Origin of the sequence: Sphingomonas hankookensis (genome assembly GCF_028551275.1) — a bacterium.
GTDB lineage: Bacteria > Pseudomonadota > Alphaproteobacteria > Sphingomonadales > Sphingomonadaceae > Sphingomonas > Sphingomonas hankookensis_A.
Window position 1 is genome coordinate 563464 of record NZ_CP117025.1, and the last position, 57072, is coordinate 620535.

Sequence of the window (57072 nt, forward strand, 5' to 3'; positions counted from 1 at the left end):
CGATCGGTGCACGATGCGCAGGAACTCGCGCACCTGCGGGTCGGTGCTGTTCCAGTCGCGCTCCAGCACGATTCGCCGTCCGTCGGCCAGGGTGAAGCTGCCGATATCGACGGCATTTGCCAGGCCATGTTCCGACACCCGCCCGGCGGAGCCTGCGCTGCCGCCGATGATCCCGCGACAGGCATAGGTGCCATAGCTATCGATCCGGACCACCTCGCTGCCCAGGATCTGCCGTGCGGCGGGCCGGACGCCGTGCCGGACCCAGCCGACCAACGCGCGCGCCACCGGACAGCGTATCGCCTTCAACCCCGAAACCGGTGTGCCGATATCGAGCAGCTGCACCGCGCCCAGCACGACGCAGCCCGATCCATAGTCGCGATCGGGCAGCGGGCTGAACCGCACCTCGGCCCGCGACAGGTCGGCGAAGCATTGCTGCGTATCGCGCGGCGTCGCGCCCGGCAGCGTCACCGGACCCGACGGGCGCTGCGCAATGGGACGGGGCGGGGGCGGGGCGTCGCGGCGTTCGCCACCGACACAGGCGGACAACAGCAACAGGGCAAGCGGAATCGACCGGTGGAACGCAACCATCGGCCGATATCGTTTCACGACGCCCGCCACGCGACAAGCGCCCTGCGCCGGTCCGTGCAATCGATGCCATCGATCCGGTTGGGGTAACCGCTGTCACAAGGGATTGCCTGCACTAGTAGTTTTTGAATATGTACTACTTTCGGATGACCCGGTGACGGGCGACCTCACCCCGCGCGCCGGCAACGGACCGCTTCGCAAAGGAATGCAGCGTGACCATTCTCGTTCGAACCCTGTCCGATCGCGTGTTCGAAATCGTGCGGGAACGTATCGTCAGCGGCGCGCTGCCCGAAACCGTGCCGATCCGGCAGGATGCGCTAGCCAGCGAACTGGGCGTCAGCAAGATTCCCCTTCGCGAGGCACTCGCCCGCCTCGAACAGGAAGGCCTCGTCGCCGGACAGGCCAATCGCGGCTATACCGTGCGGCCGATGTCGGCGTTGCAGGCCGAGGAAATCTACGAACTGCGCATCGCGGTGGAACCGAGCGCCGCCGCCTATGCCGCGCGCCATGCCGATGATCGCCACCGCGCGGCAGCGGTCGAGGCGTTCGACCGGCTGAAGGATGGCAGCGACGCCGACCTGCTCGACGCGGCGGCGCGCAACCGCGCCTTCCACGCCGCGCTGGTGGCCGCCGCCGGGCGCGACCTGACGATCGAGCTGGTGCAGCGGCTGTCGGTGCTCGCCGAACGCTATGTCGTGGCGCACCTCCGTCCCGCCGGCCGCGGCGACCGCGCGCAGGAGGAACATCGCGCCTTGCTGGAGGCGTGGCTGGCGCGCGATGCCGACACGGTGCAGGCGATGCTCACCCGGCATCTGAACGACACGATCGAGGATCTGCGTGGCGAATTCGCGGCGGCGGCCGCCGCCTGACGCCGGGGTGGGCCGCCCCGTGGCGATCGGCTATAGCGCCGCGATGGTTCGCTTTCTCTCCGGCGTCGTCGCCCTCCTGCTCGTCGCCGCGCCCGCTGCCGCCCGCGACATCCTGTTCATCGGCAACAGTTTTACCTTCGGCGCAGGCTCGCCGGTTGAACACTACCGCCCCGCCAGCGTAACCGACCTGAACCGCGACGGGATTGGTGGCGTGCCCGCGCTGTTTCGCAGCTTCGCCGAACAGGCCGGGCTCGACTGGACGGTGTCGCTCGAAACCTCGCCGGGCAAGGATCTGGCGTTCCATTACGCCAACAAGCGCGCGGCGATCGACCGGCGCTGGGACGTGGTGATCCTGCAGGGCTATTCGACGCTCGACGCGGAAAAGCCGGGCGATGCGACGCGGCATGGCATTGCCGCCGGCCAGCTGGCGGCGCTGGTCCGCGCGCGCAATCCCAGGGCGCAGGTGAAGCTGGTCGAAACCTGGTCGCGCGCCGACCTGACCTATCGTTCCGGCAGCCGCTGGTCGGGCAAGCCGATCGCGACCATGGCGCAGGACCTGGCCGCCGCCAATCGCCGAGTCGCGCGGACGACCCCGGGAATCTCGGGCACGATCCCCGTGGGATTGGCGTGGAACCGCGCGATCGCAACCGGGGTGGCGGACGCCAACCCCTATGACGGGATCGATCCCGGCAAGCTCGGGCTGTGGGCCGACGATCATTATCATGGCAGCACCGCCGGCTATTATCTGGAGGCGTTGGCCGTCTTCGGTCGCGTCACCGGCTATGACGTCCGCCGCCTGGGTGCGAAGGAACGCTCGGCCGCCGATCTCGGCCTGACCGGGAACCAGGCGGTCGCGTTGCAGCGGATTGCGTGGGAAACGCTCCGCCGGAACCGCTGATGCGACGGCTGGCGATGGTTGCGTTGCTGCTGCTGGCCGGCTGCGGCGGCGGCGATGCCGACCGGGCCGGACGGTTGCGCAGCGTCGGACCGAACCCCGATCTGGCCGCGCTGCTGCGGGTCGCTAATGTCGATGCCGGCCGCCGCGCGTTCGGACAGTGCGCGGCATGCCATACCATCGGCGCAGGCGGGCAGTCGCTCGCCGGTCCCAACCTCCACGCCATGATGGGCCGCGCCGTCGCGAGCAACCCGCGCTTCGGCTATACCCAGGCGCTGATCGACCATGGCGGACGCTGGAATGCGGCGCGGATGGACGCATGGCTCGCCGCACCGGCGGGGGTGGTGCCGGGCACGCGCATGGCCTTTGCCGGCGTGCGCGACCCGATGGAGCGCGCCGATCTGATCGCCTATCTGCAGTCGGAGAGCCGGTAGCTACTCGCTCGCTGCCAGACGGGGGATCAGGTAGTTACAACTGATGCCCGGTCCGGTCGCGCTTGGTTGCCAGATAGCGTTCGTTGTGGGGGTTGGGGGGGAGATGGTGTGCAACCCGTTCGACCACGGTGATGCCGGTCGCCTCCAGCCCGGCGACCTTGGCCGGGTTGTTGGTCAGCAGGCGAATCTGCCGCTGGCCCAGTAACGACAGCATCCGCCCCGCCACCCCGAAATCGCGCGCGTCGATCGCGAAGCCCAGCCGGGTATTGGCGTCGACCGTGTCGAATCCCTGGTCCTGCAACGCATAGGCGCGCAGTTTGTTGACCAGTCCGATTCCGCGCCCTTCCTGCCGCAGATACAGCAGGATGCCCCAGTTCGCGTGCGATATGGCGTGGATCGCGGCGTGCAGCTGCGGCCCGCAATCGCATTTCAGGCTGCCCAGCACATCGCCGGTCAGGCATTCGCTGTGCAGCCGGACGAGCGGCGGGCGCCCGTCGGGCTGGCCGATGACCAGTGCGACATGCTCGCCCGCCGCATCGGGCGTGCGGAAGGCGACGATCTCGCTCTGCTCGGCACCTGCCACCGGCAGCTTCGCCCGCGCGACGATGGCCAACCGGTTCGCATCCTCATGCGCGTCGATCGCCGCCGGAGTGATCGTCACCTCGGCGCCCGTACCACCCGCAAAGAAGGCCGGCAGCAGCCCCGCGACTCGCGCCAGCCGCAGCGCGGCGGCGGCGGCAAGCGGGGCGGGCGAGTCGATCCCGCGAAACGGCCCCTTCATCGGCGTGGCGAGATCGAGCTGCGGATCGGCCAGCGCGGTCGCGGCGGCGAAATCGGTCCATGCCTCGCGCCGGATCGACACCGGCTGGTCTGGCTCGGCCGCCGCGCGCTGGTTGACGATGCGCAGCGTTTCCGCCCGCCCGAACGACAACAGGATATGCGCCTGACCAACGGGGTCGAACCGCGCCAGCCGTTCGGCGTCCGCCGTCTCGATCGGCAACAGCGTCAGCGCCGTCTCGCCGGGCGCCGCGATCGCGATCGCCCAGCCGCGGCGAAGCGCATCGATCGCGCGGGCAACGTCGCGGGTTTCGCTCAAAATGCGAACTCGGTGACGATCGGGATATGGTCGCTGGGCTTCAGCCAGTTGCGGCAATCCTCGTGGACGCGGTGCGCCGTCGCCTTGGCCGCCACGTCGCGGCTGGCCCACATATGGTCGAGTCGCCGCCCGCGATCCGACGCCGCCCAGTCCTTCGCGCGGTAGCTCCACCAGGTGAACAGCCGCTCGGGCGCCGGAATGAACTGCCGCCCCAGATCGACCCAGTCGTTCGCCGCCTGCAACCGGCCCAGCGCCTCGACCTCGATCGGGGTATGGCTGACGACGTCGAGCAGCTGCTTGTGGCTCCACACGTCGCTTTCCAGTGGCGCGATGTTGAAGTCGCCGACCAGCAGCGTCGGGATGCCCGCCAGCCCCGCCGACCACGTCGTCATGCGTTCGATGAAGTCCAGCTTCTGCCCGAACTTCGGATTCACCTCGCGGTCGGGCACGTCGCCGCCCGCCGGGATGTAGACATTCTCGATCCTGAGCCCATTGGCCAGCCGCACGCCGATATGCCGCGCCTCGCCATTGGCCTGCCAGTCGAGCCGGTCATCCTCGGCCAGCGGCACCTTCGACACGACGGCGACCCCGTGGTGCATCCGCTGCCCGTTGATCGCGATATGGGTATAGCCCAGCCGCCGCAGCGGATCGTGCGGGAAATCCTGGTTCACCACCTTCGTCTCCTGCAGGCACAGCACGTCGGGCTGCGCCTCGCGCAGGAATTTTTCGACAATGTCCATGCGGAAGCGGACGGAATTGATGTTCCACGAAGCGACCGAAAGCGTGTCCATGGCCACCGCCTGTATCGCCGCAAATGCGCTCGCGCCAGATGGCGGACGGCGCAAAAGGAAAGGCCCCCGCTCCGGGGGCATGGAGCGAGGGCCGACCTAGCGTTGGTCACGCAGGCGGGCGTTGGAGACCCGGGCAACAGGGGGGAAAATCCCGGACGCGCCCCAACGCCGCAGAAACGTTCATAGGGTCAGAAACCTGTCGCCAAGATGAACGTCATGCGTATTTTTTGGAATTTGGCCGTATTGGCTGGCTTTGAACCATGGTGCGGTACCGGCCCACTCCCCCACTCCCCCACTCCCCCACTCCCCCACTCCCCCACTCCGTCACCCGTCAGGATACTGCGCGGGTGGCGGGGCGGGGGAGCGGGCCGGTACCGCCTCCACGTCAGTGGATCAGGCGTTAGCGGCGCACGCGGCGCGGTTCGTTGAAGCGGAAGGCATTGTCCGCGACCGGCAAGTTGAACTGCTGATTCGTCAGCCGCACCGTGGTCCGATTCGCCTGCGCGTCGAGCGCGACCCAGCCCTGCAGCATCAGCCCGGCGGGCGCGGATGGCTGTCGCGCGAAGATCATCGTGATCCGGCCATATTCGGGGCGTTTCGGATCATAGGCCTCGACGCTGACGATTCGCGGATCGTTCGACGGCACGACCTTCGCGAATTTCGACGCATCGCGTTCGGGGTTCAGCAGGATGCCGAGCGGCGAGTTGCCGATCGGCCAGCGCTGCTTCTGCCCGACCTGATAATCGAGGAAGTAGAGCGACTTGCCATCCGACACGAGCAGGATCGGCACGCCCTTCTCATATTGGAAGCGGATCTTGCCCGGCTTCTTCAGCGTCAGCTTGCCGGTCAGCACCCGGCCGTTGCGGTCGGTCTGCGAAAAATCCGCGGTCATCGTCTGCGTCGCCGCCAGATGCCGCTGGACCGAGGCAAGGTCGTTCTGCGGTGCCTGCGCATGCAGGGCAACGGGGGCGGCAAGGGCGAACGCGAGCGCGAGCGGGCGAATGGGGCGTCTCCAGATCATGGGGCAGGGGTAGGATCGGCGCATTGAACGCGGCGTGAACCCATGGGTTGCGCGGTCGTGGCCATACTGAATCGCGTACCCCCGCGCAGGCGGGGGTCCAGAGCCAACAACGCAGCGCGGCGCGTGGAACCCTGGACCCCCGCCTGCGCGGGGGTACGGTGGTTGCTTTGCAGCCGCCCCTTACAGCCGGTGTTCGCCCTTCACCCAGCGCACCGTGCCCGAGCTGGCGCGCATCACGACGCTCTCGGTCGTCATCTTGCCCGGCATCCGCTTGACGCCGGCGAGCAGCGACCCGTCGGTCACGCCGGTCGCGGCAAAAATGCAGTCGCCGCGCGCCAGTTCGGTCAGGTCGTACTGCTTGTCGAGGTCGGTCACGCCCCACTTCGCCGCGCGGGCGCGTTCGTCGTCGTTGCGGAACACCAGCCGCCCCTTGAACTGCCCGCCGGTGCAGCGCAGCGCGGCGGCGGCCAGCACGCCCTCCGGCGCGCCGCCCTGGCCCATATAGAGGTCGATGGTGGTGTCGGGGTCGCTGGTCGCGATCACGCCGGCCACGTCGCCGTCGCCGATCAGCATCACGCCGCAGCCGACCGCGCGCAGTTCGGCGATCATCGCTTCGTGGCGCGGACGGTTGAGGACGCAGACGATGATGTCGTGCGGATCGACGCCCTTGGCCTTCGCCACCGCCTTCACATTTTCGGTCGGCGACTTGTCGAGGTCGATGATCCCGGCGGGATAGCCCGGACCGCAGGCGATCTTGTCCATATAGACGTCGGGGGCGTTGAGCAGGCCGCCCTTTTCGGCGATCGCCAGCACGGCCAGGCTGTTCGGGCCGGCGGTGGCGCAGATCGTGGTGCCCTCCAGCGGATCGAGTGCGATGTCGATCTCCGGGCCTTTGCCCAGGCCCACCTTCTCGCCGATGAACAGCATCGGTGCCTCGTCGCGCTCGCCCTCGCCGATGACGACGGTGCCGTCCATGTAAAGTTCGTTCAGCGCGGCGCGCATCGCTTCGACCGCGGCGGCGTCGGCCGCCTTTTCGTCGCCCCGCCCGACCAGCGTCGACGCGGCGATCGCCGCCGCTTCGGTGACGCGCACCATTTCGAGGACGAGCACGCGATCGAGGGTGTTGCTGACAGGCTGCATTGGACGAAGCTCCCGGCCGTTAAACGGATTAAACGCGGCGATAGGCGACCTGCCCTTGTCGGGCAAGGGATGTTGTGGATAACCTTGTGTATCGGCGACGAAAGGCACGGGCATGACGGCGTGGGCGATGCTTCTGGCGATGGCGCAGGATGGCGGAGCCGCCGCCGCGATGATGGCGCGGGCGCGCAGCATGACCCAGGTCGTCCAGCCCTGTCGCATCGACGCCGATCCGGACGAGATCGTGGTGTGCGCCGCGCGGACCGCCGACCGGTTCCGCGTTCCGCTGGTCACCCCTCCGGCAGAAGGCGATCCCAAGGCGGTCGACGCGCTGGGCGAGCGGGAGCGCCTGCTCGCCGTGCCGCAACCGGCCTGCGGAACCGCGGCGTTCCTGCAAGGGTGTGGCTTTGTCGGGGTGACCGCCTCGACCCGCAGGGGCGGCAGCATCGGCCGTGCGCGACCGCTGGCGCGGTAGCAACCAAAGTTTCGCCAAGACGTTCGGAACGAACGATCTTTGATGGGGGCGTCGATGTTGCTATCCGTGCTGCTTATGATGGCGCAGGCGGCGCCAACACCGACCAAGCTCGGCGTCGCCGATCCGGTCAACTGCATCGTGACGCCCCGGGCACTGGGCTGTCCGGATCGCAAGAACGACCGCTATCGCCTCGACGACGACACGCCCGAATTCGACCACAAGGCCGACGGCCTGCGGCAGGGAACGCCGCGTTGCGGACTGATGGGGATGCCGGTGTGCCCCAGCAACGGGCGTCCGATCCTGACCAGTCGCCCGCAGTAACCGGGGCGGCCTCGCGACCGCCCCGCCCACCTCATGCCTCGGCCAGTTCGGCCTGCGCATTGACCTTGTGCTCGGCCATGGTCGTCAGCTTCTCGTCGGTGGCACGTTCCTCGGCCAGCGTTTCGGCGAGCAGCGCGGCGATATCCTCGCGGCCCAGCTGCCGAGCCCAGGCGATCAGCGTGCCGTAGCGGGTGATCTCATAATGCTCGACCGCCTGTGCCGAGGCGATCAGCGCGGCGTCCAGCACCTTCTTGTCGCCGATTTCACCGGCAACCTCGTTCGCTTCCTTGATGATGCCGTCGATGGCGGGGCAGCTGACCGCCTTCTTGGTCGCGCCGTGCAGCTGGAATATCTGCTCCAGCCGGCGGATCTGCCCTTCGGTTTCGGCCAGATGGCGTTCGAACCCGGCCTTCAATTCGGGGTCGGTCGCCTTGGCCGCCATCTTGGGCAATGCCTTCAGAATCTGGTTCTCGGCATAATAGACATCCTGCAGCTGATGGACGAACAGATCGTCGAGCGTCGCAATATCCTTGGAAAACAATCCCATGACGTGATCCTTCGCAAAGGGGGGCGTGCCGTCCCAACGATGCGGCGCGCGCCCGGTTGCGAAGAAAATCGTCAGTGGCCGCGACAGCCGAGCAGGTCGACGACATCCTCCAGCCGCGCGGCGTCGCCCAGTGCAATGACCTCACCGATGCTGCCGGCATGGAGCGGATCGCCCGACCAGTCGCTCATCGTGCCGCCCGCGCCCTCGACGACCGGCACCAGCGCGGCGAAGTCGTGCAGCTTCAGCCCCGCCTCCACCACCAGGTCGATATGGCCGGACGCCAGCGTGCCATAGGAATAGCAATCGCCGCCGAGCACGGTCGATCGGACCTTGGCCTCGACATGTTCGAACCCGTGGAGCTGCCCGTCGTCGAACAGCGCCGGGCTGGTGGTCGCCAGCAGCGCATCCGCAAGATCGCGACAGCGACGGGTTCGGGCCGGTTGCCCGTTGAAGGTCGTGCCGCGCCCGACCGCGCCGACCCAGCGTTCGCCGATGATCGGCTGATCGATCACGCCCAGTACCGGCCAGCCGTCCTCGACCAGCGCGATCAGCGTGCCGAAGATTGGCCGCCCGGCGATGAACGATCGCGTGCCGTCGATCGGGTCGAGCACCCATACGCGCCCGCTGGTCCCCTCCGACACGCCATATTCCTCGCCCTGGATGCCGTCCGAGGGGCGTTCGCGCTCGATGATCGCACGCATCGCCGCCTCCGCTTCGCGATCGGCCAGCGTCACCGGCGAGGCATCGTCCTTGATCTCCAGCCCGTAATTGCTGCGGAATCGCGGGCGGATCGCGGCGCCGGCGGCGTCGGCCAGCTGGGCGGCAAGGGTCAGGTCGGCGGCGGTGACGGGCATGGCGGGCCTTTGCGTTGGGAACCCCCAGATAGGCGGTGACGCCGACAAAGCGCAAACGATGCTCGCGGTTGTCGCAAATGCCTGTCACATCACGTGCATGATCGCTCTCACCCTGCTCGCCGCCGCCGCCCAGCCGCAACTGCGCATCGTCGCCGAACCGCCCGCCTCGGTCGCGGCGGCGGAAGGCGGCGTGACGGTGTTCGTCCTGAACGAAGGGGCGAGCGAGGCAGACGCCACGCCGGCGCCGATGGAGGTCGTCACCGCCGATCAGGTGCCGCTCAGGATCGTGCCGGTCGACACCGCCCCCGCCCGGGTCGCGCCGGGCGGCTTCCGCGCGATCCGCTACCGCATTGCCCCGGTGGCGGTCGCGGCGACTTCGGCACCGGCCTCGCCAAAGGGCGAAACGGTGGTCGCGACCGCGAGCGGTCAGGCGTCGGGCCTGCTCGCCCGGTTCGAACCGCACCAACCGATCTATGGTGCGTTCGGGCTGGGGTCGGACGGCGCCAAGCTGCAACTGAGCCTCGCCTTCCGCCCGTTCGACGGTGCCGGCGCGCTGGACGGGGTGCGGCTGGCGTGGACGCAGACGATGTTCTGGGCCATCGACCGGTCGTCGGGGCCGTTCCGATCGACCAACTACAGCCCCGAAGTCTATTATCAGCGGCAGATCGACGACCGGATCGTCGCCGCGGCGGGCTATGCGCATGATTCGAACGGGCGCGATGCCGGGTCGATCGACGTGAACCGGATCTTCGCTTCGGCCAGCTATGTCCTGCCGCTGGGCGACGACTGGCGGGTCGAGGCGACGCCCAGGGCATGGACCTATGTCGGCACCGGCTATCGCGATCTCGACCGTTATTGGGGCAACTGGTCGCTGGGTGGCGCGATCGGACAGGTCGACGGGCTGCGCATCGCCGCCACGCTGCGCAATCCGCTGGGCAGCCGCCGCGCGGGCGAGCTGTTCCTGTCCTTTCCCGTCGGGCGCACCGGTCTGTACGTTTTCGGACAGGCCTTTGCCGGTTATGGCGAGGCGATCGACGATTACGCCCTGCGCTCGTCCAGCGCGCGGCTGGGAGTCGCCTTCACCCGCTGAGGCCAGCCGCTGGCGCGCCGCGGCCAAGCTGCTAGAATGAGGCAACTTCGCGCAAGGAACCTACTCGATGCGTCTCGCCCTGTTCGCCGCTGCCCTGACCCTGCCGTTCGCTGCCCCGCTGTCCGCCGCGCTGGCGCCCGGTGCTCGCGCGCCCGACTTCACGACCAAGGCCGCGATCGCCGGCAAGGCGTTCACGCTCAACCTGCGCTCGCAGCTGCGTAAAGGTCCGGTGGTGCTCTATTTCTTCCCGGCGGCGTTCACCGGCGGCTGCAATGCGGAGGCAAAGGCGTTCGCCGACGCGGTCGACGATTTCAAGGCGGCCGGCGCGACCGTCATCGGCATGTCGGCCGACGATATCGGCAAGCTGCAGGAATTTTCGAAGGCCCATTGCGCCGGCCGGTTCGCTGTCGCGAGCGCGGGGCCGCGCGTGATCCAGGGATTCGACGTGGCCCTCAACCGCCCGGCGGGTGCCGATGGCAAGCCGCGCACCATGACCACGCGCACCAGCTATGTCATTGACCGCGATGGCAAGATCGCCTTCGTCCATTCCGACATGAACCCGGCCGATCATGTCCGCTCGACTTTGGAGGCGGTGCGCGCGTTGGGCAGGCGCGGCTGAGCCGCCCGCCGCAATCGTGGATTTAGGGTAAATTTCCGCGAAACCCGATTTTAGCAAAGGCGCGCTACGCCCATTCCGTACAATCCGGCACATCGGGTGCGGGGTGGGGGCAGAGGGGCCGGGCGTGTATCTGGAAAAAATCGGCGACGGTGGGGCATCGGCCGGACACGGTCTGATCCATGCCGTCCTCGCTTTTCTGGAGGACCAGCGGCTCGATCCCACGCCGCTCAACTACAGCTTCGCCTACCGCGTCGTCAGCGAACCGGCGGGCGCGCTGGCGCTGGAGGTTGCGCGGCGGACCGATGGCGGCATCCGCCTGACCGGCGGCGAGGTCGAACAGTTGGGCAATGCGATCGACGGGGCGGCGGATGTCGCCGCCGGGCGACCCAATGCTCCGCCCGTGACGCCGACCGCTCCCGCGACCCCCGAACCGGACATCGCCGCCGCCGAAGCTTTGGTCACCGAAACGCTGCGCCAGGTCGCGGGCTTTGCGACGATGGTGTCGGAAATCCGCAGCGAAACGCAGGATTTCGGCCGCGACCTGGCCGCCAGCGCCGATGCGTTGCAACGCTCGACCCCCATCGCCAGCACCGATGCCGCCGTTGCCGAACTGGCACGGATCACCGCCGCGATGCGCGCGCGGGTCGAGATTGCCGAGGCGCGGCTGGAACAGGCGACGCGCGAGGCGAGCGACCTGCGCGAACAACTGGCCGCCGCGCATGACGATGCGCGCCGCGACCCGCTGACCGACCTGCCCAATCGCCGCGCCTTCGAGGAAGCGGTCGAGGCTGCCCAGCATGGGCCGGTCCATATCGCGATGTGCGATGTCGATCATTTCAAGGCGATCAACGACCAGCACGGCCATCCGGTCGGCGACCGCGTGTTGCGCGCCATCGGGACGACGCTGGCGCGCGAATGCCCCGGCCATCTGGTCGCGCGCTATGGCGGGGAGGAATTTGCCGTGCTGATCACCGGCATCGGCACCGGCGCGGCCCGGGCGCTCCTGGAAAAGGCGCGGATCGCGGTCGGCAAGCGCCGCTATCGCCTGCGCGAGAGCGATACGCTGGTCAACGGCATCACCCTGTCGGCCGGATTGGTCACGATGACGCCGGGCGAAAGGCTGTTGTCGGCGATCGAGCGGGTCGATGCCCTCTTGTACGAGGCGAAGCGCCATGGCCGCAACCAATCGGTTGGCGAAAATGGCTGATAAATGGGGTAATGCACCGGCAAGAATTGCCAACACCGTGCACTTTGTAAAAACTATTGTTACAAATCAATAACATATTAATTGGCACGCCCCCTGCAATGCAATGTGCATAGCCGGCGAGATGGCTCGCACGGCACCAGGGAGTAGCCACCATGATCCGTACCGAAACCCTTCGCCAGCACGTCGCCGCCCTGTTCGGTGCGCTGCTCGTCTCCACGCTGTTGCTGTCGGTCGCCGCGCCGGTCGTGCCGATCGCCTGACCTCAGCCTTTGGCGATCATGGCGCGGGCGACCGCTTCGGCGACCTTGATCCCGTCCACCGCCGCCGACAGGATGCCGCCGGCATAGCCGGCGCCTTCGCCCGCCGGAAACAGGTTGGCGGTGTTGATGCTCTGGAAATCCTCCCCCCGCGTGATCCGCACCGGGGACGAGGTGCGGGTTTCGACCCCGGTCATAACCGCATCGGGATGGTCGTAGCCCGGAATCGTCCGCCCGAACGCGACCAGTGCCTCGCGCATCGCGGTGATCGCGAATTCGGGCAGGCATTCGGACAGGTCGGTCAGTGTCACCCCAGGCCGGTAGGAGGGCAGCACGCTGCGCAGCGCGGTCGATGGCCGCCCGGCCAAAAAATCACCGATCAGCTGCGCCGGCGCACGATAATCGCCGCCGCCCGCGGCATAGGCGCGTTCCTCCAGCTGCCGCTGGAACGCGATTCCCGCCAGCGGGTGCCCCGGATAGTCGCGCGCCGGATCGATGCCGACGACGATGCCGGAATTGGCGTTGCGTTCGTTGCGCGAATATTGGCTCATGCCGTTGGTCGCGACCCGGCCCGGTTCGGACGTCGCCGCCACCACCGTGCCGCCCGGACACATGCAGAAGCTGTAGACGGTGCGCTGGTTGGCGCAATGGTGCGACAGCGTATAGGCCGCCGCGCCCAGGTCGGGATGGCCGGCGCACGCCCCGAAGCGGGCCTGGTCGATCCAGCTTTGCGGATGCTCGATACGTACGCCGATCGAAAACGGCTTGGGTTCGAGGAAGACCCCGCGATCGTGCAGCATGTGGAACGTGTCGCGCGCGCTGTGCCCCAGCGCCAGCACCACCGGACCGTCCGCCGCCAGCGTCTCGCCGGTCGACAGCTTCAGCCCCGTCAGCCGTCGGGTGCCGTCCGGGCGTTCCTCCAGTTCGATATCGTCGACCCGGTGCGAGAAGCGATATTCCCCGCCCAGTTCCTCGACGGTCGCGCGCATCGATTCGACCATGGTGACGAGGCGGAAGGTGCCGATATGCGGATGCGCCTCGGTCAGGATTTCCTCCGGCGCGCCGGCCTTCACGAATTCGGTCAGCACCTTGCGGCCCAGATGGCGCGGGTCCTTGATCTGGCTCCACAATTTGCCGTCGGAAAAGGTGCCGGCGCCGCCCTCGCCGAACTGCACGTTCGATTCGGGGTTCAGCTCGCTCCGCCGCCACAGGCCCCAGGTATCCTGCGTCCGCTGGCGCACAACCTTGCCGCGTTCGAGGATGATCGGGCGGAACCCCATCTGCGCCAGGATCAGCCCGGCGAACAATCCGCACGGCCCCGCGCCGACGACGATCGGGCGCGGCCCGGCATAATCGGCGGGCATCTTGGTCACGAAACGATAGCCGGTATCGGGCGTCGTGGCGACATTGCGGTCGCGCTTGGTGCGGTTGAGCACCTGGCCTTCGTTCCTGACCGTCACGTCGACCGAATAGACGAGCTGGATATCATCCTTGTCGCGCGCATCATGCGCCCGGCGCGCAATGGTGTAGCGAACGAGGTCGCGCGGCGTAATGCGCAACCGCTCCCGGATCGCGGCGGCCAGTGCCTCTTCGGGATGGTTGAGCGGTAGTTTCAATTCGGTGATGCGCAGCATCGGGCCATTTAGCGTGGGCCGCCGCACATCGCCATGGCCGCGATTGTCCGCGGCCGTCGATCGCGATAGCGAGGGGGCATGATCGGAACGTTGCTCCGCTGCCTCCTGTCGCTGCTGCTGGCGGCGGCGAGTGTGCCCGCGCTGGCCCAGACCGTGGCCGCCCCCGACTATGGCAGCATGCTCGACCGTGCGGCCGACGAACTGGGCCGGGTCGACGGCGCGCTCGATACCCGGTTGGAACGCAGCGACCGCGACGAATTGCGCGCCCGGGCACAGGCGGTGCGGGCGAGCACGCTCGACACCGCGCAACAGCTGACCGGCGACATGGCACGGATCGAGGCGCGGCTGGCGCAGCTGGGTCCGGCATCGTCGGGCGAGGACCCTGCGATCCGCGACGAGCGTGCGGCACTCACCCGACAACGCACGACGATCGATTCGGCGACGAAGCGCGCGAAACTGCTGTCGGTGGAGGCGCAGCAGCTGATCGACGAGATTCAGGAAGGGCAGGCGGCGGAGCTGAACCAGAAGCTGTTCGGGCGCGGTGCATCGCCGCTGACGCCGGCATTCTGGAGCGCGATCCTGCGGTCGATGCCGCGCGACCTGCACCGGATCGAACGCTTCGTCGCGGCCGAGGTCGCGACGATCCGCGCCGCGCCCTGGGCACAGGCTTGGCCGGCGCTGCTGGGTTTCGCCATCGCGATCCTGTTGCTGGGCCCTGCGCGGCTGGCGGCGGCACGGGTCGGGCAGCGCCTGCTGATCGAGGGTGCACCGGGGCGGCGGGTGCGGCGGTCGGCCAATGCGCTCGGCCGTATCCTCGTCGGCACGCTCGCGCCGCTGCTGGCCGCCGCCGCGCTGCTGACCGGTGCGCGCTGGGCGGGGCTGGTCGCGTCGCGCTGGGACCCGATGCTCGATCAATGGCTGGTGGCGATCGGCTTTGCGGCCTTTTCCAGCGCGGTGCTGGGCGCGACGTTGATGCGGCGCAGCCCCAGCTGGCGGATCGCGCCGGTCAGCGATGCGGTGGCGACGCGGTTCCGGCCCTATTCCTTCGTGCTGGCGGGGTTGGCCGGCTGTGTGATCGCGCTCGATGCCGCGGACACCGCGATCGGCACCAGTCCGGCGATCCGCATAGCGACCCATTCGCTGCTGGCGCTGGCGCATATCCTGCTGATCGCCGGCAGCCTGTTCACGCTGGGCCGGATGCGGGCCGAGGCGAACGCGGCGGAGGAGGGCGCCGCCGACGCCCCGGCGCATACCGGGCTGGCGGCGATGCAGCTGTTCGCGTGGAGCATCGCCGGGGTGGCGTTGCTGGCGCTGGCGGCGGGCTATGTCGGGTTCAGCCTGTTCGTGGGGCAGATGGCGGCATGGACGCTGGTGCTGGGCGCGGCGGTCTATCTGGTGCTCGCCGCGACCGACGATGTCGCGACATCGGTGTTCGAACGGGGCAGCCGGCTGGGCGCCGCGCTGACCCGGGGCCTCGGCCTGCGCGGCGGGACGGTCGACCAGTTCGGGGTGCTGCTCTCGGGCGTGCTGCGGGTGTTGATCGCGGTCGTCGCCGTCGCCCTGTGGCTGTTGCCGTTCGGCGGCAGCGGCGTGTCCGACGCGCTGACCCGGCTGGGCGACCTTGCGCGCGGGGTGCAGATCGGCGGTGTCACCATCTCGCCCGGTGCGATCCTGCGCAGCATCGTCGTGCTGGCGATCGGGCTGGCGCTGGTGCGCGGCTTCATGCGCTGGCTGGAGGGGCGCTACCTGCCCGCCACCGACCTGGATGGCAGCGGGCGCAATTCGGTCAGCCTCGTCGCGCGCTATGTCGGTATCGCGCTGGCCGTGATCTGGGCGCTGGCGTCGCTGGGCATCGGGGTGGAGCGGATCGCGCTGCTGCTCTCCGCGCTGTCGGTCGGCATCGGGTTCGGGTTGCAGGCGATTACCCAGAATTTCGTCTCCGGGCTGATCCTGCTCGCAGAACGCCCGATCAAGATCGGCGACCTGATCCGGGTCGGCACCGACGAGGGCGATGTGAAGCGGATCAGCGTGCGATCGACCGAGATCACGCTCGCCGATCATTCGACGCTGATCGTGCCCAATTCCGAACTCATCACCAAATCGGTGCTGAACAAGACGCTGGCCAGCCCCTTGGGGCGCATCCAGATCCAGTTCTCGGTTCCGATCAACGCCGATGCGGCGGCGGTGCAGCAGCTGGTGCTGGATGCGTTTGCACGCGAAGAGGCGGTGCTGGACGACCCCGCGCCCAGTGCGTTCATCGACGCGATCGTCAACGATCGCATCGCGTTCAACTGTTTCGCGCATGTCGAATCGCCGCGCGCCGCCTACCGCGCGCGCAGCAACATCCTGCTCGAACTGCTCACCCGTTTCCGGGCGGAGGGGATCGAGATGGGCACGGTGCCGCAGCGCCTGGAACTGGTGACGATGCCCGGCGACCCGGTTCCCCCCTTGCCAGTCGATCCCGCCGGCGGCACGGCACGCGCATGATCCTGCTCAGCGACGAATTTGCCGACCTGCCCTGCGCGACAGGCGGCGTGATGCGTACCCATGTCTTTCGTCCGGTGGGCGAGGGGCGGTTTCCCGGCGTAGTGCTCTATTCCGAAATCTATCAGGTGACCGCACCGATCCGCCGGCTGGCGGCGTTCATCGCGGGGCACGGCTATGTCGTCGCGGTGCCGGAAGTGTATCACGAATATGAAGCGCCCGGCACGGTGCTGGCCTATGACCAGCCGGGCACCGATCGCGGCAACGACCTGAAATTCACCAAGCCGGTCGCAGGGTTCGACGCCGATGCGACGCTGGTGATCGACTGGTTGACGCAGCATCCCGCCTGCTCGGGACGGATCGGCGTCGCGGGCGTGTGCCTTGGCGGGCACCTGGCCTATCGCGCCGCGCTCGATTCGAGGGTGCTGGCGGCGGCCTGTTTCTACCCGACCGATATCCATTCGGGGACGCTGGGCGAAGGGCGCTCAGACGACAGCCTTTCGCGGATCGGTGAGATCGGCGCGGAGATGCTGTTCGTGTGGGGGCGGCAGGACCCGCATGTGCCCTATGCCGGAAGGCAGGCGATCCGCGACGCGCTGGAGGCGGCGGGGACGCGGTACGAATGGCATGAGGTGAATGCACAGCATGCCTTCCTGCGCGACGAGGGGCCGCGCTATGATCCGGCGCTGTTCGTGAGCACGACGGGGTGGATGCTGGCATTGTTCGCGCGGGTGCTGGGCGGGCGGGTTTGAGGTACAACCAAACCACTCCCGTTTGCTTCGAGCGCAGGTTCGAGCCTGTCGAGAACCGAAGTCGAGAAGGGCGTGCCCAAAGCGGCCGGGTTCTCGACGGACGCTTCTCGACAAGCTCGAAGCTGCTCGAACCGAACGGGTGGGTGCAGCTACCCGACCTTCCCGATCCCCAACCGCGGAATCTCGATCTTCGGGCAACGATCCATCACCACCTGCAACCCCGCAGCTTCCGCCCGCGCAGCGGCTTCCGCATTGACCACCCCCAGTTGCATCCACACCGCCTTCGCGCCCGCCGCGATCGCCGCGTCGACTGCCTCACCCGCGGCGGCCGAATTGCGGAAGATGTCGACGATGTCGATCGACTCGCCGATCTGGTCGAGGTCGCGGAACACGAACTCGCCGTGCAGATGCTCGCCGGTGATCTGCGGATTGACCGGGATCACGCGGTAGCCGCGCTGCTGGAGATAGGCCATCACGCCATAGGATGCCCGGTCGGGCCGGTCCGACGCACCGACCAGCGCGATGGTCCGCGCCTCGGTGAGCAGGGTGCGGATGCCATCGTCGTCGAGCATGTCAGTTCCTCTGCAGCCAGTCGCCGACCTTGGCGGCTATCGACAGGAACGGCTCTGCTTCCGCCCCGTTCCCGGCGGCCGGCGGCGTTCCGGCGTCCGACGCGGTGCGGATGTCGATCGTCAGCGGAATGCGCCCGAGGAACGGGATGCTAAGCGTCTCGGCCTTCGCCTCCGCCCCGCCGGTCCCGAACGGATCGGACAGCCCCCCGCAATGCGGACAGCAATAGCCGGCCATATTCTCCACCAGCCCGATGATCGGCACCCCGGCCTTGGTGAACAGGTCGATCGCGCGCGTCGCGTCGATCAGCGCCAGGTCCTGCGGCGTCGACACGATCACCGCGCCGGCCGGCTTGTGCTTCTGGATCATGGTCAGCTGCACGTCGCCGGTGCCCGGCGGCATGTCGACGACCAGCGTGTCGACCATCTCCCAATGGGCGTCGACCAACTGGGTCAGCGCGCCCGCCGCCATCGGTCCGCGCCACGCGATCGCCTGGCCCCCCGGGACCAGCTGCCCCATCGACAAGAGCGGCACGCCGACCCCGGTCGCGACCGGGACCAGCTTCTTGTCATGCGCCTCGGCCTTGATTCCTTCGACGCCCAGCAGGCGCGGCTGCGACGGGCCGTAGATGTCGGCATCGACCATTCCGACCTTCCGGCCGCTGCGCGCCAGCGCGATGGCGAGGTTGGCCGACAGCGTCGATTTGCCGACCCCGCCCTTGCCACTGGCGACGGCAATGATCCGCTGCTGCACCCGTTCGCTGGTCTGCGCCACGCGCACGCTGGCGATGCCGGGCGCGGTCGAGGCCGCCGCCTTCACATCGGCCTCCAGCGCGTCGCGCGCCGCCGGGGGCAGGCCGGTGACGTCGAGGATGATGCTCGCCGAATCGCCGGTCACGCGGACCGTGGCGCGTCCGGCCGCGATGGGGCCAAGCAGCGCGTCGAGCGCGGCGGCGGGGTTCGATGCGGAAGCCATGGCGGCGATGTAGCGTTCGAACGGCGCGTTACCACTGTAAAACGCAAGGCGGCCCCCTATAAAGGATGGATGCGATGGATCATGGGGCGGCGCGCACGCGCGCAAGTGCTGGGGATGAGCGACAAGGGCCCATGGGGCGGCGGAGGCGATTCCGGTAATGGATCGGGCGGCGGTGGCGGCGATGACGGCCCGCGCAATCCCTGGTCGATGCCGCCGGCGGGCAAGCGCGGCAAGATCGGCGGATCGACCTCGCTCGACGATTTCCTGAAGCGCGCGCGCAGCGGCGGTCCGGGCGGCGGCCCGTCCTTTCCGGCGAATGCCGGCCGGCTGTGGCTGGCGGCGGTTGCCGCGCTGATCCTGGTATGGATCGCCTTCACCAGCTTCCATTCGATCGGCCCGCAGGAACGCGGCGTCGTGACGATGTTCGGCAAATATACCGGCACGCTCAATCCCGGCATCCAGTTCACGCTGCCAGCACCGATCATGCGGGTGCAGGTGGAGGACGTGCAGAACACCCGCACCGAAAGTTTCCCGGCGGGCGGTAATCAGGCGAATCTGATGCTGACCGGCGACCAGAATATCGTCGACCTCGCCTATTCGGTGCGCTGGAACATCAAGAGCCCCGAGGACTATGTCTTCGAGATCAAGAACCCGCAGGAAACCGTTCGCGCGGTGGCCGAAAGCGCGATGCGCGCGGCGGTCGCGAGCAAGAACCTGACGCAGGCGATCGGTTCGGGCCGTGGCGAGATCGAGGCGGACGTCCAGACCCGGATGCAGACGCTGCTCGACGAATATCAGTCGGGCGTGCGCGTGCTGGGCGTCAGCATCCAGAAGGCGCAGGCCCCGGCCGAGGTCGACGACGCGTTCAAGGCGGTGACGGCGGCGCAGCAGGAGGCGCAGTCGAACCTCAACCGCTCGCGCGCCTATGCGCAGCAGGTGATCGCGCGGGCGCAAGGTGATGCGACCGAATTCGACAAGATCTACGAACAATATCGCATGGCCCCCGACGTGACGCGCCGGCGGCTCTATTACGAGACCATGGAGCAGGTGTTGAACCGCGCCGACAAGACGATCGTCCAGCCCGGCGTTCAGGCTTATCTGCCGCTGCCCGAGGTCCGTCGCCAGCAACAGGCGACCCCCGAGCCGGAGGCGCCGGCCCCGGCGCCGCAGGCCCAGTCCACGCAAGCGACGGGAGCGGCACGATGAACCGCGCGCTCCGCAATCCGATGACGGCGGGCATCGCGCTGCTGGTGCTGGTCATCCTGCTGTTCAGCACGATCGTGATCGTGCCGGAAACGCGCCAGGCGGTGATCCTGCGCTTCCAGCAGCCGGTCGGCATCCTCAATCCCTATCGCGCCGAACAGCCGTTCGGCCGCACCGGGGCCGGGCTGGTCGCCAAGATTCCGTTCTTCGACCGCGTGGTGTGGATCGACAAGCGGGTGCTGGACATCGAGCTGAACAACCAGCCGGTGCTGTCGACCGACCAGCTGCGGCTCGAGGTCGACGCCTTTGCCCGGTTCCGCATCGTCGATCCGTTGCAGGCGGTGATCTCGACCGGTTCGACCGCCAATACCGAGGAACGCGTCGCCAACCAGCTCGAACCGCTGCTGTCGTCGGCGCTGCGCGCCGAACTGGGCCGTCGTCCGTTCGCGGCGCTGCTCAGCCCGGAACGCGGCGCGGTGATGGACAATATCCAGAACGCGCTGCAGCGGACCGCTCGGCAATATGGTGCCGAAATCGTCGACGTGCGGATCAAGCATGCCGACCTGCCCGATGGCAGCCCGCTGCAATCGGCGCTGGCGCGGATGCGGTCGGCCCGCGAACAGGAAGCGGCGACGATCCAGGCACAGGGGCAGCGCGACGCGCAGGTCGTGCGCGCCAATGCCGAGGCGGAAGCGGCACGCATCTATGCCGCCAGCTTCGGCAAGGACGCCGATTTCTACGCCTTCTGGCGGGCGATGCAGTCCTATCGCGCGACCTTTGCCGGCGCGCCGGGGCAGAGCGGAACGACGTCGATCATCCTGTCGCCGGAGAACGGCTATCTCCGCGAATTCGGTGGCCGGGAACGCTAGGGCGCTCCCGGACATTCAAACCGCGTTCAGCAACGTAGTGGCAGGTTCGTTCCCGAAGGGGTTGCGAGCCATATTCGAGAGGACCATCCAACCGTGCGTTACGCCTACGCCATTACTTCCGCACTCTTGCTGGGCGGCGCTGCCGCCACCTTGACCCTCAACCCGTCGGACGCCCAGACCGCGCAGAACGAGCCGGGGGCGATCAACGCAGTCTCCGCCCCGCGCGCCGGCGCGCCGATGAGCTTTGCCGACATGGTGACGCGCCTGTCGCCGGCGGTCGTCAATATCTCGACCACGCAGCGCATCACCGTGCCGCAGCAGGCGAACCCCTTCTCGGGCACGCCGTTCGAGCAGTTCTTCGGCGGACGTGGCGGGGGGGCGACGCCCCGGACGCAGGAGGCGCAGTCGCTCGGCTCGGGGTTCCTGATCTCCAGCGACGGCTATATCGTCACCAACAACCATGTGGTGTCGGCGGGCGCACAGGGTGCCACGGTCGAATCGATCACCGTGACGCTGGCCGATCAGAAGGAATATAAGGCGCGACTGGTCGGCCGCGACGAGCTGTCGGACCTCGCGGTGCTGAAGATCGACGGCGCGACCTTCCCCTATGTGCGCTTCGGTGATTCGCGCCAGACGCGGGTCGGCGACTGGATTTTGACCATCGGCAATCCGCTGGGCCAGTCGGGCACGGTCACCGCCGGCATCGTGTCGGCACTGAACCGCGTCGGACAGGGGCCGTATGATCGCTTCATCCAGACCGACGCCGCGATCAACCGCGGCAATTCGGGCGGGCCGATGTTCGACATGCAGGGCAATGTCATCGGCATCAATTCGCAGATCCTGTCGCCGACCGGCGGCAATATCGGCATCGGCTTCGCGATCCCGGCCGAACAGGCCAAACCGATCGTCGACAAGCTGATGAAGGGACAGTCCGTTGCGCGCGGCTATCTGGGTCTGACGCAGCAGGAAATCAGCGCCGACATCGCCACCGCGCTGAACATCACCAAGGATCGCGGTGCGCTGGTGAACGGCGTCTCGCCGGGCGAACCGGCGGCGCGTGCCGGCATTCGTCCGGGCGACGTCATCCTCGCAGTCAACGGCAAGGAAATCACGCCGCAGCAGTCGCTGACCTATCTGGTCGGCAACGAGGCGCCGGGCAGCCGCGTCAACCTCGACGTGCTGCGGGACGGCCGTCGTCAGCAGATTGCGGTAACGCTCGGCACTCGCCCCTCGAACGATCAGCTGGCGGCGCAGACCGAACAGTTCGATCCCGACACCGCGCCGACGACGCCGCGCGCCAGCACCAATCTGGCGGCGACCGCCGGGCTGGTCGTACAGCCGCTGACCCCGGCGATCGCCCGGCAGTTGCGGCTCGATTCGACCATCCGCGGTGTCGTCGTCGCGGATGTCGATCCGAACAGCGATGCCGCGACCAAGGGTCTGCGCCGTGGCGTGGTGATCCAGAGCGTCAATCGTCAGCCGGTGACGTCCGAAGCTGAACTGGCCCGTGCGATTCAGCAGGCGCGCGCATCCGGTGCCAAGCAGGTGCTGATCTATGCCCAGCTGCCCGGATCGCTCTTCGCGCAGTTCGTGCCGGTCGGCATCGACGCCGCCAAGTAACGGTGGCGATGGGGGCGGTGGAGCGATCCACCGCCCCTTTTCTTTGTCCGCCAGCCATGATGGACCCTTGCCCGAAACGCGGTACATATCGGCGCAGTATGAAGGGCAGGCCATGACCGACACCGAACTCTTTATCGGCGCTACCGCCGACGGCATCCGCCAGTCGCTGGTCCTGAAACGCGCCAATCGCCACGGCCTGATCGCCGGCGCGACCGGTACCGGCAAGACGGTGACGTTGCAGGGGCTGGCCGAGAATTTCTCCGCCGCCGGGGTGCCGGTGTTCGTGGCGGACGTGAAGGGCGACCTGTCGGGCATCGCCATGGCGGGCAGCGCCACCGCCAAGCCCCACGCCGCCTTTGCCGAACGCGCCGCCGCGATCGGTGACAGCGACTGGCAGTATCGCGACACCCCGGTCGTGTTCTGGGACCTGTTCGGCGAGGCGGGCCATCCGATCCGCGCCACCGTGTCGGAAATGGGGCCGGTGCTGCTTGGGCGCATGCTCAACCTGAACGACGTGCAGGACGGGGTGCTGACCATCGCCTTCCATGTCGCCGACGCGGAAGGGCTGCTGCTGCTCGACCTCGACGATTTGCAAGCGATGCTGGCGCATGTCGCCGAACGGGCGGACGAACTGACCACCCGCTACGGCAATGTCAGCAAGCAATCGGTCGGTGCGATCCAGCGCGCGCTGCTGCAGCTGCGGGGGCAGGGCGGCGACCGCTTCTTCGGCGAACCGGCGCTCGACCTGGCGGACTTCATGCGCGTCGCCGACGATGGGCGCGGCATCGTATCGGTGCTCGCCGCCGACAAGCTGATGGCGTCGCCCCGGCTCTACGCCACCTTCCTGTTGTGGCTGTTGTCCGAATTGTTCGAAACGCTGCCCGAGGTGGGCGACCCCGACAAGCCGAAGCTGGTGTTCTTCTTCGACGAGGCACATCTGCTGTTCGACGATGCGCCCGACGCGCTGGTCGACAAGGTGGAACAGGTCGTCCGCCTGATCCGGTCGAAGGGCGTCGGCATCTATTTCGTGACGCAGAACCCGATCGACATTCCCGACGCGATCGCCGGACAGTTGGGCAACCGCGTGCAGCATGCGCTGCGCGCCTTCACGCCCAAGGAACAGCGCGCGATCCGCGCCGCCGCCGAAACCTTCCGCCCCAATCCCAGGCTGGACGTGGCACAGGCCATCACCGAACTGAAGACCGGCGAGGCGCTGGTGTCGGTATTGCAGGCCGATGGTTCGCCCAGCCCGGTCGAACGCACGTTGATCCGGCCGCCCCGCTCGCGCGTCGGGCCGGTCACGGCGGTCGAACGCGGCATCCTGATGCAGACCGACGCGGTCGGCGACCGCTACGACACCGCGATCGATCGTGAATCCGCCGCCGAGCTGCTGGGCGCCAAGGCCGACGAGGCTGCCGCCGCCGCCGCCGCGACCAAGGCGCAGGCCGCCGCCGACAAGGAAGCCGCGCTCAAGGCGAAGGAGGACGCCCGCCTCGCCAAGGAAGCAGAGCGCCAGCGCATCGCAGACCAACGCGCTACCGACCGTGCCGCGCGCGAGGACGAACGCGCCGCGCGTGCTGCCGAGCGCGAGGCGGCGAACAACCCATGGACCCGCGCCACGCAATCGGCGACCCGGTCGGCCGGGTCGGCGGTCGGGCGCATCGTCGTCAACGAGATCGGCAAGCAGGTGTTCGGTACGACGCGCGGCGGTCGCGCCAAGAGCGGCGGACTGGTCGGCGGGCTGCTGCGCGGCGTTCTGGGCGGGTTGTTCCGCGGGTAACGTCATGGATGTACAGGATATCACTGGCGGGACGGAGACGCCCGGCATCCCCCCATCGCTGTTCGACATGCGACCCGGCATGGCGATCCGCTATGACGCGCCCGATCCCCGGCTGGCGGATTATGTTACCGGCTATCACCTGTACGCCGCTAGCGGGCCGGGTGCGATGGGCCTCGAAAACTGGTTCCTGCCCGGTACGGCGAATGTCCGCGTCACGCTGAACGCCGGTCCGATCGCGGTATCGATCGGCCGGTTCCGCAGCGACCCGTTGCCGCAGGCCAGCCTGTTCGGGCCGACCAGCCATGCGATCCACACCGTCACGAATGGCGGGGCGATGATCGGTTTCGGCATCAGTGCGCTCGGCTGGTCGCGTTTCTTCGACGGGCCGGCGGATCGTTATGCCGACCGGATCGAGCCGCTATCGGCCGCCGCGCGACCGGGCTTTGCCGACCGGCTGGTGACGTTGCTGTCGGCGGTGCGCGACGAACATGGCGTGAAGCCGGCGCTCGACCGCTTCCTGCTCGCCGAACTCGGGCCACGGGTCGCCGACGAAGACCAGATTCGCAGCATCGCCCGCATGGTGACCGATGATCGTCCCAATGCGGTGGCGGACACGGCGGCGGAATGGGGCCTGTCGCCCGAACGGCTGCGGCGGTTGTGCAAGCGGCATTTCGGCTTCGTGCCGAAGACGCTGCTGATCCGCGCGCGCTTCCTCCGGTCGCTGGTGCCGCTGATCGAGGCGAAAGGCGACCTCGACTATTCGCGGATCGATCCGGGCTATGTCAGCGCGTCGCATTTCCTGCGCGATGCCCATGCGGTGCTCGGCACCACGCCGCGCCGTTTCCTGCACGCGCAGACCGAGTTTCTGGTCGCCAGCCTGCGCGCACGGGCGGCGGTGCTGGGCAGCGCGACGCAGGCGCTGCACCGGTTGTAGCCACCGCCCGATGGCGCCTCACATCGCGGCGAGCAGCGCCTCGATCGTCACGAATGCGAACGCCACCGAGCTATCGGCCACGCCATAGGGAATGAATATCCGGTCGCCATGGCGCAGTGCGCCGCACGAATAGACGACGTTGGGCACATAGCCCTCGCGGTCCTCGTTCGCCGCCGCGAGGATCGGTTCGCGGGTGCGACCGATGACCTTGGACGGATCGTCCTTGTCGAGCAGCACCGCGCCGATCGCATATTTGCGCATCGCGCCGACGCCGTGGGTCAGCAGCAGCCAGCCCTGATCGATCTCGATCGGCGGGCCGCAATTGCCGATCTGCACCAGCTCCCACGGGTAGACGGGCTTCAACAGCAGCTCCCCCTCGTCCCAATGGGTCAGCGTGTCGGACTTGATCAGGAACAGGTTTTCCCCGTCCTGCCGCCCGATCATCATATATTGGCCGTTCACCTTGCGCGGGAACAGGCCCATGCCCTTGTTGCGCGCCGCGCTGCCGGTCATCGGCACCAGGTCGAACGCGCGGAAGTCGCGGGTGCGCAGCAGCTCCGACTGGATCATCGACCCGTTATAAGCGGTATAGGTGCCGAGCCACTCGGCGGTGCCGTCGTCATGGGTGAAGTGGACGAGGCGCATGTCCTCCAGCCCCTTCGACTGCGCCTGGGTGATCGGGAAGATCACCGTGCCGGACAGCGTCGAGTCGCGGTGGCGATAGACGGTCACTTCGCCCTCGGGTGCTTCGTCCTCGTCGCCGACCGCATCGGCGGCGGTGGCGAAGGGCGGCTCGGGCGCCAGCACCAGTTCGTTCTCGTCGGTGATGATGCCTTCGCGGAACGCCACTGACGAGATATGGCCTTCGCCAACCGCGCGCAGCGACATCAGTATGCGGAGCGACCCTTCCGGCATGCCCGACTGGTCGAAATGCGGCACCGCGCTAGGATTCATCAGCGCGGCGGCGGCATAGCTATATTCATGGCAGAAATAGGCACCGATCAGCTGGCGCTTCTCATCGCTGATCGTGCTGCCGTCGAGGCCGAGCACCGCTTCGATCTCGTCATAGCGAGTCATGAACACCCGGCGCGTCTGCCAGTGACGTGCCTCGAAATCCTTGAGCACGGTTTCGAGTTGCGCGCGCGTTTCGGCAGGCGTCATCGCCAGCACTTCGCCGACCAGCCGCTCGGTCCGGCTGGGGGCCGAACCATTGCGCTGCCAAGCGATGTGAAACGGGCGCACCACCACGCGCGAGGGATCGGCGTACAGCCGGAGGGGGTGGTTGTAGAGTTCCAGCATTCGCGCGTCCAACTATTCCCGGCCGAAGCCGCGGCCGGATTCAGGCCACGGCGCGGCGCGGGTCTGCCACGGAAGCGCGGCCCTTTGAAAGGGCGGAAATCGCACAGGATGCCAATTGCAGCGCGAGAATCGACTCCGCCCCCTGATTGCGGTTCAATCCGGTGGGCATCAGCCCGTCGAAACAGCCGCCATCATGGGCGGTCGCCAGCGGCAGGTCGAGGTCGTTGGCGCCGAGATACCAGTTATAGGCCTTCACCGCCTCGTCACGCCACTTGGCATCGCCGGTCGCGTCCCATGCGGCGACGCAGGCTTCGACCGTCGCCTGCGCCTCCAGCGGCTGCTGGTCGAAGGGCAGCGGTTCGGCGAAGGGCCGGCCGAAGCTCTCGGTGCCGACCGCGCGGAAGCGGCCTTCGGGCGAGGTCTGGCGGGCGACGATCCAGTCGAGCGTGTCGATCCCGACCTTGACGAAATCTTCGCGCCCCAGCGCCTTGCCGGCGCGGATCATCGCTTCGGGCAGGCGGGCATTGTCATAGGCCAGCACGATTTCGAACCAGCCCCATTCGGGACGACGGCTCGCGTCGAGCAGGGTGACCAGTTCCTCGCCGAAGCGGGTCGCGATCTCCGTGGAGAGCGCATGGCCCGGATTGACCTCCAGCATCGCTACCGCGCCGAGCATGGCAAAGGCACGCGCGCGCGGGCTGTCGAGGTCGAGCGCGATCGAGGCGGTCTGTTCGTAAAGCGACATCGCCCAGTCGCGATGCTTGCGTGCCTGCGCATCGCGCGCGGTGATCGCCAGCGCCCACAAGGTGCGGCCGTTGGAGTCCTCCGACCCTTCATCCTCGCACCAGGTCCGGTCGAAATTCATGAAGTTGCGGAACCGGCGACGGTCCGGGTTCCACGCATATTGCAGGAACGACGCATAGATGGTTGTCCATTTGTCGCGGACGACAGGGTCAAGGTCCTCGATCTGCGACATCAGGATCAGCGCGCGGGCGTTATCGTCAATGCAATAGCCGTGCCGGCGGTCGGGCACCGAATAGATCGAATGCTGCAACATGCCGGTCGCATCGCTCATCCGCTCGACCGCCGCGAAGTCGGGCTTCAGCGCGGTCAGGTCGGCGCTGGTGCGCACCCGCCGGGGACGCGCCGCGACGGCGCGTGCAACCTCCGTCATCGCGGCTTCCGCAAGGCAGGGGAACAGCATCGTCCGACCGCGGGCATAGGCACGGGCAGCGAGGCCGTCGCGACGGGCGTCATTGCCCAGCAGGTCGACGATCTCACGCGCGAATGCCGCCGAGTCGCCGAAATCGACGAGGACGCCATGGTCGTCCGCCAGGATTTCGGTCGCGTGGACATAAGGGGTCGATACCACGACCTTGCCCACGCCGACGGCATAGGACAGCGTGCCCGAGGTGATCTGCGCCGGGTTGCTGTACGGAGTAACGTACAGGTCGGCGGCCTGAAGATAATCGAGCAGTTCGTCCTGTTCGACGAAGCCGTCGAGGAAGCAGACATTGTCGGCCACGCCCAGCGACGCCGCCTGCGCCTTCAGCCGGTCGCGATAGGCTTCGCCTTCATGGGCGACCAGATGGGGGTGGGTAGCGCCCAGCACGACATAGAGTGCATCGGGATGCGACGCAGCGACCGTCGGCATCGCCTCGATCATCGTCTCGATCCCCTTGTTCGGGGCGAGCAGGCCGAAGGTCAGGATGACCGGGCGACCGCTCCAGCCGAAGCGGGCCTTCATCGATTCGGGCTGGACGAACGGACGGTCGTGCACGCCGTGCGGGATCATCGCGATCTTGCGCGCGTCGGTGCCGTGCACCCGCATCAGGATGTCGCGACCCTTGTCGGCCATGACGATGATCTTGGACGCGCGGCGCAGCAGCGCTTCGAGCACGCGGCGTTCGTCGGCATTGGGATGTTCGAGGATGGTGTGCAGCGTGACGACGACGGGCACGTTCACCCGGTCGAGCAGCGCGACGATATGCTCGCCCGCCGGACCGCCATAAATGCCATATTCGTGCTGGACCCACACCGCCTGCGCGCCACTCGCCTCGATCCGGCGTGCCGCGTCGAGATACGCGATGCGGTCGTTCTGCGCGATCGCGTGGGTAACTTCCGGCGGATAGGCATAGGCGCCGAGCCGGTCGTCCATCGCATAGACGTCGACCGCCAGCGCGGGATAGCGATCGCGCAACGCGTTGAACGTATCGGTGGTAAAGGTCGCGAGCCCGCATTTGCGCGGCAGGAAATTACCGATCAGCGCGATGCGATCAAGCGAATCCAGGGCGACCCCGTGGTCCATCTGCGTTCCTCTGTGCGTTGCAATATCCGCGCGATAACCGGCGGTGTCCGCAAACAGAAACATTTCGACAGGATGAATGGTTGCATACCATTGTGCGCTGCGACACGATTCCGTGGCGAACCGTGTCGCGGCTGCGACGATCAGCCCCGGCCGCGATATCCCGGCACGTCCTGATCCGGAATCCATACCGCCTTGGGAGGTTCCCCCGACTGCCAGAACACGTCGATCGGAATGCCCCCGCGCGGATACCAATAGCCGCCGATGCGCAGCCATACCGGCTGCATTTCCGCCACCAGCCGTTCGGCGATGCCGACGGTGCAATCCTCGTGGAAGGCGGCATGGTTGCGGAAGCTGCCAAGGAAGAGCTTCAGCGATTTCGATTCGACGATCGTCTCCCCGGGCACATAGTCGATCACCAGATGCGCGAAATCCGGCTGGCCGGTCACCGGGCAGAGCGAGGTGAATTCCGGCGCGGTGAAGCGCACCAGATAGGGCGTGCTGCGCGGGTTGGGAACATAATCGAGTTCGGCGGCTTCCGGAGTGGTCGGAAGCGGGCTGGCCTGGCCAAGGAATTTCGGGTCCATGGCCCCCATGTAGAAGGGACGGCGCACAAATGGAACGGGTGCTGATCCCGATACTGGGCGACCAATTGTCGTTCCATCTGTCGTCGCTGGCCGATGCCGACCCCGATGACACCACGATCCTGATGATGGAGGTGGTGGAGGAAGCGACCTATGTCCGCCATCACCCCAAGAAGATCGCGTTCCTGTTCGCCGCGATGCGCCACCATGCTGCCGCCTTGGAAGAGGCGGGCTGGAGCGTCGATTATGTCCGGCTCGACGATCCCGACAATGCCGGCAGCTTTACCGGAGAGATTGCCCGCGCGGTCGAGCGGCATGATCCGACGCGGATCGTCGTCACCGAAGCCGGCGAATGGCGGGTGCAGGTGATGCTGGAGGCGTGGGAGACGATCTTCGGCATTCCCGTCGCGATCCGCCCCGACACGCGCTTCATTTGCTCGCACGACCGGTTCAACGCCTGGGCAGACGACCGGCGCGAGCTGCGCATGGAGTTCTTCTATCGCGAGATGCGGCGTGAGACCGGGCTGCTGATGGACGGGGCGAAGCCGGTCGGGGGCAAATGGAATTTCGACCGCGACAATCGCAAACCCGCACGCCGCGACCTGCTGATCCCCCGCCCGCTGTCGTTCAAGCCAGATGCGGTGACGCAGGACGTGCTGGCGCTGGTCGCCGACCGGTTCGGCGACCATGTCGGCACGCTCGACGGGTTCGACTTCGCAGTGACGCGCAAGGATGCGTTGCGCCAGCAACGTGCCTTCCTCACCCATGCGCTGCCCGGCTTCGGTGACAATCAGGACGCGATGCTGACCGGCGAGCCCTATCTGTGGCACGCCGTTCTTTCGCCATACATCAATGCCGGGCTGCTCGATCCGCTCGACCTCTGCAAGGCGGTCGAGAAGGAATATGATGCGGGCAAGGTGCCGATCAACGCGGCGGAAGGGTTCATCCGGCAGATCATCGGCTGGCGCGAATTCGTCCGCGGCATCTATTGGCGTGAGGGGCCGGACTATGTCACCCGCAACTTTCTCGGCGCCAAACGCGACCTGCCGGGCTTCTACTGGACCGGGGAGACCGACATGCACTGCCTGTCCCAGGCGATCGGGCAGACGCTGGACCATGCCTATGCCCATCATATCCAGCGGTTGATGGTCACCGGCAATTTCGCGCTGCTGATCGGCGCCGAGCCGCAACAGGTGCATCGCTGGTATCTGGAGGTCTATGCCGATGCCTATGAATGGGTCGAACTGCCCAATACGCTGGGGATGAGCCAGTTCGGCGATGGCGGGCTGCTGGGGTCGAAGCCCTATGCCTCGTCGGGGGCCTATATCGACCGGATGTCGGATTATTGCGGTCCCTGCCGCTATGACGTGAAGCAGCGTACCGGTCCCGATGCATGCCCGTTCAACGCGCTGTACTGGGACTTCATCGCGCGCAATCGCGAGAAGCTGGGCAACAATCCGCGCATGGCGATGCCATACCGGACGTGGGACAAGATGGCTGAGGAGACCCGGCAGGAACTGCGCGGCCAGGCGAAGGGGTTTTTGCAGGCCTTGGACAAGCTACCGAAATATGCGGGGTAAGCGTATCCCCGCGCAGGCGGGGATCCAGAGCCAAAACGGGCCAGCGGCTTACTTGGCCCTGGATCTCGCCTGCGCAGGGGTACGATACGCTGCCGTCTTTTGCTCCGGCGCTTGACCCGCCGCGTCGCACGCCTAAGCCTTCCTCCCATGCAACCGCTCGTCTCCACCGCATGGCTCGCCGATCGGCTCGGTACCCCCGGCCTCGTCGTCCTCGACGCGACCTTCGTGCCCGTTCAGCCCGATCCGCCCCGCGACGAAGCCGCCGAATTCGCCGTGGCCCACATTCCGGGTGCGCGGTTCCTTGACCTGCGCGCGCTGTCGACCGGGCAGGCGACGTCGCTGCCCGCCGCCGACAAGGTGGCGGGACGGCTGGGCGAATTGGGCCTGACCGACGATGTGCAGGTGGTGCTGTACGACAATTCGCCGCATCGCACCGCGGCAAGGGGCTGGTGGCTGCTGCGGCGCTTCGCCCGCGGGCTGCCGGTGGCGATCCTCGATGGTGGCCTTGGCAAATGGCAGGCCGAGGGGCGACCGGTCGAGACAGGCGAGAGCGTGACGACCCCGACCCGCGTCGCGGCCGATCCCGATCTGGCCGCCGTGCGGACCAAGGCGATGGTGCTGGCGGGGCTGGAGAAAGAGGGCACGCAACTCGTGGATGCCCGATCGCCGGCACGGTTCGACGGGAGCGAGGCCGATCCGCGCGGGCTGCCGTCGGGCCATATTCCGGGCAGCATCAACCTGCATTACGCCCGCTTCTTTCGCGAGGACGGGACGTGGCGGTCGCCCGACGAACTCGGCGGTCTGTTCGCCGAAGCGGGAATCGATCTCGACCGGCCGATCACCACCACCTGCGGGTCGGGCATCACCGCCGCGATCCCCGCCTTCGCGCTGCATCTGCTCGGCCGCGATGCCGCGCTGTATGACGGCAGCTGGACCGAATGGGCCGCCGATCCGCAGACGCCGAAGGTGACGGCATGAGCGCTTCCGACCCGAGCCACGCGCCCGAGACACAGGTCGTCACCGGCGGACGCCGCGACGAATGGACCGGCGGGGTGGTCAACGTTCCCGTCTGGCGGGCCTCGACGATCCTGTACGACGACGTCGCCGACCTGCGCGCGGCGGCGGGCAAGGATACCCATCACCGGCTCTATTACGGCCGGCGCGGCACCCCGACGCAATGGTCGTTGGCCGCGGCGCTGACCGAACTGGAGCCGGGGGCCGAGGGCACGTTGCTCTATCCGTCGGGCGTCGCGGCGATCACCACCGCGTTGCTCGCATTCCTGAAGCCCGGCGATCATCTGCTGCTGCCCGACAGCGCCTATGACCCGACCCGCGCCTTCGCACACGGCATGTTGAAGACGATCGGCATCGAGACGACGCTGTACGATCCGGTCGTCGGCGCGGGGATCGCCGATCTGATGACGCCGGCGACCAAGGTGCTGTTCCTCGAAAGCCCGGGCAGCCTCACCTTCGAAGTGCAGGACGTGCCGGCGATGACGGCGATCGCGCGCGAACGCGGCATCACGACCATCCTCGACAACACCTGGGCCACGCCGCTGCTGTTCCCGGCGATGGCGCATGGCGTCGACGTGACGATTATGGCCTGCACCAAATATGTCGTCGGCCATTCCGACGCGATGCTGGGATCGGCCACCGCCGTCGCATCGCACTGGCAGCGCCTGCGCGATGCGACCTATCAACTGGGCCAGCATGTCGGGCCGGACGATGCGGCGCTCGGTGCGCGAGGCCTGCGCACCATGGCGGTGCGGCTGAAACAGCATGGAGAATCGTCGATCCGCATCGCGCGGTGGCTGGCCGAACAGCCCGAGGTGGCGCGGGTGCTGCATCCGGCGTTGCCCGGCTGTCCGGGGCACGACATTTTCCGGCGCGATTTCCGGGGCAGCGCCGGGCTGTTCGCCTTCGTCCTGAACGGTGGCAGCGATGCCGGTCGGGTAGCGCTGATCGACGGGCTGAAGCTGTTCGGGATCGGCTATAGCTGGGGCGGGTTCGAAAGCCTCGCGCTGCCGATCGATCCGCATCGCTATCGCAGCGTCACGCGGCGCCAAGCGGAAGGACCGATGATCCGGTTGCAGATCGGGCTGGAGAATAGTGACGATCTGATGGCCGATCTTGCCGCGGGCCTCGCGCGGTTCCGGGCGGCGCCGTGAACGACCTTGCCGCCGGGCTGGCCGGACAGGGATTGCCGGTGGCGGACGGGCGGGAACTGATCGAAGCCGGCATCGTCCTGGGGCTGGTGCTGCTGTCGCTGCTGCTTGGCTGGCTGGCCGGGCGCTGGGCGGGGCCGCACCTGACCGATTTGTGGCGGCAGCGGGTCGGCGACCATGCCGTCGGCCTCGCATCGCGGATGTGCGATATCGTCCGGCACCTGGTGGCGGTCGTGGCGCTCGCGCTGGTGGCGCAGGTCCGCGACTGGGGGGCATTGGGCGATATCGTCGTCGGGGTTGCGCTGGCGGCGGCCGTTGCGCGGCTGGCGATGCAGCTGCTGCGCGGCGTCAACCTTGCCCGGTGGCTGGCATGGGCGGTGGCGTCGATCCTGTTCGTCGCGGTGCTGGCCGGATCGGTCGGCGGGCTGGAGCCGATCACCACCACGCTCGACGCGATCGGTTTCTCGGTAGGGCGCAGGCGCCTGTCGCTGCTGGCGCTGGTCAGTGCGCTGCTGACCGCCGTCGTGCTCTATGCCGTGGTGCGCGTTGCCAACAAGCTGGTCAGCCATGCGGTCGGGCAGGCGCGGAGCCTCGACCCCGCACAGAAACTGCTGGCGCAGAAGCTGGCGTCGATCGCGGTGGTCATCACCGCCTTCTTCTTCGGCATCGACCTGCTCGGCATCGATCTCACGACCTTCGCGATCTTTTCGGGCGGGCTGGGCCTCGCGGTCGGCTTCGGGTTGCAGAAGACGGTCGGTAACCTGATCGCGGGCATCATCCTGTTGATGGACCGGTCGATCAAGCCGGGCGACGTGATCGTCGTCGGCGACAGCTTCGGCTGGGTCAACAAGATCGGCGTGCGCGCGGTGTCGGTCATCACCCGCGACGGCAAGGAACACCTGATCCCCAACGAAAACCTGATGACCCAGGAGGTGGAGAACTGGTCCTTTTCCGACCGCAACGTGCGTGTGCGCATTCCGGTCGGGGTAGGGTATGAAACCGACCTCAGGCTCGCACAGAAGCTGATGCTGCAGGCGGCGACCGAAAGCCCGCGCGTGCTGCGCAGCCCGGCGCCCAATGTCTGGCTGATCTCCTATGGCGAATATGCGGTCGAGCATGAGATATTGGCGTGGATCAGCGATCCCGAGCAGGGGGTGGGCAATGTGCGGTCCGACGTGCTCAACCGGTTGTGGGACCTGTTCGGCGAGCATGGGATCAAGATTCCGGTGCCGCGGCGGGAGTTGATGTTCAAGGAGGCGTTGAAGGTGGCGAAGGACTGACAGGATCGTCATTCCGGCGAAGGCCGAAATCGATGGACAGACCGACGTCGCGAACCTTGCGAAGCGGCCCGTATCCATGGATCCCGGCCTTCGCCGGGATGACGATGGGTATGAGGGCTACCGGACTCCATCATCACCCCCTATCTTGCCGTCCGTGACCACCATCACCGCTCGTATCGCCGAGGGCGTCCGCGCCGTGCCTGCCGACCAGTGGGATGCCTGCGCGGGCACGGGCAATCCGTTCCTCCGCCACGCCTTCCTGTCGGCACTGGAGGAATCGGGCAGCGTCGGGCCGGGATCGGGGTGGCAACCGCTGCCGATCATCGTCGACGATGCCGACGGCGTGCCTGCCGCCATCGCGCCGGCCTATGCCAAGGGGCACAGCCAGGGCGAATATGTGTTCGACCATAGCTGGGCCGATGCGTGGGAGCGGGCCGGGGGCGATTATTATCCCAAGCTGCAGATCGCGGCACCGTTCACCCCGGTGCCCGGCCCCCGGCTGCTGTTGCGCGACGGGGCCGATGCCGCCGCGCTGATCGGCGCGGTCGAGGCAGTGGTGCGGCAGAACGGGCTGTCGTCGGCCCATGCGACGTTCGTGGAGGAAGCGCAGCTGCCGGCGTTCGAAGCGGCGGGCTGGCTGACGCGGGCGGGCACGCAGTTTCACTGGGCCAATCGCGGCTATGAGAGCTTTGAGGATTTCCTGAACGATCTGGCCAGCCGCAAGCGCAAGGCGATCCGCAAGGAACGCGCCGCCGCGCTGGACGGGCTGACCGTCCGGCACCTGACCGGGCGCGAACTGACCGAGGCGCATTGGGACGCCTTCTGGACCTTCTATCAGGATACCGGCAGCCGCAAATGGGGCCGCCCCTATCTCACCCGCCCCTTCTTCTCGTTGCTGTCGGAAACGATGCCGGACGCGGTGTTGCTGATCCTCGCCGAGCGGGGCGGGCGGCCGATCGCCGGGGCGCTGAACCTGATCGGCGGCGACGCGCTGTACGGCCGCTATTGGGGGGCGGTGGAGGAGGTGCCGTTCCTCCATTTCGAGCTATGCTATTATCAGGCGATCGACGCCGCCATCGCGCGGCGGTTGCAGCGGGTCGAGGCCGGCGCCCAAGGCGAGCACAAGCTGGCGCGGGGCTATGTGCCGGTAACGACGTGGTCGGCCCATTTCCTGCCCGATCCCGGCTTTCGCCGCGCGGTGGCGGACTTCCTGGATCGGGAGCGGGCGGCGGTTGGGCAGGAACAGGAATTTCTGAGCGAGCTGACGCCGTTTCGGCGGGCGTAGGGTCCAGTCGCCCCGGCCAAAAACGTCACCCCAGCGCAGGCTGGGGTCTCCAGCGGCTCCTGTCTCGCCCTGTTACCGGGAGATCCCCGCCTTCGCCGGGATGACGTCCATGGCCAAGGAGAGAAGCAGGCTGCGTAGCTCGCCTTACTTCTTCCCCATCAGGCCACCCAGCCCGCCGGGCAGCATGTCGCCGATCCCGCCGAGCGCGCCGGGATTGACGTCGAGGCCGAGCAGCTGCGCGAACTGGCCCAGCGCATCGGGACCGCCGACTTCGGACAGGATCGCCTCGATCTGATGGCGCGACACGCCGCTATGGTCGGCGGCTTCCTGCGCCGGGTCGGCATGGCCGGCGAACTTGGCGAGCAGGCCGAGGACGGTCTGTACCTGTTCCTGCGAAATCCCCGCCTTTTCGGCGATGGCGGGCAGGTCGAATTGGCCGGCCAGCTTCAAGGCGTTGTTCAGCAGGTCCATCAGTTTTTCCTTACCGGTTCGTTGGCCGCCATCTGTCGCGACGGATGACGGCGGGGTTTGGCGAACGGACGATTGCCCAGATCGCTCCATGTCAGGTCGGGCGGCGGGACGCTATGGTCGATCCGGAAGACCGCGCTGCGGCCGCTCCGCCACAGCGGCACCAGCCCCTGTTCCAGTCGCCGGTCATATTGGGGCGGGCGGATCAGCCAGACATAATCGAACGCGTCGCGCGGGAATTTGTACAGCGCACCGGCGATCGGCCGCCAATATTCGCGGGGGCATTTGACGTCGGTCACCAGTTCGGACGGATCGTGCGAGAAGCCGCGTGCTTCCTTGTACCGGACCGTCAGCAGCTGCCCACCGGCCATCGACCATTGGTCGTTGGCATAGGCCTGGCGCCGGGCGAGCGCGATGCCGGGCAGATGCTGCAGCCGGGTCATGCGCCATTCGTTGTAGCAGGTCTCACCAACGAACGTGACCAGCCGCGCGCCGACCGGCACATGGTCCAACGCCGCCAGTTCGCGGTCGTAATCGCGGTCGTACAGCCAGAAGCTGTAGGTGGTCGCAGCCATCCGCCCGACGAAGATCGCCAGGCCGATCGCCGCCAGCACCCCGGCATGACGGATCGACAGGCCGGGCTTGGGCCGGAGCGCGATCAGGCTGATCCCGAACAGATAGGGGACCAGCCGCATATCGGCATAGGCCGACCCGAACACGATGCGCGGCAACAGGACATAGACGGCGATCAGGAACAGCGCAGACAGGCCCAGATTGCGCGAATAGCCGATGTTCGGATCGCGCAACCCCTTGAACAGGACGAGGTAGAAGACGGCGACCGAAGCGAGGTCGTAGAGCTGCCAGCGGTCGCGCAGCGTCATCGTCATCCACTGCATCTTCGCGCGCCAGTTGAACCAGTCGGCGGTCTGTCCGCCGACATGGCCGCCCGAGCGCCACAGCAGCATCAGCAGCGCAGGGGGCGCAAGGACGAGGCAATGGAGCCCGGCATGGAAGGCGGCGGCGAACCAGTTGCGACGCTTGTCATGCTCGCGGATCAGCTCGGCCGAGGCGGCCAGCACGCCCAGCGTGCCCCAGCCGAAGGTGTGGGTCAGCCAGATCAGTCCGGCTACGGGTACGAACACCACCCCGCGCAGCACCAGCCGCCCCTGCCGCCCCAGTCGCAGCCATAGCGCGAAGGCGTTGAGCGCCAGCGCCATCGAAAGCACGAAATTGGCGAAGCCGAAATGGAACGGAAAGCTGTAGACGATCGGCAGCGCGAACAGCGCGGTCGCCGGGATGCGGCCATGCACTTCGCGCGCGATCCACAACAGGCCAACGGCGGTCAGCGCCGGGATCGTCAGGATGATGAGCTTGACGGCAGGTTCGAGCCCGATCAGCGGTTCGAGCAGCCAGACGAGCAGGTCGACGCCGAGATTGCCGATCAGGCTCCAGTCGAAATTATACCAGTCATGGAACCAGGGCGCCTGTCCGGTGTCCCACATCTGCTGGACGCGGTAGCGGCCCATATGTCCCGGCAGGTCGACCATCGGCGGGATGTCGGGCCATAGCAGCGGCACCGCCGCCAGCACCGCCATCAGTGCGACGAACCAGCGCGTCTGCCACCAACGGAGCTGTTCGGCGGATCGGGTCATACCCTTGCGTCCTTACGGGCTAGGCAGGCGGGCTCGCAAGAGGGCGGACCACCCGCCATACCAATATTGGCGAGTCGGGAATTGCGACCGGTTGCAACCAGTCGAAACGCTCGCCCCGCTCCAGCCGCGCCCACAGGCCGTGGGGGGCGGCATTGGCATAGGCCAGATTTTCCGAAATGCCCGGACAGCCGACGACATAATCGACCCCGCGCCCGAGGATCGCGCTGCGCGACAGGTCGGGCCGGGCCATGAAGCTGGCGATGACGAACCGCATGGCGGGGGCGTTGCGATGATAGCCGCTGGCGATCGGCCGGAGGCGGCTCGATGCGACGATCGCCGGCCCGATATCGAGCGGGGCGAGGATCGTGGCGCCTGCCGGCAGCGCTGCCAGCGGTACGACGTCGGGCTGGCGTGGGCAGACGGGCTTTTCCCCAGTCAGATAGGGCCGCGGGATCGATACGACCGCACGGTCCGGCACGCCCAGCAGCAACAGGATGCCGGTCAGCACCAGTCCCGGCGCCGCGATCGCCGCGACACCCAGCAGGGCGGCGAGGCGGCGGAGCGGCGGCACGATGGCCCGCGCGCGGGCGAGGCGGTCGGCGACGATCGCCGCCACCGGGGGAATGGCGAGCGCATTGGCGAGCGCGGCGGATCGCAGCACGATAAGGCCGCACAGCGTGGCCGCGATCAGCAGGCCGAGCAGGATCGTCCAGGGCTCCCGCCGGTGCCCCGGTGCCGCCAGCACCCGACGCAGGGTCACCACGACCGCGACCGCCGTCAAGGTGAAGCTGCCGGCGATCGTCGGCCAATATTGATGCCAGACCGGCAGCCCCTCGGCGATATTGAGGAACCAGACGCGGTAGGTCAGCGGATCGAGCATTCCGAACGGCCCGCGGGCGCACTCGCTGGCGAGCAGCGCCATCGTCGCGACCGTCGCCGCGCCGGTCACGGCCAGCAGCGCGAACCGCCCGACGGGCGACCGCAGCGGGGCCAGCGTCGCCAGAGCGAGGCCGATCCCGGCGATGCCGATCGTCGCCAGCCATGCCGGGTCGATCGCGTCGCAGGCCGGGCTGGCCCAACCGGGACCACGGGTGACGAGGTGGAGCAGCAGCGTGGCCAGCGCCATCGTCAGGCCGAAGCCGCGCGTCTGCGCCGCCCGCGCCGGCACGAATACCCAGGCCAGCCCCGCCGCGGCAATCAGCGCGAGGAGGAAGGCGAATCCTTCGAACGAAATCGTGACGAGCAGCGCGCCACCCAGTCCCGCGACGATCCCGCTGCGCCCGTCGCGGCGCAGGATCAGCGCGGCGGCAGCCAGCAGCCCGCTGGCGATCTGCCAGCCATGATGGTCGATGCGCAGCGGTTGCAGCTGGCTGAGCAATGGCGTCGTCAGCGGCACCATGACCATCGCGGCCAGTGCCGCTGGCCGCCCGGCCAGCCGGCGGGTGATCGCCGCGACCAGTGTCATGACGACACCCAGCGTGACGAGCGGGACGGCGATCGCCGCGATCCGCTCGGCAGCGGCGTCCCCGACGATGCCGCGCAGCGCGAGGACGACCGCCGCCAGCGGCAGGTCGACCAGCCGCGACCAGTGCATCGTCAGCCCCGGACCTGCAAAGCCATGCTGTCCGACGTCCCACCAGCTCTGCCCGTCGAGCAGCGCGCGTACTTCGAGCAGGCGCATGATGTCGTCGGGATCGTACATGCGCAGCGGACCGATGCGCGGGATCGCGCACAGGATCAGGACCAGCGAAACGAACCCCCAGACCGCGACCGGCGAGGGCGTGTCGCGCCCCGCCGCCTCGCTCACGCCGCCGCCCGGATCGCGGTCGGCACCGCGCGGACGCTGGCGAGGGCGGCCTGTTCGCCTTCGCGGCCCGCCTCGTGATATTCGGCGTCCTCGTTCACCTGCCACACATCGTGGATGCGCGCGCCGGCGAGGATGTTGCGGACGGTCAGCATCGCCGTCATCATCGCATGATCCTGGTTATTGTAGCGGTGCATGCCGTTGCGACCGACCATGTGCAGCGTCGGGAAACGGGTTTCCAGTTCGGTGCGCAGCGCCTCGACCCGGTCGGCATAGCCTTCGTCATAGACCGGATAGGCTTTCGGCTGGCGCACGACCGCACCGCCGACCACGTCCTTGGCATCGACCAGCTTGAGCGTCGCCAGTTCGCGCGTCGCCTGCGCGATCAGATCGTCGTCGCTGCTGGCCCATAGCCCGTCGCCCTCGAAGCAGAAATATTCGAGGCCGACGCACGCGATGGCTGGATCGGGCACCATTTCGGGCGACCAGCTGCGGAAATTCTGGACGCGGCCGACCTTCACCCGGTTGTCGTGGATGTAGATCCAGTTGTCGGGGAACAGGTCGCTCGACCGGATCATCAGCGCGACGGTCAGGAAGTCGCGGTAGCGCAGGGCGCTGGCGTCGGGCAGCGTCGCGGGCAGCGGATGGATGCGCGAGGCGAGTTCACGAAGCGGCGCCGAGGAGATGACGTGGCGCGCGGTGATAATCCGCGTCGAATCGTCGGCGCGGTCGGTCGCCACCATCCGCCAGCGATCCGCCGCCACATCATGTTCCAGCGTGCGCAGCGCATGGCCCATCAGCACGGTATTGCCGCCCGCGACGACATGGTCGCGCGCTGCTTCCCACATCATCCCCGGCCCCTTGCGCGGATAGCGGAAGCTTTCGAGCAGGGTCTTGGCCGCCATGCCGTCATTGGGTTTGCGGTTGAGACCCAGCGACCGCTTGAGCCCGTCGAGCACCGCCGCGCCGAGGCTCAGCCCCTTGATCCGCTGCGCCGCCCAGTCCGCCGACATGGTGTCGCACGGCATGCCCCACACCTTCTCGGTATAGGTCTTGAAGAAGATCGAATAGAGTTTGTGGCCGAACTGGTTGACGACCCAGTCCTCGAACGAGGCGACCGTACGGCGGGGGAACAGCTTGGCCTTGGCATAGCTCGCCATGCACAGCGCGGAGGTGACGAGGCCGAGATTGCCGAGCGCCTCGAACGCGCGCAGCGGATAGCTGTAGAATTTGCCGCCATAGAAGATGCGGCTCATCCGCGGGCGGTCGATGAAGTCGTCGGGCAGAATCTCGTTCCACAGCGCCACGACTTCCTGCGATTTCGAAAAGAAGCGGTGGCCGCCGATATCGAAGCGGAAACCGTCATGCTCGACGGTGCGGCTGATCCCGCCGACATAGCGCGGGTCCTGTTCGATGACGGTGACCGACAGCCCGGCCTTGGTCAGCAGATAGGCGGCGGTAAGGCCGGCCGGACCGGCGCCGACGATCGCCACGTCCACATTGTCGCTAGCCACCCGCACAACTCCCCCGCTTCGTTCGAAACGGTCGGTGCCATGCGAGTGGCTAAAATGTGGTTAAGGCAATCTTACGTCGATCAGCGATCCCGCCGGCCGAGCAGGCGCAGGCGCAGCGCGTTCAGCTTGATGAAGCCGGCCGCGTCGCGCTGGTCATAGGCGCCCTGATCGTCCTCGAACGTCACGACCTTTTCGCTGTAGAGCGAATTGGGCGACCGGCGGCCGATGACATGGACCCCGCCCTTGTACAGCTTGAGGCGGACTTCGCCCGACACCTTGTGCTGGCTGTGGTCGATCGCCGCCTGCAGCATCTCGCGCTCCGGCGAGAACCAGAAGCCGTTATAGACCAGCTCGGCATAGCGCGGGGCCAGTTCGTCCTTCAGGTGCGCGGCACCGCGGTCGAGCGTGATCTGTTCGATCGCCCGGTGCGCGGCGTGCAGGATCGTGCCGCCCGGCGTTTCGTACATGCCGCGCGACTTCATGCCGACGAAGCGGTTCTCGACCAGGTCGAGCCGGCCGATACCGTGCGCACGGCCGAGTTCGTTGAGCTTGGCGAGCAGCGTGGCGGGCGACATGCCCTCACCATCGACCGCGACCGCGTCACCGCGTTCGAACGCGACGGTGATGACCTGCGGCGTATCGGGCGCATCCTCCGGGTTCACCGTGCGCGAGAAGACGTAGTCGGGCACCTCGTCCCACGGATCCTCCAGCACCTTCCCCTCGGACGAGGTGTGCAGCAGGTTCGCGTCGGTCGAGAAGGGCGATTCGCCGCGCTTGTCCTTGGGCACCGGAATCTGGTGCTGTTCGGCGAAGGCGATCAGCGCGCTGCGGCTGGTCAGGTCCCATTCGCGCCACGGCGCGATGACCTTGATGTCGGGCTGCAGCGCATAATAGCCGAGTTCGAAGCGGACCTGGTCGTTGCCCTTGCCGGTCGCGCCATGGCTGACCGCGTCGGCATTGACCGCCTTCGCGATCTCGATCTGGCGCTTGGCGATCAGCGGGCGTGCGATGGAGGTGCCGAGCAGGTACAGCCCTTCATACAGCGCGTTCGACCGCATCATCGGGAACACGAAGTCGCGGACAAATTCCTCGCGCAGGTCGTCGATGAAGATATGCTCGGGCTTGATGCCCATCAGCTCGGCCTTCTTGCGCGCCGGCTCGAGTTCCTCGCCCTGGCCGAGGTCGGCGGTGAAGGTCACGACTTCGCAATTATATTCCTGCTGCAGCCATTTGAGGATGACGCTGGTGTCGAGGCCGCCCGAATAGGCGAGGACGACGCGATTGATGGACTCGGCCATGGGCGGCTCCTTGGGAATGCAGTGGTTCGGCGCGCGGTTAGGCGACGCGGGGCCGCCGCGCAAGGACACGCGCTTGCGCAGGCGCGAATGCGGTGCAATCGTGTCGCACATTTCCCCTTTTCGGAAAGAAACCCGATGTTCCTCGCCGTCCTTGCCCTTGCGCTGCAGACCGCTCCCGCGCCCGCCCCGGCAACCCCGCCCGCGCCGGTGGTCGAACCGGCGGCCGAGGACGAGACCGAGTTTTTCGGCATTTTCGACAAGGACAAGGACGGCACGATCAGCAAGGCCGAGTTCGACGTGATGAGCGCCCAGATCGATGCCGAAGCGGCGAAGCAGGACCCGTCGCAGAAAGGGCAGGCAGCCGCCGGCCTCGCCACCGCCTTCGCGCTGATGGACCAGAACAAGGACGGCCGGATCACGCGGGAAGAGTTTCGCGCGGTGGTGAAGGCGGGGCAGTAACGAAAGTCGACGTCACCTCAGCGCAGGCTGGGTCTCCCCGTTGTGAAACGCGCTCCTCGCCGCGCGAGACCCCAGCCTACGCTGGGGTGACGTTTCTTGGTTGTGTGGGGGGCTGTTCTACTCCGCCGCGAGCAGTCCCGTCGCGCCGCCCAGATCGACCGATACCAGCCGGCTGACCCCGCGTTCGACCATCGTCACGCCGAACAGCCGGTGCATCCGGCTCATCGTCGCGGCATTGTGGGTCACGATCAGGTAGCGGGTGTCGGTATCGGCGGCCATGCGGTCGAGCAGGTCGCAGAAGCGATCGATATTGGCATCGTCCAGCGGCGCGTCGACCTCGTCGAGCACGCAGATTGGCGACGGGTTGGTCAGGAACAGCGCGAAGATCAGCGCGACGGCGGTCAGCGCCTGTTCGCCGCCCGACAGCAGGGTCAGCGATTGCAGCCGCTTGCCCGGCGGCTGGGCGAGGATTTCGAGGCCCGCTTCCAACGGATCGTCCGAATCGACCAGCGCGAGCTGCGCCTGCCCGCCGTCGAACAGCGCGCCGAACAGGCGGCGGAAATGGCCGTCGACCGCGTCGAACGCCGTCAGCAGCCGCGCGCGCCCTTCGCGGTTGAGCGTGCCGATCGATCCGCGCAGCCGCTGTACCGCTTCGGCCAGTTCGGCACGTTCGGCGGTGGTCTCGCCCTGTGCCGCTTCCAGTTCGGCCAGTTCGGTGTCGGCGATCAAATTGACCGGGCCGATCCGGTCGCGGTCGGCGAGCAGCCGGTCGTGCGCGGCACTCTCGTCGGTCGCATCGCCCACCTCCGTGCCGACAAAGCCGATGCGCGGCAGCAGCGGCGGGGGGCATTGGAAGCGTTCGCCCGACAACCGCCCCATTTCCAGCCGGCGCTGTTCCTGCGCGTCGGCCCGCGCGGACGCGCCGGCGCGGCGTTCGCGGGCCGAGGCGAGCGATTCGGCGATGGTACTGCCCGCCCGCTCGGCGGCGCGCAGGCGGGTTTCGGCCGCGGTTTCGAGCGTAGCCGCCTCGGTCGCGGCGCGGCGTAGATCGCCGAGCGCGCCATCGACCTGCGCCAGCTCCGCGGCAAGGGCCGCTGGCCGGTCGCGCAACGCCGCGCGGTCGGCGGCGAGCGTGGCGGCTCGCGCCTCGACCTCGGCAATGCGGTGATCGGCATCGGTAGCGCGCGATCGCCACGCGGACAGTTCGGTCTTCGCCGTCTCCAGCCGTTCGCGGTCGCGCCTGAGGGCGGCGTCGAGCGCGGAACGGGCCGAGCGGGCGTCGGCCATCTGCGTCCGCGCGGTCGCCGCTGCGCCCGCCAGCGCCGCGACGCGGCCGGCGGTCGCGCTGCGATTGGGTAGCTGGCCAAGCGCGGCATCGGCGCGGTCGCTCTCGTCCTGCGCCTCGATCAGGTCGGCGCGGAGGCGTTGCAGACGGGCGGCAACGTCGTCGGCGCGCGCCTGTGCCCGTTCGATCGCGGCGGTGGCGCGATCTTCGGCGCGCAATGCCTCGCGGGCCTGCGCTTCGGCCTGTTCGAGCGTGCGGCGGGCGGCGGCGAGGGTCGTTCGCGCATCGGCGATCGCGGCATCGGCGGCGGCGAGTGCCGCGTCGGCGGTGTCGCGGCGGGTGATCAGTGCCGGGCGTTCCTGCCCCAACGCCCGCAGCCGGTTGGCGCGGGCGAGGCGTTCGGCGGCGGCGGCCCCCGATCCGGCTCGGGCACGCAGGCCGTCCCAGCGGCGCATCGCCCCGTCGAGCGTCACCAGCCGTTGCCCGACCGCCAGCGTCGTGCCCTCGTCGCGTTCCACGACCAGCACCTGCGCCAAACGCCGGGCGAGCGCGGGGGCGGCAACCTGCGCCGATAGTCGCCCGATGCCGTGCGGCACCGGCGGACCATCGGCCCTGTTCCCGGCATCCTCCCAATAGCGGTCGTCCGCCGGATCGGTCCCGGCGTCGAGATCGTCGCCCAGCGCCGCCGCCAATGCCGCTTCGAACCCCGGCTCGACGCGTACCGAATCGATGATCCGCGCCCGCCCGCTTCGCCGGAGCGCGCGTTCGAGCGCGCCGATCTCCCCGTCCAACGCGGCGAGTTCGGCGGCGGCGGTCGCGCGGTCGGCCTGTGCCCGGCCGCGCGCCTCCTGCGCGGATCGTTCGGCGGCATCGGCATGGGCGATGGTGGTGCGGGCGGTGTCGGCGCTGGCCAGTGCTGCCGCGCGACGCTCGACGGCTGCCGTCCGCTCGACGGTCAGCGGTGCGAGCGCCGGCAATGCCCCCTGTTCGGCGAGCGCACGCGCTTCGTCGCGGCGCGCGCGGTCGAGGCGGATGCGCGCTGCGTCCTGTGCGGCGGCGGCGACGCGAGCCTCGGCCAGTTCGGCGGCCTGGGCCGCGACCGCTTCGCCATGGGCGGCATCGGCGGCCATCGCGGCCTCGGTCGCCCGGACCAGCGCCCCGTCCAGTTCGGGGAGGCGTGCCGCCGCATCGGCGATAGCCTGCGTCAGCCGCGCGATCTCGTCGGTCAGCCGCGCCGCTGCATTGGCGGCATCGCCGGCCAGAGCCGCCTCGCGCGCGCGATCCTCGCTCAGCCGCGTGGCCTGCGCCTCCAGATCGGCCAGCCGCCGGGTCGCGGCATGGGCCTGCGCCTGCAACCGTTCGCGGGCATGGCCGGCATCGGCCGCGCGCTGCCGCAGTTCCTGCGCGGTCGCGCGGGCGGCGGCCAAGGCCTGCGTCGCGGCGGTTTGTTCGGCGAGCGACTCCGCCTGCGCGCTGCCGTGGCTGGCGACGAGGGTTTCGGCGGCGTTCGCCTCCGCCCTGGCGGCATCGGCGGCGGTGGCGGCATCGCGCCAGCGGGCATAGATGGCGCGCGCCTCGGCGATGCGGATCGCGTCGGTCAGTTCGCGATAGCGGGCGGCGATCCGCGCCTGCCGCCGGAGGACGGCGGCGCGGGCATCCTGTTCCTGCGCCATTTCGCCCAGCCGGTCGAGATTGGTCTCCGTGGCGCGCAGCTTTCCCTCGGCATCCTTGCGGCGAATATGCAACCCGGAGATGCCGGCGGCGTCCTCCAGCATCGCGCGGCGTTCGGCGGGGCGGGCGGCGATGACCGCGCCGATCCGGTTCTGGCTGACGAGCGCGGGCGAATGCGCGCCGGTCGCGGCATCGGCGAACAGCAGCGACACGTCCTTCGCCCGCACGTCGCGACCGTTGATACGATAGGCGGAGCCGGCACCGCGTTCGATCCGGCGGACGATCTCGACCTCGTCGCCCGCTGCATCCTCGGCAAGAATCGCGACCTCGGCAAAGTCGCGGGGCGGGCGGGTTTCGGTGCCGGCAAAGATGACATCGTCCATGCCGGCGCCGCGCAGCGATTTCACGCTGTTCTCGCCCATGGTCCAGCGCAGCGCTTCGAGCAGGTTCGACTTGCCGCAGCCATTGGGGCCGACCACGCCGGTCAGCCCGCGTTCGATCACCAGATCGGCGGGGTCGACGAAGCTCTTGAATCCGCTCAGCCGCAGTCGTCGGAGCGTCAGCCCCGGCGCGCGTGAAGTGGCCGCGTCGTCACCCGCGGCCATGGGGTCAGGCGCCGGCGCCCTTCAGCGCTGCCTCGATCTGTGGCCAAGTCACCGCATTCTCGACCTTTTCGCCATTGATCAGGAAGGTCGGGGTGCCGGTGACGGTCGCGCCGCCTTCTTCGGTGATCTTCACCACCTGTTGCAGCAGGTTCTGGTCGGCGAGGCACTGGCGCGCCTTCGCCTCGGGCACGCCGCGCTGCTTGACGAAATCGACGAAGCCGGCGGCATCGGCCCAGCCGGTAACCGCCTGCAAGGGCGGGATCGACTGCAACCGCGCCTGTTCGGCCTGCGGGATCGCCTGCATCCGCTCCAGCGTCGCCGCCTGGTCCTGATACATGGCTTCGAGTAGCGGGAAGAAGGTCGCCGTGCCGTTGCAGCGGCCGAGCACCGCCGCCGCCAGATCGGGCGCGCCGTGCACCGCGAAGTCGCGGAATTCGAAGCTCACCTTGCCGGTCGAGACATAGTTGTTGATGAGCGGTTCGTTGCCTTCGCGGGCAAAGGCCCCGCAGGTCGGGCAGGTGCGCGAACCATATTCGACCAGCTTCACCGCCGCGTCGGGGTTACCGATGCGATAGCCGCCCTCCGGCGTGACCGCGACCATGTCGGTCCATTTCTTGCCGGCCGGCGCGGCGACATTGGCGACCGGCGCGGCGGCGCTGCCATTGGTGCCGGTGCCGGAATCACCACCGCCACAGGCCGACAACAGGCCAAGCGCGATCAGGGGGAAGGCGAAACGCATGGGATCTACTCTCTTCTAAGGATCAGGAGGCGGTCAGGAACGGCTTGAGCGTCGCCCAGTCATGGGCTTCGACCTTCTTGCCGTTGACCTCGAAGCTGGGTGTGCCTTCGACGCCGGCCGCCTGCGCCGCTTCGGCAATGGCGATCACCCGCTTCTGTGCGGCTTCGTCGTTCAGGCAGGCGGTGATCTTCGCATCGTCCACGCCCTGTCCCCGCACCAGCGTGCGCAGCCCGGTGGCAGCGGCGAGCTGTTCCAGCCGCTTGCCGATGGTCGGGGTCGGCTGCTGCGCGGGCGGCGTCGCGGCGAATGCCTCGGCCTTGTCGAGCATCGCGCTCTGCTGCGCGAAGATCGCGTCATGCGCCGCCAGGAAGCGGTTCGCCCCGCCACAGCGCGCGAGTAGCGCGGCGGTCAGGTCGAGCGCGTCGCGCGGGAGCGTGCGATATTCGACGCGTACCTTGCCGGAGCGGGTCAGCGCGGTCAGCTCGGGCTTCGCATCGCGGGCGAAGGCGGCGCAGTGCGAACAGGTATAGCTGGCCCATTCGACCAGTTGCACCCGCGCCATCGGATTGCCGACCGCGATGCCGCCGGTCGGCAGCATCGTGACGCTGTTGGTCCAGTTGCGCGCGGTCGCCGCCTTGGCCGGGGCCTGCGCCTTGGCCGGGGGCATCCCGAACAGCGCGAGGATGAACGAACAGAGCAGGATGAGGATACGCATCAGCGGACCTTGCCGAGGATCGGAATGGCGGGGGGCGGCGGGGCGGCGACCGCACCGGCGAGTGCGGCAAGCACCTCGCGCAGCTCGGGATCGGCGATGTCGCGCAGGCTTTCGTGCATTTCGGCCGGGACCGGCGGCGGTTCACGGCGCGGCGGCACCGGGCGGCGCGGGCGGACCTCGCCGTGCCGGAACTGGAGCCGGGCGACCGCCGGATAGCCGAAGAAGCGATTCACCCGCTCGACGATTTCGGGCGCGATATGCTGCATCATCGTGCCATGCGCGCCCGATACGATCAGCGTCAGCGTTCCGTCGGCGCGCTTGCCCGGCGGGAAGCGGATCGATTCGGGGGCGGACACGCGGGCGAAGCGTTCGCCGACGATCTCGCCCCAGCGGCTCACCACCGCCGACTGGACGAAACCGAACTTGCGGAACGCCGCGCCGCCGATATCGGGCAGCAATTCGGCCACGGGCCGCGCACCGCCACGCCGGCGGGGTTCGGGAATCGTCGCATGGGGGCGGGGGCGCGTCGTCATTGTCGGCATCCCATGCCATAGAGCCGACGTGGACGCCAAGCATCTCTCTGTCGCCGAACGGTTGCTCGACTGGTATGATCGCAACCATCGTTCCCTGCCGTGGCGCAGCCCGCCCGGAACGGCAGCGCCCGATCCGTACCGCGTGTGGCTATCGGAGGTGATGCTCCAGCAGACGCAGGTGGCGAGCGTGCGGCCCTATTTCGAGGCGTGGACCGCGCGCTGGCCGTCGTTCGCGGCGCTGGCGGCGGCGGACGATGCCGATGTCATGGCGGCATGGGCGGGGCTGGGCTATTATGCCCGCGCCCGCAACCTGCTGGCCTGCGCGCGGGTCGTCGCGGCGCGGGGCGGGCTGCCCGACACCGAAAGCGATCTGCGCAAGCTGCCGGGGATCGGCGACTATACGGCGGCGGCGATCGCGGCGATCGCCTTTGGCCGGCGGGCGGTGGTGGTCGATGCCAATGTCGAGCGGGTCGTGTCGCGCTTGTTCGCGGTTGCGGAGCCCTTGCCCGGTGCCCGCCCGGCGATCCGCGCGGGCACCGATACGATCACGCCGGACGCCCGCGCGGGCGATTTCGCGCAGGCGATGATGGACCTGGGGTCGATGGTCTGCACCGCCCGCTCGCCGCGCTGCCTGCTCTGCCCCCTGCGCGACGATTGCGCGGCCTATGCGATGGGCACGCCCGACGCCTTTCCGGTCAAGGCTGTGAAGAAGGCGAAGCCGCAGCGATTCGGCACGCTGTTCTGGGCGGAACGGGACGGGCGGGTGCTGCTGGTGCGGCGGCCGGACAAGGGGATGCTGGGCGGTATGCGCGCGCTGCCGACCGGGCCGTGGAGCGATAGCGATCCGGGCGCCGAAGGCGCGCCGTTCGCCGCCGACTGGCGCGCCATCGGTCTGGTCCGCCATGGTTTTACCCATTTCGATCTTGCCTGCACCGTCATGGTGGCGGATGCAGTCGACGACACCGCGCAGGGCGAATGGTGGCCGGTCGCGGACCTTGAAGCCGCCGGCATGCCGACGCTGTTCGCGCGGGCGATAACGGCTGTGGAGGGAATGCGATGAGGGGTGAGAACCGGGTCCGAAATATGCTGGCGCTGACCGGCGCGCTGTTGCTGGTGCAGCCGGCGGTGGCTTGGGCACAGGCCGCTCCGCCGCGCGCGCCCGCCCGCCCGGCGGTCCGTGCACTGCCCGCAACCGACGGGATGGTCCGCAGCTATGTCGCGCAGAAGAAGGCGCCGGGCATGGTGGTGATCGTCGGCGGGCCGGACTGGACCAGCGCGCATGCCGCCGGCCGGGTCGCCACCGACGCCAATGCCGCGTCGGCCAATGTCGATACGCTGTGGCGCGTCTATTCGATGACCAAGCCGATCACCGGCATGGCGGCGATGATGCTGGTCGAGGACGGCAAGCTGAAGCTCGACCAGCCGATCAGCGACTTCATCCCCGGCTTCAAGTCGATGAAGGTGCTGACCGACCCCGACAAGAGCCTCGCCAGCCGGCCGGCGACCACGCCGATCACCGTGCGCCATCTGCTGACCCACACCGCCGGCCTTGGCTACAGCATCGTGACCAAGGGGCCGTTGCTCAAGGAATATGAGCGGTTGGGCATCGTGCCGGCAGCGGTCAACGCGCAGGCCGAGGTCGCGATGGCGCAGGCACGGCCGAAATCGCTGGAGGAATTCGCCAACCGCGTCGCCACCCTGCCGCTGATCGCCGAACCGGGGACGAAGTGGAGCTATTCGATCGGGCTGGACGTACTGGGTCGGGTGATCGAGGTGGCTTCGGGCATGTCGTTCGAGCGGTTCTTGCAGACGCGGATGTTCGGTCCGCTGGGCATGACGTCGACCTATTGGACGGTCCCGGCGGCGCAGAAGGGGCGGTTGGTCACCAACTATGCCTGGGCCGGCGACAATCTGGTGCCGGTCGATCCGGGCGCCACGTCGGTCTGGCTGTCGCCGCCGAGCTTCCCCTATGGCGGAGCGGGTCTCGTCATGTCGGCGGCGGATTACGACCGGTTTCTTCACATGCTCCAGAATGGCGGCACGTTGAACGGCAAGCGGGTGATGAAACCGGCCACGGTGGCGCTGGGCATGTCGAACCTGTTGCCGGCCGGCGTGACCTTTGGCGGGGTCGACGGGGCTACCGGTGGGCAGGCGGGGCCGAAAATGGGCTTTGGCGCGGGCGGTTCGGTGTATCTGGAAACGCTGCCCGGACGGCCGGGCAAGGGCACCTATGGCTGGGGCGGGGCGGCCGGCACGGTCGCGTTCGTCGATCCGGTGCGGCAGGTGCGCGGGACCCTCATGGTCAATTACTTCCCGGCGGACAAATGGCCGCTGCGCGACGATCTGGTGAAGGCATTGGCCAGCGATCTTGCCGGGCCGGTGCGATGATCGGCTTTACCGGCGTGGCGCTGGTCCGTGCCGACAATGAGCGCGACGATCCGGCCGCATTCGCCCGGTGCCTGGCCGATCCGGCGGCGCGGCTGCTGGTGCTGACCGGATTGGAGCCGCCGGTGGCGGAGGACGGGGCGCTGCAGCTGGCTGCGATGGACCCGGCGCGCCGCGATGCGCTGCTGCTCGGCTATCTGGAGGGCGCGCCGCTGTTCGTGGCGGGCGAGGGCGACGGCAGCGCGCCGGCTATGCGGTCGCCCGCGCTGATGGCCGCGCTGGCGGAGATGCCGGCGGCTGACGTCGCGCTCTACGGCATCGCGCGCAGCCTGGTCGACTGGCATTCGCGGCATGGTTTCTGTGCGCGGTGCGGCCATGCGAGCGTCGTCGCGCGTGGCGGTTGGGCGCGGTCGTGTCCGGGATGCGGCGCGCTGCATTTTCCGCGGACCGACCCGGTGGTCATCATGGCGGTCGAGCATGACGACCGCGTGCTGCTGGGTCGCCAGCCGAGCTGGCCGGCAGGACGCTATTCGGCGCTGGCCGGATTCGTCGAGGTCGGGGAATCAATCGAGGAAGCGGTCGCGCGCGAGGTGCTGGAGGAAGCGGGTGTCGCGGTTGCCGGCGTGCGCTATGTCGCCAGCCAGCCCTGGCCGTTTCCGTCGCAGCTGATGATCGCGTGCATCGCGACGGCGGCGGACGATGCACTCCGGATCGATGCGACCGAGCTGGAGGACGCGTTCTGGGCGACGCGGGACGAGGTTCGCGCGGCGCTGGCCGGGGATACGACGCGGTTCATCGCGCCGCCGGGCCATGCGATTGCGCGGAGTCTGTTGATGGCGTGGGTGGTGGGGTGACTTAAGCCCCCTTCACCTCGCCGCCGTTTGCTTCGAGCGCAGGTTCGAGCTTGTCGAGAACCGAAGTCGAGAAGGGGTTGCCCCAAGCAATAGGTTCTCGACGGACGCTTCTCGACAGGCTCGAAGCTGCTCGAACCGAACGGGGTGCGCAGAGGGAAATTCTACCCCCGCTCCCTTGCCCGCCCGTAGCTCCCCAGCAACCGCACCCATTTGCTGTGGAACCGCAGTTCGTCGAGCGCGCGGTCGACATGCGGCTCGCCCGGCCGTCCTTCGATGTCGCAGAAGAACTCCGTCGCGGCGAAGGTGCCGCCGCGCTGGTAGCTTTCCAGCTTCGTCATGTTGACGCCGTTGGTCGCGAAGCCGCCCATCGCCTTGTAGAGCGCGGCGGGTAGGTTCTTCACCTCGAACACCAAAGTCGTCATGCACGGCCCCTCGGGCAGTTCGGGCGGCGCGGCGCGGGCGAGGACGACGAAGCGGGTCGTATTATGGTCGGCATCGGCAATGTCGTCGGCCAGCAGTTGCAGCCCGTACAGCTCGGCTGCCGCCGGGGGGGCGAGTGCCGCCACCGTCGGGTCGCCGATCGCCGCGACCGATGCCGCCGCACCCGCGGTGTCGGGATGCGCTACCGGCTCGATCCCGCGCGCGCTCAGCCAGTGGCGGCATTGGCCCAGCGCCTGTTCGTGGCTCATCGCCTGACGAATGCCCTCGACCGGGCCCAGACCCATCAGCGCATGGCGAATCGGCAGGAAATGTTCGCCGGTGATGACCAGCCCGGATTCGGGCAGCAGGAAATGCATGTCCGCCACGCGCCCATGCAGCGAATTTTCGATCGGGATGATCGCGCAGTCCGCCTGTCCGACACGCACCGCATCGATCGCATCGGCAAAGCCGAAACAGGGCAGCGGCAGGCCGTCGGGAAACGCCTGTGTCAGCGCGACATGCGAATTGGCGCCGGGTGCGCCCTGAAAGGCGACGGTGCGATTCGGGTCGCGCGCGGCGGCTTCGATCATCTGCGCCACCAGCGGGCGCGCGGGTGCGGCGTATTTCTGCATGGGGTGCGGCGATTATCGGTCGCGGGGGCAGGCGGCAACCCTGTCTTGCCAGTATCGGATGCCGCCTCTAAGCATGGCCCCAAACAGAACCACATTTAGGTGAGACGGCTCAGGGCATGGACGACCGGACGAACACCATCGCAGGTTGGGTATTGGCCGGTTGCGCCGCTGCCCTCGGACTTTCCATCGCCAGCGGCATGGTGTTTCACTCCGGTCCGCCGGAAAAGCCGGGCTATCCGGTCGAGGGCGCCGCCGAAGCCGGGGGTGGCGCTGCCGCCGCCGTGCCGATCGCCACGCTGCTCGCCACCGCCGACGTCGCCAAGGGCGCGGAAGTGTTCAAGAAATGCGCCGCCTGCCACACGGTGAACCAGGGCGGGGCCAACGGCATCGGTCCGAACCTGTGGGGCGTGCTGGGCAAGAAGCACGGCCATATTCCGGGATTCGCCTATTCGAGCGCGCTGACCGGTATCCCGGGCAACTGGGACTTCGATTCGATGAATGCGTGGCTGACGTCCCCGCGCAAATATGCGCCGGGCACCAAGATGACCTTTGCGGGTCTGGGCAGCGCCGAGGACCGGGCGAACGTCATCGCCTATCTCAATTCGCAGGGATCGAACCTGCCGCTGCCGGCCGCTCCCGCCGCGGGTGCCGAGGCGGCGCCGGCCGAGGCGGAGGGCAATGTCGCGGAGGGGGCTCCGGCCAACACCGCCGACGTCGTCAACGCCGCGACCCCGGCATCGGGCGCGCCGTCGGTCGATCCGGCCGCGGCGGAACAGGCGGCGAAGAAGGGCCAGTAACGGCCCGGCTTCGGAAAGAAGAATGGGGGTCACGCGGAGGCGCGAAGGGGTTGCGGTTGGTGCCGCCCTCCAGTGTTCCCGCTGGCTCGAATAGAAGAAGAAATTGGTTCGCGCAGAGGCGCAGAGAGGTTGCGTTTGCTGCCACCTTGCGCTCGATCGGTAGACCGTCGCGCCCGCTTCGGCTTAAGATGAGGCCGCTGGCGCGGATGAGGACGCGGCAAACGCAACCTCTCTGCGCCTCTGCGCCTCTGCGCGAAATCTAATCTTCTTCTTCGCGTCTCCGCGCCTCCGCGTGAAAACCACCTGCTACTCGCTTACGCCATTACGTGGACCAACCGTCCGGCCACACTCAGACCGACACCGGTTCCAGCCCGAGCAACCGCGCCACCTCGTCGAAGCCATGCGCGATCTCGGTCACGCCGAGCGCGCGCAGGCGGTCGTCATGGCCGACGCCGCAATGGGACCCGGCGCACAGCCCGATCACGCGGGCGCCGGATGCAACGGCGCCGGTGACACCGACCGGCGAATCCTCGAGGATCGCGCAGTCCTCGATCGCGACGCCGAGCTGCTTCGCCCCGTACCGATAGAGGTCGGGCGCGGGCTTGCCGTTCGCGACATGCTCCTTGCCGCTGTAGATATGGTCGCCGAACGCGTCGCGGATGCCGAGATGGTCCAGATGCGTCGCGATCCATTGGGTCGTGCTGGACGACACGATCGCGCGCGGCAGGTCGGCGGGGAGCGACCGGACGAAGGCGACCGCCCCGGCCACCGCCTCGACCCCCTCTGCCAGCACGCGGGCATCCTCGATGGCGCGCGCGTCCCAGAAGCCGTCGGGCACCGGGCCGCCGACCCATTTCTCGATCGCCTGGGTGAAGTGGTCGCCCGACAGGCCCATGAAATTGGCCATGGAATCGGCGGCGCTGGTCGGATGGCCCGCCTGGGTCAGGAAGTCAGCGATCTGGCGGTTGCCGGCAAATTCGCTTTCCAGCAGCACGCCGTCAAAGTCGAACAACAGGGCTTTCGGACGGGTCATCATCGTTCCTTTACTGGCCCCGCGCGCCGAACAGGGCGGAGCCGATGCGGACATGGGTCGCGCCGAGCGTCACGGCGGTTTCGAAATCGTCGGACATGCCCATGCTGAGGCCGGTGAGGCCATGGTCGCGGGCGAGCTTGGCGGTCAGCGCGAAATAGGGCGCGGCGTCGAGGCCGGCGGGCGGCACGCACATGAGCCCGGCGACGGGAAGCCCGGCGGCCTTCGCCTCGGCCAGCAGCGCGGGCAGGTCCGACAGCGCGCAGCCGCCCTTTTGCGGTTCGTCACCGATATCGACCTGGAGGAAACAGGCGGGCGCGCGGCCGGTCTTGTCGATCGCCTTGGCCAGCGCGGCGACCAGCGAGGGGCGGTCGACCGAATGGATCGCGTCGAACAGGCGGACGGCATCCTCGGCCTTGTTCGACTGGAGCTGACCGACCAGATGCAGTTCGATGCCGGGCGTAAGCTCCTGCAATGCCGGCCATTTGCCTTGCGCTTCCTGTACCCGGTTTTCGCCGAACACGCGCTGTCCGGCGTCGATCAGCGGCTGGATCGCGGCGGCGTCATGGGTCTTGCTGACGGCGATCAGCGTCGTCGCGCCGCGGGGGCGGCGGGCGATCGATTCGGCATGGGCGATCCGGTCGCGAACGAGGCCGAGCGGGGTGTCGGTTTTGGTCATCGCGCGCGCTATAGAGGCCGCCATGCGCCGCCGCCACCCTTTGCCGACCCGCTGGCTGATGACCGATGAACGGTTGGGCGAGGCATTGCCGGCGATGGTGGCGAAGTTGCCGCGGGGGAGTGGTGTCGTGTTCCGGCATTATGCCACACCCGAAGGGGAACGGCGGCGGAAGTTTACACAGGTGCGGCGGATCGCGCGGGCGCGGGGGCTGGTGCTGCTGGTGGCGGGGCCGCCGCTGCGGGGTGGCGATGGGGTGCACGGAAGAAAGGCGTGCAAGACCAAGGGGTTGGCGACGCGGCCGGTGCATTCGATGCGTGAACGCATCGCCGCCGAGCGGGCGGGGGTCGATGGCATCTTCGTTTCGCCCGTCTTTCCCACCCGGTCGCATCCCGGTGCGCGGGCGCTGGGGCGGGTGCGGTTCCAGCGGCTGATCGTGGGTGCGCGCGTGCCGGTCATCGCGCTGGGCGGGATGACGGCGGCACGGGCGCGGACGCTGAAGGGGATTGCCGGCTGGGCGGCGATCGATGCCTGGGGGTCGTTGCCCCCGGCTTGATCCGGGGGGGGGGCGAAGAAGAAGCGGGACCCCGGGTCGAGCCCGGGGTGACGATGGGAGGGAGATAGGTCGCGTCAGAACTTCGCGCGTAGTTCGGCGAAGACGGTGCGCGGGTCGCCGGGGAAGTGGCCGGTCTGTGCCGAGAAGCCCGAGGCGGCGTACACCGTGTCGAAGAGGTTATCGACCCGGAGCATCAGTTCGGCAAAGCCCAGCTGCTGCGTGATCGACGCGTCGAAGATGGTGTAGGGCCGGACCGTCTGTCCGGCGAGGCTGATGCGGCGCGAGACATGTTCGCCGCCGAACGCAAGGGCGGTCCGGATCACCGGCAGCTGATAGCGGGTCCAGAAGCCGAGCTTGTGCGCAGGGGCATTGGCGAAGCGGGTGCCGACCGCGTTGGTGATCGCCTGTCCCGGCGCGGTGGCGGTGATCCGCGCGTCATTATACCCATAGTTGGCGAGCAGCACCCAGTTGCGGGTGAGGTCGGTGGTCAGGTCGAGTTCGACCCCCTTGCTGGTCACCTGCCCGATCGGGCGCAGCTGATCGACGCCATTGACCGGGGGCAACGCGGGATCGACCTGCAGGATGTTTTCGCGGACGATGCGGTACAGCGCGGCATTCGCCTGCAACCGGCCGTCGAACAGGAGCGATTTGACGCCGCCTTCCCACTGGTTGCCGGTGACCGGCGCGAACGGGCCGCCGGCGTCGGTCGCCTGCGACGCGCTGGCCTGCGGTTCGAATCCCTGCGACCAGCTGACATAGAGCGACAGGTCGGTGCGTGGCTGATAGATCGCGCCGCCGCGGAAGGTGACGTCGCTGTCGGCATAGCGCGAGCGGGCGGTGACGCGGTTGCCGGTGGCGACGGTCACGCCATCGTCGAACCGGTCGTAGCGCAGCCCGCCGACCAGCAGAAACTGCTCGGTCAGCGAAATCTGATCCTGCGCATAAAAGCCATAGCGGGTCGAGCGGGTGTCGGTGACGGTGAAGGGCAGCGCCATCGCCCGCGTGGCATCCCCGTCCGAGCGGCCATAGACCGGGCGGCTGAGGCTCAAGGGCAGCACGCCGCTGCGCAGGATGCGCGAGCGCAGGATATTCGTTTCGCGAAACCAGTCGCCGCCGAACTGGAACCGGTGCTCCATGCCGAGCAATGTCGTGGTCGCGGTCGCATTGGCGGCGAAGGACAGGCCGTCGACCGGGCGGACCTGATCGCGGAATTCGCGCAGCACCAGATCGGGGTTGGCGGCGTTGCGCCCGCGCGGCTCGTGATATTTCTGCCGCTCGGTCGCCTTGAAGTAGCGGGCGCCGACATCGAACGTGATCGCGTCGCCGATCGCGGTCGCATAGCGCGCCTGGGTCGCGGTCGAGGTCAGGTGGAGGAAATCGCTCTTTTCATTGGCGTTCCAGCGGATCGAGCCGAGGAAGCGCCCGCTATCGTCGACCAGCACCCCGCGCAGCCGGTTGGCGC

General features: G+C 68.2%; 52 protein-coding genes (2 of these 52 cut by a window edge). 26 read left to right on the forward strand and 26 right to left on the reverse strand.

What is annotated here, in order from left to right; genetic code table 11:
* Positions 1–588: the 5' portion of an extensin family protein gene (locus PPZ50_RS02805; RefSeq protein WP_066692846.1), read on the reverse strand. The gene continues 99 nt to the left of window position 1, outside the view; the window shows 588 of its 687 coding nt (coding positions 1–588); its start codon is at positions 586–588; the stop codon falls past the left edge of the window.
* A 209-nt stretch (positions 589–797) separates the two neighbouring features.
* Between PPZ50_RS02805 and PPZ50_RS02810 the strand changes: the two genes are divergently transcribed.
* The 3 genes from PPZ50_RS02810 to PPZ50_RS02820 are packed head-to-tail and all read left to right on the forward strand — an operon-like array spanning position 798 to position 2783.
* Positions 798–1454 carry a GntR family transcriptional regulator gene (locus PPZ50_RS02810; protein WP_066692733.1) on the forward strand — a complete coding sequence of 219 codons (657 nt, stop codon included), beginning with the start codon at positions 798–800 and terminating at the stop codon, positions 1452–1454.
* Positions 1423–2352 carry a PEP-CTERM sorting domain-containing protein gene (locus tag PPZ50_RS02815; RefSeq protein WP_241215500.1) on the forward strand — a complete coding sequence of 310 codons (930 nt, stop codon included), beginning with the start codon at positions 1423–1425 and terminating at the stop codon, positions 2350–2352. The genes PPZ50_RS02810 and PPZ50_RS02815 overlap by 32 nt, the downstream gene beginning before the upstream one ends.
* The gene (locus tag PPZ50_RS02820) at positions 2352–2783 is read left to right on the forward strand and encodes a c-type cytochrome (protein ID WP_066692736.1); all 432 of its coding nucleotides are present in this window, start codon (positions 2352–2354) and stop codon (positions 2781–2783) included. Before PPZ50_RS02815 ends, PPZ50_RS02820 begins: the two co-directional genes overlap by 1 nt.
* A 34-nt stretch (positions 2784–2817) precedes the next feature.
* Here PPZ50_RS02820 and ribA read toward each other — a convergent pair whose 3' ends face one another.
* The 4 genes from ribA to glpX all read right to left on the reverse strand — a co-directional run bounded on the left by ribA (position 2818) and on the right by glpX (position 6831).
* Complete coding sequence (gene ribA, locus PPZ50_RS02825) at positions 2818–3879, reverse strand: GTP cyclohydrolase II (RefSeq protein WP_420038511.1); 1062 nt, start codon at positions 3877–3879, stop codon at positions 2818–2820.
* Positions 3876–4670 carry an exodeoxyribonuclease III gene (locus PPZ50_RS02830; RefSeq protein WP_066692737.1) on the reverse strand — a complete coding sequence of 265 codons (795 nt, stop codon included), beginning with the start codon at positions 4668–4670 and terminating at the stop codon, positions 3876–3878. The genes ribA and PPZ50_RS02830 overlap by 4 nt, the downstream gene beginning before the upstream one ends.
* A gap of 400 nt (positions 4671–5070) precedes the next feature.
* Positions 5071–5691, reverse strand: coding sequence for a LolA family protein (locus PPZ50_RS02835; RefSeq protein ID WP_066689900.1), 621 nt, complete (start codon positions 5689–5691; stop codon positions 5071–5073).
* 180 nt (positions 5692–5871) lie between these two features.
* Positions 5872–6831, reverse strand: coding sequence for a class II fructose-bisphosphatase (gene glpX, locus PPZ50_RS02840; protein ID WP_066689901.1), 960 nt, complete (start codon positions 6829–6831; stop codon positions 5872–5874).
* 112 nt (positions 6832–6943) lie between these two features.
* Here glpX and PPZ50_RS02845 point away from each other — a divergent pair, with 112 nt between their 5' ends.
* Positions 6944–7303: a hypothetical protein gene (locus PPZ50_RS02845; protein ID WP_066689902.1), complete on the forward strand. Its 360-nt coding sequence runs from the start codon at positions 6944–6946 to the stop codon at positions 7301–7303.
* 54 nt (positions 7304–7357) lie between these two features.
* Positions 7358–7624 carry a hypothetical protein gene (locus tag PPZ50_RS02850; protein WP_126014250.1) on the forward strand — a complete coding sequence of 89 codons (267 nt, stop codon included), beginning with the start codon at positions 7358–7360 and terminating at the stop codon, positions 7622–7624.
* Positions 7625–7655: 31 nt separating this feature from the next.
* Here PPZ50_RS02850 and PPZ50_RS02855 read toward each other — a convergent pair whose 3' ends face one another.
* Together PPZ50_RS02855 and hisN are read right to left on the reverse strand one after the other, a co-directional pair.
* Complete coding sequence (locus PPZ50_RS02855) at positions 7656–8171, reverse strand: YciE/YciF ferroxidase family protein (RefSeq protein WP_066689904.1); 516 nt, start codon at positions 8169–8171, stop codon at positions 7656–7658.
* Between the two features lie 71 nt (positions 8172–8242).
* Positions 8243–9025, reverse strand: coding sequence for a histidinol-phosphatase (gene hisN, locus PPZ50_RS02860; RefSeq protein WP_066689905.1), 783 nt, complete (start codon positions 9023–9025; stop codon positions 8243–8245).
* Positions 9026–9122: 97 nt separating this feature from the next.
* Between hisN and PPZ50_RS02865 the strand changes: the two genes are divergently transcribed.
* The 3 genes from PPZ50_RS02865 (at position 9123) to PPZ50_RS02875 (ending at position 11941) form a co-directional block, all read left to right on the forward strand.
* The gene (locus PPZ50_RS02865; protein ID WP_066689906.1) at positions 9123–10115 is read left to right on the forward strand and encodes a phospholipase A; all 993 of its coding nucleotides are present in this window, start codon (positions 9123–9125) and stop codon (positions 10113–10115) included.
* Between the two features lie 67 nt (positions 10116–10182).
* On the forward strand, positions 10183–10734 hold the full coding sequence (locus PPZ50_RS02870; RefSeq protein ID WP_066689907.1) for a peroxiredoxin: 552 nt from the start codon (positions 10183–10185) through the stop codon (positions 10732–10734).
* Between the two features lie 124 nt (positions 10735–10858).
* Positions 10859–11941: a GGDEF domain-containing protein gene (locus PPZ50_RS02875; protein WP_066689908.1), complete on the forward strand. Its 1083-nt coding sequence runs from the start codon at positions 10859–10861 to the stop codon at positions 11939–11941.
* Between the two features lie 262 nt (positions 11942–12203).
* Here the strand turns inward: PPZ50_RS02875 and PPZ50_RS02880 are convergent, their stop codons facing one another.
* Positions 12204–13832: an NAD(P)/FAD-dependent oxidoreductase gene (locus tag PPZ50_RS02880; RefSeq protein ID WP_066689909.1), complete on the reverse strand. Its 1629-nt coding sequence runs from the start codon at positions 13830–13832 to the stop codon at positions 12204–12206.
* 78 nt (positions 13833–13910) lie between these two features.
* Here PPZ50_RS02880 and PPZ50_RS02885 point away from each other — a divergent pair, with 78 nt between their 5' ends.
* Both PPZ50_RS02885 and PPZ50_RS02890 read left to right on the forward strand, forming a co-directional pair.
* Positions 13911–16319 (forward strand): DUF3772 domain-containing protein, encoded by a 2409-nt coding sequence (locus tag PPZ50_RS02885; RefSeq protein ID WP_066689910.1) that lies wholly within the window; start codon positions 13911–13913, stop codon positions 16317–16319.
* A complete protein-coding gene (locus PPZ50_RS02890; protein ID WP_066689911.1) occupies positions 16316–17068 on the forward strand; it encodes a dienelactone hydrolase family protein in 753 nt (250 codons plus the stop codon). Before PPZ50_RS02885 ends, PPZ50_RS02890 begins: the two co-directional genes overlap by 4 nt.
* A 149-nt stretch (positions 17069–17217) precedes the next feature.
* Here PPZ50_RS02890 and PPZ50_RS02895 read toward each other — a convergent pair whose 3' ends face one another.
* On the reverse strand, positions 17218–17640 hold the full coding sequence (locus PPZ50_RS02895; RefSeq protein WP_066689912.1) for a CoA-binding protein: 423 nt from the start codon (positions 17638–17640) through the stop codon (positions 17218–17220).
* Between the two features lies 1 nt (position 17641).
* On the reverse strand, positions 17642–18613 hold the full coding sequence (locus tag PPZ50_RS02900) for an Mrp/NBP35 family ATP-binding protein (RefSeq protein ID WP_084401516.1): 972 nt from the start codon (positions 18611–18613) through the stop codon (positions 17642–17644).
* A gap of 69 nt (positions 18614–18682) precedes the next feature.
* Here PPZ50_RS02900 and hflK point away from each other — a divergent pair, with 69 nt between their 5' ends.
* The 5 genes from hflK (at position 18683) to PPZ50_RS02925 (ending at position 25019) form a co-directional block, all read left to right on the forward strand.
* Positions 18683–19819, forward strand: a complete 1137-nt coding sequence (gene hflK / locus PPZ50_RS02905; RefSeq protein WP_066689913.1) for a protease modulator HflK — start codon at positions 18683–18685, stop codon at positions 19817–19819.
* Entirely contained in the window at positions 19816–20685 is an 870-nt protein-coding gene (gene hflC / locus PPZ50_RS02910; protein WP_066689914.1) for a protease modulator HflC, read from the forward strand. The genes hflK and hflC overlap by 4 nt, the downstream gene beginning before the upstream one ends.
* Positions 20686–20778: 93 nt before the next feature.
* Positions 20779–22305 (forward strand): Do family serine endopeptidase, encoded by a 1527-nt coding sequence (locus PPZ50_RS02915; protein WP_066689915.1) that lies wholly within the window; start codon positions 20779–20781, stop codon positions 22303–22305.
* 112 nt (positions 22306–22417) lie between these two features.
* Positions 22418–24085, forward strand: a complete 1668-nt coding sequence (locus PPZ50_RS02920; RefSeq protein ID WP_066689916.1) for a helicase HerA-like domain-containing protein — start codon at positions 22418–22420, stop codon at positions 24083–24085.
* Between the two features lie 4 nt (positions 24086–24089).
* A complete protein-coding gene (locus PPZ50_RS02925) occupies positions 24090–25019 on the forward strand; it encodes an AraC family transcriptional regulator (RefSeq protein WP_066689917.1) in 930 nt (309 codons plus the stop codon).
* Between the two features lie 18 nt (positions 25020–25037).
* Here PPZ50_RS02925 and PPZ50_RS02930 read toward each other — a convergent pair whose 3' ends face one another.
* From PPZ50_RS02930 to queF, 3 genes are all read right to left on the reverse strand, one after another.
* Positions 25038–26318 (reverse strand): glycoside hydrolase family 130 protein, encoded by a 1281-nt coding sequence (locus tag PPZ50_RS02930; protein ID WP_126014244.1) that lies wholly within the window; start codon positions 26316–26318, stop codon positions 25038–25040.
* Positions 26319–26358: 40 nt separating this feature from the next.
* Positions 26359–28626, reverse strand: a complete 2268-nt coding sequence (locus tag PPZ50_RS02935) for a glycosyltransferase family 4 protein (protein WP_066689993.1) — start codon at positions 28624–28626, stop codon at positions 26359–26361.
* Positions 28627–28766: 140 nt separating this feature from the next.
* Complete coding sequence (gene queF / locus PPZ50_RS02940; protein WP_198158534.1) at positions 28767–29210, reverse strand: preQ(1) synthase; 444 nt, start codon at positions 29208–29210, stop codon at positions 28767–28769.
* A gap of 29 nt (positions 29211–29239) precedes the next feature.
* On the opposite strand from queF, the gene PPZ50_RS02945 reads away from it, so the two are divergent.
* The 5 genes from PPZ50_RS02945 to PPZ50_RS02965 all read left to right on the forward strand — a co-directional run bounded on the left by PPZ50_RS02945 (position 29240) and on the right by PPZ50_RS02965 (position 35517).
* Complete coding sequence (locus PPZ50_RS02945) at positions 29240–30787, forward strand: cryptochrome/photolyase family protein (RefSeq protein ID WP_066689920.1); 1548 nt, start codon at positions 29240–29242, stop codon at positions 30785–30787.
* A gap of 147 nt (positions 30788–30934) precedes the next feature.
* Positions 30935–31765: a sulfurtransferase gene (locus PPZ50_RS02950; RefSeq protein WP_066689921.1), complete on the forward strand. Its 831-nt coding sequence runs from the start codon at positions 30935–30937 to the stop codon at positions 31763–31765.
* On the forward strand, positions 31762–32955 hold the full coding sequence (gene metC / locus PPZ50_RS02955; protein ID WP_241215489.1) for a cystathionine beta-lyase: 1194 nt from the start codon (positions 31762–31764) through the stop codon (positions 32953–32955). The genes PPZ50_RS02950 and metC overlap by 4 nt, the downstream gene beginning before the upstream one ends.
* A complete protein-coding gene (locus PPZ50_RS02960; protein WP_084401518.1) occupies positions 32952–34232 on the forward strand; it encodes a mechanosensitive ion channel family protein in 1281 nt (426 codons plus the stop codon). The genes metC and PPZ50_RS02960 overlap by 4 nt, the downstream gene beginning before the upstream one ends.
* Before the next feature lie 154 nt (positions 34233–34386).
* A complete protein-coding gene (locus PPZ50_RS02965; RefSeq protein WP_066689924.1) occupies positions 34387–35517 on the forward strand; it encodes a GNAT family N-acetyltransferase in 1131 nt (376 codons plus the stop codon).
* 144 nt (positions 35518–35661) lie between these two features.
* Here PPZ50_RS02965 and PPZ50_RS02970 read toward each other — a convergent pair whose 3' ends face one another.
* The 5 genes from PPZ50_RS02970 to PPZ50_RS02990 all read right to left on the reverse strand — a co-directional run bounded on the left by PPZ50_RS02970 (position 35662) and on the right by PPZ50_RS02990 (position 42253).
* Positions 35662–35988 carry a hypothetical protein gene (locus PPZ50_RS02970; protein ID WP_066689927.1) on the reverse strand — a complete coding sequence of 109 codons (327 nt, stop codon included), beginning with the start codon at positions 35986–35988 and terminating at the stop codon, positions 35662–35664.
* Complete coding sequence (locus PPZ50_RS02975) at positions 35988–37637, reverse strand: hypothetical protein (RefSeq protein WP_066689929.1); 1650 nt, start codon at positions 37635–37637, stop codon at positions 35988–35990. The genes PPZ50_RS02970 and PPZ50_RS02975 overlap by 1 nt, the downstream gene beginning before the upstream one ends.
* Positions 37638–37656: 19 nt before the next feature.
* Positions 37657–39444 carry a hypothetical protein gene (locus PPZ50_RS02980; RefSeq protein ID WP_066689931.1) on the reverse strand — a complete coding sequence of 596 codons (1788 nt, stop codon included), beginning with the start codon at positions 39442–39444 and terminating at the stop codon, positions 37657–37659.
* Positions 39441–40955: an NAD(P)/FAD-dependent oxidoreductase gene (locus PPZ50_RS02985; RefSeq protein WP_420038501.1), complete on the reverse strand. Its 1515-nt coding sequence runs from the start codon at positions 40953–40955 to the stop codon at positions 39441–39443. The genes PPZ50_RS02980 and PPZ50_RS02985 overlap by 4 nt, the downstream gene beginning before the upstream one ends.
* An 80-nt stretch (positions 40956–41035) precedes the next feature.
* On the reverse strand, positions 41036–42253 hold the full coding sequence (locus PPZ50_RS02990) for an argininosuccinate synthase (RefSeq protein ID WP_066689996.1): 1218 nt from the start codon (positions 42251–42253) through the stop codon (positions 41036–41038).
* A 135-nt stretch (positions 42254–42388) separates the two neighbouring features.
* On the opposite strand from PPZ50_RS02990, the gene PPZ50_RS02995 reads away from it, so the two are divergent.
* Entirely contained in the window at positions 42389–42712 is a 324-nt protein-coding gene (locus tag PPZ50_RS02995) for an EF-hand domain-containing protein (RefSeq protein WP_066689934.1), read from the forward strand.
* 117 nt (positions 42713–42829) lie between these two features.
* Here PPZ50_RS02995 and PPZ50_RS03000 read toward each other — a convergent pair whose 3' ends face one another.
* From PPZ50_RS03000 to PPZ50_RS03015, 4 genes are read right to left on the reverse strand one after another with little or no spacing between them, the layout of a single operon-like run.
* Positions 42830–46231: a chromosome segregation SMC family protein gene (locus tag PPZ50_RS03000; RefSeq protein WP_126014254.1), complete on the reverse strand. Its 3402-nt coding sequence runs from the start codon at positions 46229–46231 to the stop codon at positions 42830–42832.
* A 46-nt stretch (positions 46232–46277) separates the two neighbouring features.
* Positions 46278–47012, reverse strand: coding sequence for a thioredoxin domain-containing protein (locus PPZ50_RS03005; RefSeq protein WP_066689935.1), 735 nt, complete (start codon positions 47010–47012; stop codon positions 46278–46280).
* 22 nt (positions 47013–47034) lie between these two features.
* Positions 47035–47727 carry a DsbA family protein gene (locus PPZ50_RS03010; protein ID WP_066689936.1) on the reverse strand — a complete coding sequence of 231 codons (693 nt, stop codon included), beginning with the start codon at positions 47725–47727 and terminating at the stop codon, positions 47035–47037.
* On the reverse strand, positions 47727–48269 hold the full coding sequence (locus PPZ50_RS03015) for a DUF721 domain-containing protein (RefSeq protein WP_066689938.1): 543 nt from the start codon (positions 48267–48269) through the stop codon (positions 47727–47729). The genes PPZ50_RS03010 and PPZ50_RS03015 overlap by 1 nt, the downstream gene beginning before the upstream one ends.
* 19 nt (positions 48270–48288) lie before the next feature.
* Here PPZ50_RS03015 and PPZ50_RS03020 point away from each other — a divergent pair, with 19 nt between their 5' ends.
* The 3 genes from PPZ50_RS03020 to nudC are packed head-to-tail and all read left to right on the forward strand — an operon-like array spanning position 48289 to position 51499.
* Complete coding sequence (locus PPZ50_RS03020; RefSeq protein ID WP_232307938.1) at positions 48289–49320, forward strand: A/G-specific adenine glycosylase; 1032 nt, start codon at positions 48289–48291, stop codon at positions 49318–49320.
* Between the two features lie 23 nt (positions 49321–49343).
* Positions 49344–50648: a serine hydrolase domain-containing protein gene (locus PPZ50_RS03025; RefSeq protein ID WP_084401524.1), complete on the forward strand. Its 1305-nt coding sequence runs from the start codon at positions 49344–49346 to the stop codon at positions 50646–50648.
* Entirely contained in the window at positions 50645–51499 is an 855-nt protein-coding gene (nudC, locus tag PPZ50_RS03030; protein ID WP_066689942.1) for an NAD(+) diphosphatase, read from the forward strand. The genes PPZ50_RS03025 and nudC overlap by 4 nt, the downstream gene beginning before the upstream one ends.
* 161 nt (positions 51500–51660) lie before the next feature.
* On the opposite strand, the gene PPZ50_RS03035 is transcribed toward nudC, so the two are convergent.
* Entirely contained in the window at positions 51661–52551 is an 891-nt protein-coding gene (locus PPZ50_RS03035; RefSeq protein ID WP_066689944.1) for a prephenate dehydratase, read from the reverse strand.
* Between the two features lie 116 nt (positions 52552–52667).
* Between PPZ50_RS03035 and PPZ50_RS03040 the strand changes: the two genes are divergently transcribed.
* Positions 52668–53348: a c-type cytochrome gene (locus tag PPZ50_RS03040; RefSeq protein ID WP_066689946.1), complete on the forward strand. Its 681-nt coding sequence runs from the start codon at positions 52668–52670 to the stop codon at positions 53346–53348.
* 349 nt (positions 53349–53697) lie between these two features.
* Here PPZ50_RS03040 and PPZ50_RS03045 read toward each other — a convergent pair whose 3' ends face one another.
* Both PPZ50_RS03045 and PPZ50_RS03050 read right to left on the reverse strand, forming a co-directional pair.
* The gene (locus tag PPZ50_RS03045; protein ID WP_272815703.1) at positions 53698–54381 is read right to left on the reverse strand and encodes an HAD family hydrolase; all 684 of its coding nucleotides are present in this window, start codon (positions 54379–54381) and stop codon (positions 53698–53700) included.
* A gap of 10 nt (positions 54382–54391) precedes the next feature.
* The gene (locus tag PPZ50_RS03050) at positions 54392–55057 is read right to left on the reverse strand and encodes a YggS family pyridoxal phosphate-dependent enzyme (RefSeq protein ID WP_066689948.1); all 666 of its coding nucleotides are present in this window, start codon (positions 55055–55057) and stop codon (positions 54392–54394) included.
* Between the two features lie 22 nt (positions 55058–55079).
* Here PPZ50_RS03050 and PPZ50_RS03055 point away from each other — a divergent pair, with 22 nt between their 5' ends.
* Positions 55080–55610: a thiamine phosphate synthase gene (locus tag PPZ50_RS03055; protein ID WP_066689950.1), complete on the forward strand. Its 531-nt coding sequence runs from the start codon at positions 55080–55082 to the stop codon at positions 55608–55610.
* Positions 55611–55684: 74 nt separating this feature from the next.
* Here PPZ50_RS03055 and PPZ50_RS03060 read toward each other — a convergent pair whose 3' ends face one another.
* Positions 55685–57072 carry the 3' portion of a TonB-dependent siderophore receptor gene (locus PPZ50_RS03060; RefSeq protein ID WP_272815704.1) on the reverse strand. It continues 727 nt past the right edge of the window, so only the last 1388 of its 2115 coding nucleotides appear in the window; the start codon falls outside the window, past its right edge — the gene reads right to left on this strand; it ends in the stop codon at positions 55685–55687.

Coding starts and splice junctions, on each gene's coding strand:
- PPZ50_RS02970 (WP_066689927.1), bottom strand. CDS start 35,988: ATGGACCTGCTGAACAACGCCTTGAAGCTGGCCGGCCAATTCGACCTG.
- hisN (WP_066689905.1), bottom strand. CDS start 9,025: ATGCCCGTCACCGCCGCCGACCTGACCCTTGCCGCCCAGCTGGCCGAC.
- PPZ50_RS02930 (WP_126014244.1), bottom strand. CDS start 26,318: ATGCTGGAACTCTACAACCACCCCCTCCGGCTGTACGCCGATCCCTCG.
- PPZ50_RS03035 (WP_066689944.1), bottom strand. CDS start 52,551: ATGCAGAAATACGCCGCACCCGCGCGCCCGCTGGTGGCGCAGATGATC.
- PPZ50_RS03040 (WP_066689946.1), top strand. CDS start 52,668: ATGGACGACCGGACGAACACCATCGCAGGTTGGGTATTGGCCGGTTGC.
- PPZ50_RS02945 (WP_066689920.1), top strand. CDS start 29,240: ATGGAACGGGTGCTGATCCCGATACTGGGCGACCAATTGTCGTTCCAT.
- PPZ50_RS02855 (WP_066689904.1), bottom strand. CDS start 8,171: ATGGGATTGTTTTCCAAGGATATTGCGACGCTCGACGATCTGTTCGTC.
- PPZ50_RS02865 (WP_066689906.1), top strand. CDS start 9,123: ATGATCGCTCTCACCCTGCTCGCCGCCGCCGCCCAGCCGCAACTGCGC.
- PPZ50_RS03015 (WP_066689938.1), bottom strand. CDS start 48,269: ATGCCGACAATGACGACGCGCCCCCGCCCCCATGCGACGATTCCCGAA.
- glpX (WP_066689901.1), bottom strand. CDS start 6,831: ATGCAGCCTGTCAGCAACACCCTCGATCGCGTGCTCGTCCTCGAAATG.
- PPZ50_RS02975 (WP_066689929.1), bottom strand. CDS start 37,637: ATGACCCGATCCGCCGAACAGCTCCGTTGGTGGCAGACGCGCTGGTTC.
- PPZ50_RS02845 (WP_066689902.1), top strand. CDS start 6,944: ATGACGGCGTGGGCGATGCTTCTGGCGATGGCGCAGGATGGCGGAGCC.
- PPZ50_RS02830 (WP_066692737.1), bottom strand. CDS start 4,670: ATGGACACGCTTTCGGTCGCTTCGTGGAACATCAATTCCGTCCGCTTC.
- PPZ50_RS03045 (WP_272815703.1), bottom strand. CDS start 54,381: ATGACCCGTCCGAAAGCCCTGTTGTTCGACTTTGACGGCGTGCTGCTG.
- PPZ50_RS03050 (WP_066689948.1), bottom strand. CDS start 55,057: ATGACCAAAACCGACACCCCGCTCGGCCTCGTTCGCGACCGGATCGCC.
- PPZ50_RS02820 (WP_066692736.1), top strand. CDS start 2,352: ATGCGACGGCTGGCGATGGTTGCGTTGCTGCTGCTGGCCGGCTGCGGC.
- PPZ50_RS03005 (WP_066689935.1), bottom strand. CDS start 47,012: ATGCGTTTCGCCTTCCCCCTGATCGCGCTTGGCCTGTTGTCGGCCTGT.
- metC (WP_241215489.1), top strand. CDS start 31,762: ATGAGCGCTTCCGACCCGAGCCACGCGCCCGAGACACAGGTCGTCACC.
- PPZ50_RS02920 (WP_066689916.1), top strand. CDS start 22,418: ATGACCGACACCGAACTCTTTATCGGCGCTACCGCCGACGGCATCCGC.
- hflK (WP_066689913.1), top strand. CDS start 18,683: ATGCGATGGATCATGGGGCGGCGCGCACGCGCGCAAGTGCTGGGGATG.
- PPZ50_RS02850 (WP_126014250.1), top strand. CDS start 7,358: ATGTTGCTATCCGTGCTGCTTATGATGGCGCAGGCGGCGCCAACACCG.
- PPZ50_RS02995 (WP_066689934.1), top strand. CDS start 42,389: ATGTTCCTCGCCGTCCTTGCCCTTGCGCTGCAGACCGCTCCCGCGCCC.
- PPZ50_RS02835 (WP_066689900.1), bottom strand. CDS start 5,691: ATGATCTGGAGACGCCCCATTCGCCCGCTCGCGCTCGCGTTCGCCCTT.
- PPZ50_RS03010 (WP_066689936.1), bottom strand. CDS start 47,727: ATGCGTATCCTCATCCTGCTCTGTTCGTTCATCCTCGCGCTGTTCGGG.
- queF (WP_198158534.1), bottom strand. CDS start 29,210: ATGGACCCGAAATTCCTTGGCCAGGCCAGCCCGCTTCCGACCACTCCG.
- PPZ50_RS02890 (WP_066689911.1), top strand. CDS start 16,316: ATGATCCTGCTCAGCGACGAATTTGCCGACCTGCCCTGCGCGACAGGC.
- PPZ50_RS03025 (WP_084401524.1), top strand. CDS start 49,344: ATGCTGGCGCTGACCGGCGCGCTGTTGCTGGTGCAGCCGGCGGTGGCT.
- PPZ50_RS02885 (WP_066689910.1), top strand. CDS start 13,911: ATGATCGGAACGTTGCTCCGCTGCCTCCTGTCGCTGCTGCTGGCGGCG.
- PPZ50_RS02950 (WP_066689921.1), top strand. CDS start 30,935: ATGCAACCGCTCGTCTCCACCGCATGGCTCGCCGATCGGCTCGGTACC.
- PPZ50_RS02925 (WP_066689917.1), top strand. CDS start 24,090: ATGGATGTACAGGATATCACTGGCGGGACGGAGACGCCCGGCATCCCC.
- PPZ50_RS03055 (WP_066689950.1), top strand. CDS start 55,080: ATGCGCCGCCGCCACCCTTTGCCGACCCGCTGGCTGATGACCGATGAA.
- hflC (WP_066689914.1), top strand. CDS start 19,816: ATGAACCGCGCGCTCCGCAATCCGATGACGGCGGGCATCGCGCTGCTG.
- nudC (WP_066689942.1), top strand. CDS start 50,645: ATGATCGGCTTTACCGGCGTGGCGCTGGTCCGTGCCGACAATGAGCGC.
- PPZ50_RS02895 (WP_066689912.1), bottom strand. CDS start 17,640: ATGCTCGACGACGATGGCATCCGCACCCTGCTCACCGAGGCGCGGACC.
- PPZ50_RS02870 (WP_066689907.1), top strand. CDS start 10,183: ATGCGTCTCGCCCTGTTCGCCGCTGCCCTGACCCTGCCGTTCGCTGCC.
- PPZ50_RS02990 (WP_066689996.1), bottom strand. CDS start 42,253: ATGGCCGAGTCCATCAATCGCGTCGTCCTCGCCTATTCGGGCGGCCTC.
- PPZ50_RS02880 (WP_066689909.1), bottom strand. CDS start 13,832: ATGCTGCGCATCACCGAATTGAAACTACCGCTCAACCATCCCGAAGAG.
- PPZ50_RS02935 (WP_066689993.1), bottom strand. CDS start 28,626: ATGGACCACGGGGTCGCCCTGGATTCGCTTGATCGCATCGCGCTGATC.
- PPZ50_RS02900 (WP_084401516.1), bottom strand. CDS start 18,613: ATGGCTTCCGCATCGAACCCCGCCGCCGCGCTCGACGCGCTGCTTGGC.